Annotated in this window: 38 protein-coding genes (2 of these 38 cut by a window edge); 24 read left to right on the top strand and 14 right to left on the bottom strand. The window is 38.4% G+C overall.

All coding sequences use genetic code 11. The annotated features are described in order from the left end of the window. Window positions 1–630 carry the 5' portion of an SGBP N-terminal domain-containing protein gene (locus tag QM491_RS16790; RefSeq protein ID WP_283328747.1) on the bottom strand. 555 nt of this gene lie to the left of the window's left edge, so the window shows 630 of its 1,185 coding nt (coding positions 1–630); it begins with the start codon at window positions 628–630; the stop codon falls past the left edge of the window. Window positions 631–1,304: 674 nt separating this feature from the next. Here QM491_RS16790 and QM491_RS16785 point away from each other — a divergent pair. From QM491_RS16785 to QM491_RS16680, 23 genes are all read left to right on the top strand, one after another. Next, a complete protein-coding gene (locus QM491_RS16785) occupies window positions 1,305–1,595 on the top strand; it encodes a helix-turn-helix domain-containing protein (RefSeq protein ID WP_310589579.1) in 291 nt (96 codons plus the stop codon). 222 nt (window positions 1,596–1,817) lie between these two features. Beyond that, window positions 1,818–2,807, top strand: a complete 990-nt coding sequence (locus QM491_RS16780; RefSeq protein ID WP_283328746.1) for a VOC family protein — start codon at window positions 1,818–1,820, stop codon at window positions 2,805–2,807. 79 nt (window positions 2,808–2,886) lie between these two features. Continuing rightward, on the top strand, window positions 2,887–3,999 hold the full coding sequence (locus QM491_RS16775; RefSeq protein WP_283328745.1) for an alpha/beta hydrolase family protein: 1,113 nt from the start codon (window positions 2,887–2,889) through the stop codon (window positions 3,997–3,999). A 117-nt stretch (window positions 4,000–4,116) separates the two neighbouring features. Beyond that, window positions 4,117–5,403 (top strand): histidinol dehydrogenase, encoded by a 1,287-nt coding sequence (gene hisD / locus QM491_RS16770; RefSeq protein ID WP_283328744.1) that lies wholly within the window; start codon window positions 4,117–4,119, stop codon window positions 5,401–5,403. Then, window positions 5,384–6,151, top strand: coding sequence for an SDR family NAD(P)-dependent oxidoreductase (locus QM491_RS16765; RefSeq protein ID WP_283328743.1), 768 nt, complete (start codon window positions 5,384–5,386; stop codon window positions 6,149–6,151). The genes hisD and QM491_RS16765 overlap by 20 nt, the downstream gene beginning before the upstream one ends. Window positions 6,152–6,186: 35 nt before the next feature. Continuing rightward, the gene (locus QM491_RS16760; RefSeq protein WP_283328742.1) at window positions 6,187–7,986 is read left to right on the top strand and encodes a glycoside hydrolase family 2 protein; all 1,800 of its coding nucleotides are present in this window, start codon (window positions 6,187–6,189) and stop codon (window positions 7,984–7,986) included. Window positions 7,987–7,996: 10 nt separating this feature from the next. Beyond that, window positions 7,997–8,755 (top strand): cyclase family protein, encoded by a 759-nt coding sequence (locus tag QM491_RS16755; RefSeq protein WP_283328741.1) that lies wholly within the window; start codon window positions 7,997–7,999, stop codon window positions 8,753–8,755. Between the two features lie 56 nt (window positions 8,756–8,811). Then, window positions 8,812–9,099, top strand: coding sequence for an antibiotic biosynthesis monooxygenase family protein (locus tag QM491_RS16750; protein WP_283328740.1), 288 nt, complete (start codon window positions 8,812–8,814; stop codon window positions 9,097–9,099). A 30-nt stretch (window positions 9,100–9,129) separates the two neighbouring features. Next, the gene (locus QM491_RS16745; protein WP_283328739.1) at window positions 9,130–10,266 is read left to right on the top strand and encodes an FAD-dependent monooxygenase; all 1,137 of its coding nucleotides are present in this window, start codon (window positions 9,130–9,132) and stop codon (window positions 10,264–10,266) included. 53 nt (window positions 10,267–10,319) lie between these two features. Continuing rightward, the gene (locus QM491_RS16740) at window positions 10,320–11,273 is read left to right on the top strand and encodes a fumarylacetoacetate hydrolase family protein (protein ID WP_283328738.1); all 954 of its coding nucleotides are present in this window, start codon (window positions 10,320–10,322) and stop codon (window positions 11,271–11,273) included. A gap of 417 nt (window positions 11,274–11,690) precedes the next feature. Continuing rightward, complete coding sequence (locus tag QM491_RS16735; RefSeq protein ID WP_283328737.1) at window positions 11,691–15,635, top strand: zinc-dependent metalloprotease; 3,945 nt, start codon at window positions 11,691–11,693, stop codon at window positions 15,633–15,635. A 326-nt stretch (window positions 15,636–15,961) separates the two neighbouring features. Then, a complete protein-coding gene (locus tag QM491_RS16730) occupies window positions 15,962–17,008 on the top strand; it encodes an SMP-30/gluconolactonase/LRE family protein (RefSeq protein ID WP_283328736.1) in 1,047 nt (348 codons plus the stop codon). 13 nt (window positions 17,009–17,021) lie between these two features. Next, window positions 17,022–17,792: an SDR family NAD(P)-dependent oxidoreductase gene (locus tag QM491_RS16725; protein WP_283328735.1), complete on the top strand. Its 771-nt coding sequence runs from the start codon at window positions 17,022–17,024 to the stop codon at window positions 17,790–17,792. 26 nt (window positions 17,793–17,818) lie between these two features. Continuing rightward, window positions 17,819–18,586 carry an SDR family NAD(P)-dependent oxidoreductase gene (locus QM491_RS16720; protein WP_283328733.1) on the top strand — a complete coding sequence of 256 codons (768 nt, stop codon included), beginning with the start codon at window positions 17,819–17,821 and terminating at the stop codon, window positions 18,584–18,586. 214 nt (window positions 18,587–18,800) lie between these two features. Next, window positions 18,801–22,397 (top strand): alpha-L-rhamnosidase, encoded by a 3,597-nt coding sequence (locus tag QM491_RS16715; protein ID WP_283328731.1) that lies wholly within the window; start codon window positions 18,801–18,803, stop codon window positions 22,395–22,397. 223 nt (window positions 22,398–22,620) lie between these two features. Then, window positions 22,621–23,955, top strand: coding sequence for a sigma-54-dependent transcriptional regulator (locus tag QM491_RS16710; protein WP_283328729.1), 1,335 nt, complete (start codon window positions 22,621–22,623; stop codon window positions 23,953–23,955). A 343-nt stretch (window positions 23,956–24,298) separates the two neighbouring features. After that, window positions 24,299–24,379, top strand: coding sequence for a K(+)-transporting ATPase subunit F (gene kdpF, locus QM491_RS25560; RefSeq protein WP_095164260.1), 81 nt, complete (start codon window positions 24,299–24,301; stop codon window positions 24,377–24,379). Window positions 24,380–24,442: 63 nt separating this feature from the next. Further along, complete coding sequence (kdpA, locus tag QM491_RS16705; RefSeq protein WP_283328727.1) at window positions 24,443–26,140, top strand: potassium-transporting ATPase subunit KdpA; 1,698 nt, start codon at window positions 24,443–24,445, stop codon at window positions 26,138–26,140. A 48-nt stretch (window positions 26,141–26,188) separates the two neighbouring features. Continuing rightward, window positions 26,189–28,213: a potassium-transporting ATPase subunit KdpB gene (gene kdpB / locus QM491_RS16700; RefSeq protein WP_283328725.1), complete on the top strand. Its 2,025-nt coding sequence runs from the start codon at window positions 26,189–26,191 to the stop codon at window positions 28,211–28,213. 186 nt (window positions 28,214–28,399) lie between these two features. Next, window positions 28,400–28,951, top strand: coding sequence for a K(+)-transporting ATPase subunit C (gene kdpC, locus QM491_RS16695; RefSeq protein ID WP_283328722.1), 552 nt, complete (start codon window positions 28,400–28,402; stop codon window positions 28,949–28,951). 219 nt (window positions 28,952–29,170) lie between these two features. After that, entirely contained in the window at window positions 29,171–30,241 is a 1,071-nt protein-coding gene (locus tag QM491_RS16690; RefSeq protein ID WP_283328720.1) for a porin, read from the top strand. Between the two features lie 99 nt (window positions 30,242–30,340). Beyond that, window positions 30,341–31,459 (top strand): sensor protein KdpD, encoded by a 1,119-nt coding sequence (locus QM491_RS16685; protein ID WP_283328719.1) that lies wholly within the window; start codon window positions 30,341–30,343, stop codon window positions 31,457–31,459. Continuing rightward, window positions 31,456–33,147: a sensor histidine kinase gene (locus QM491_RS16680; protein ID WP_283328717.1), complete on the top strand. Its 1,692-nt coding sequence runs from the start codon at window positions 31,456–31,458 to the stop codon at window positions 33,145–33,147. Before QM491_RS16685 ends, QM491_RS16680 begins: the two co-directional genes overlap by 4 nt. A gap of 256 nt (window positions 33,148–33,403) precedes the next feature. On the opposite strand, the gene QM491_RS16675 is transcribed toward QM491_RS16680, so the two are convergent. The 5 genes from QM491_RS16675 to QM491_RS16655 form a co-directional block, all read right to left on the bottom strand. Beyond that, on the bottom strand, window positions 33,404–36,676 hold the full coding sequence (locus QM491_RS16675) for a glycosyl hydrolase (protein ID WP_310589578.1): 3,273 nt from the start codon (window positions 36,674–36,676) through the stop codon (window positions 33,404–33,406). A 177-nt stretch (window positions 36,677–36,853) separates the two neighbouring features. Then, on the bottom strand, window positions 36,854–38,965 hold the full coding sequence (locus tag QM491_RS16670; protein ID WP_283328715.1) for an outer membrane protein assembly factor BamB family protein: 2,112 nt from the start codon (window positions 38,963–38,965) through the stop codon (window positions 36,854–36,856). 301 nt (window positions 38,966–39,266) lie between these two features. Then, complete coding sequence (locus QM491_RS16665) at window positions 39,267–40,460, bottom strand: MFS transporter (protein WP_283328714.1); 1,194 nt, start codon at window positions 40,458–40,460, stop codon at window positions 39,267–39,269. A 170-nt stretch (window positions 40,461–40,630) separates the two neighbouring features. Further along, on the bottom strand, window positions 40,631–42,064 hold the full coding sequence (locus QM491_RS16660) for a glycoside hydrolase family 1 protein (RefSeq protein WP_283328713.1): 1,434 nt from the start codon (window positions 42,062–42,064) through the stop codon (window positions 40,631–40,633). A gap of 157 nt (window positions 42,065–42,221) precedes the next feature. Beyond that, a complete protein-coding gene (locus QM491_RS16655; RefSeq protein ID WP_283328711.1) occupies window positions 42,222–45,086 on the bottom strand; it encodes a TonB-dependent receptor domain-containing protein in 2,865 nt (954 codons plus the stop codon). Window positions 45,087–45,649: 563 nt separating this feature from the next. On the opposite strand from QM491_RS16655, the gene QM491_RS16650 reads away from it, so the two are divergent. Next, entirely contained in the window at window positions 45,650–46,570 is a 921-nt protein-coding gene (locus QM491_RS16650) for a CE1 family esterase (protein WP_283328709.1), read from the top strand. 120 nt (window positions 46,571–46,690) lie between these two features. Here the strand turns inward: QM491_RS16650 and QM491_RS16645 are convergent, their stop codons facing one another. From QM491_RS16645 to QM491_RS16610, 8 genes are all read right to left on the bottom strand, one after another. Next, a complete protein-coding gene (locus QM491_RS16645) occupies window positions 46,691–47,602 on the bottom strand; it encodes a helix-turn-helix domain-containing protein (protein ID WP_283328707.1) in 912 nt (303 codons plus the stop codon). A 93-nt stretch (window positions 47,603–47,695) separates the two neighbouring features. After that, complete coding sequence (locus QM491_RS16640; RefSeq protein ID WP_283328705.1) at window positions 47,696–49,978, bottom strand: NADP-dependent malic enzyme; 2,283 nt, start codon at window positions 49,976–49,978, stop codon at window positions 47,696–47,698. A 390-nt stretch (window positions 49,979–50,368) separates the two neighbouring features. Then, window positions 50,369–51,280, bottom strand: coding sequence for a ParB N-terminal domain-containing protein (locus QM491_RS16635; RefSeq protein ID WP_283328703.1), 912 nt, complete (start codon window positions 51,278–51,280; stop codon window positions 50,369–50,371). A gap of 6 nt (window positions 51,281–51,286) precedes the next feature. Beyond that, window positions 51,287–52,240: a ParA family protein gene (locus QM491_RS16630; protein ID WP_283328702.1), complete on the bottom strand. Its 954-nt coding sequence runs from the start codon at window positions 52,238–52,240 to the stop codon at window positions 51,287–51,289. A gap of 148 nt (window positions 52,241–52,388) precedes the next feature. Beyond that, entirely contained in the window at window positions 52,389–53,117 is a 729-nt protein-coding gene (locus QM491_RS16625; RefSeq protein ID WP_283328700.1) for a GLPGLI family protein, read from the bottom strand. Between the two features lie 55 nt (window positions 53,118–53,172). Further along, a complete protein-coding gene (locus QM491_RS16620) occupies window positions 53,173–55,986 on the bottom strand; it encodes a TonB-dependent receptor (RefSeq protein ID WP_283328698.1) in 2,814 nt (937 codons plus the stop codon). A 235-nt stretch (window positions 55,987–56,221) separates the two neighbouring features. Further along, a complete protein-coding gene (locus QM491_RS16615; RefSeq protein ID WP_283328696.1) occupies window positions 56,222–56,968 on the bottom strand; it encodes a GLPGLI family protein in 747 nt (248 codons plus the stop codon). 98 nt (window positions 56,969–57,066) lie between these two features. Further along, window positions 57,067–57,671, bottom strand: the 3' portion of a protein-coding gene (locus QM491_RS16610; RefSeq protein ID WP_283328694.1) for a TonB-dependent receptor. It continues 2,200 nt past the right edge of the window; the window shows 605 of its 2,805 coding nt (coding positions 2,201–2,805); its start codon lies beyond the right edge, outside the window; its stop codon occupies window positions 57,067–57,069.

Genomic DNA, 57,671 nt, shown 5'->3' with positions numbered 1-57,671 from the left:
ATCAATTTGAGGTGTAGGATATTCTATTACTATTGGTTTATTATAATTAGTTGTTTTGTTTTTTATTTTCAAAGAAAGTGTGTAAGTGCCTGGTAATAAATCATCTAGTGGGTAAATTTGTATATGTAGTGAATCTATCAATTCTGTTTTTAATTGGGTCTCCTTACTAGCGTTAACTAATGATGCTTGAACTTCTGTAGGGTTGAGTCCAAAATAATGGCCTATTACCAAAGCTTGCTTGCCTGCTTCTAGTGTATCCTTGCTTACATTAGTAATCACTGGTGTTGGCTGCTCCATGGTAATTACGCTAACTTCATAAATAACCTTTTGTCCTGACTCTGATATCAAAGTGTAATAAACAGCCCGTGTAAAATTTTGAGCCACTAATTCAGAAGGTATGATAGTTACAGTATTTAGGGTTTTGATGGTGGGTGCAATCGACGTTAAGTCTGTTTGATATGGAACCCGAATAGTTATTTTCTTTTGAGTATTGGATATATCTGTTTGAAGAACACTAACTCCTTCTAGAGAAATCGAGCTAATCGTTGGAGTAGTTACAACTATATCTTCATTAGATTTGCAGGCATATAAAAGTATAATTGCTAACAATAAATGTAGTTTTGTTTTCATAATAACAAGTTAAATGTGGTTTTTAAAAGCAAAGCTCAAAGAAACAAAGATTGCAACTTCCTGTATTAATCTCTTAATGCTGAGACTTAATTATTATAAATAGGTATCGAAAATAAAGTATAATTAAGTAAACGGTCAATAAATTATCGTATACAAGTAGTTCTGTAAAGGTTTATATTAAATAACTAATGATTTGATTATTAAATAGTTATTATTTTTTCATTGTAATATTGTCCATTAAGCTATAGGTAAAATATTTTTCATTATTGGTAATTTTTTATATCTAACTTTGAAATATTAAGTTGCCTAAAACTAAGTAGACGGGCAACGATAGCGTCTGAAATGATATTGGCGCCTGCATGCACTTTATCCATAAGTATCCCCATCTTTTGTCATAAATTTGAATAGTGCTATTATTACAATTAGCCATTTGCTAAGGCTGTTTTTTGTCAATTCAGAAGGATTATTTTCCAGAAAAATGAGTGTATTTTACTATGAAATTCTTGTGGATTGGTCTTGATAGCTATTACTTACTGTGATTACTCAACTTTTGTTTGTCGCTGAGATAGTATTAACTTTTTAGTAGAATATAAACCTATAAAGAAGCTATTTAAACTTTATTATTTTAATGGAAAAAGATACTTGGGTTTAAATGACACCATTTTCGAAAAGCTATCAACCTGACAAAAAAGCTTTATCAAAAACAGAAAATTACGGATTATGCCGAATTATTATCTATTTCACCCAACTACCTAAACAAAAGTGTGAAGAAAACACTCGGAAAATCAGCACATGATTTACTAAATGAAATGTTACTACTCGAGGCTAAGGTAGTATTAAAGCAAACAAACCTCAATGTCACTGAAATTGCTTACAAGGTTGGCAAAAATGAAGTTAGTGATTTTGTTTGCTTTTTCAAGAAACAAAAGGGTATTAGACCAAGTGAATATCGACAAACCGTATAATTTTAGTATTTATCTAATAAAATATAAGTTTAATTTTTAAAGAAAAAAGATAATTCATGCAGGGGGATAACCTCTGCTTTTTTTGTTATTAACCATATTAGGTTTAACTAAAAACCTAAAATATCTGATATTGCATATTTTTAGCCGTTAATTGCTAAAAATAACAGGATATAGTGCTATTAAATTTGTAATAAATAATCTTGATTTATAACAATTTAAAATATGGCAAAGAATCCTCACTACTTTTCACACCTAGCACATGTTGAGGTGTTGACTACAGACCTCGCAAAATCCGTTGAGTTTTTCAGAGATGTTGTTGGAATGGACGAAACTGGCAACGAAGGCTCTTCGGTGTATCTACGTGCTTGGGGCGATTATTATCATCATACACTTAAGCTTACACAAAGTGAAAAATCAGGTTTAGGACATATTGGCTGGCGTGCCGACAGTCCTGAGGCATTGGAAGAAGCAGCGGTCTTTCTTGAAAGTATTGGTGCTGGTTTGGGATGGACAGAGGGCGATTTGGGACATGGACGTGCTTACCGTTTTAAGTCTCCAGAAGGACATATCCATGAGATTTTTTGGGATGTAGTATGGTTGCGAGAAAGTGGCGAAAGAGGTAGTATTTATGCCGATCGCTATGCCAGCAATCGCCTAAAAGGGGCTAATCCTCGTCGTATCGACCATGTAACTTATATGGTTTCGAAAGGAAAATATATTGAAGAAAAAGTATTTTGGTCTGCATTAGGACTAAGAAATCCAGATGAAATCCGCATTGCTGACGATATTCCACCAATTGGCGGGCTCTGGACAACTGCTAATTTATCGCATGATATTGCCATTTTTACTGACCCGAATATTGGCGAAAATGAAGCCGTTTTAAATCATATTTGTTGGAATGTAGATAGTCGTGAAGAGGTACTTTTGGCATTAGACTATTTTATCGAAAAAGGTTTCAAATCTGTCATGGGTGCACCCACACGCCACAAAGCAGATGAAGGATTCTTTATCTATATCATCGACCCGGGCAGCGGTATTTTATTTGAATATTATGCTTGTGCTCGTTTGGTATTTGCTCCAGACCACTTGGATGTACACTATCTTAAAGACAATCCCAATGACGCATGGGGTTCTGCCAATCCATTTGCTGAAATGGGCAAAGGCAAAAAACTAGGACTAACCGACGGTGTTGTACAACCTGCTGATATTTAAGGTAATAGTATAGAAAAGTGTTTTCAATTCTTCAATTTTTCTACCCTTTTTTAATACAAAACTAAAATTTCAAATCACGATGTGGCATTATTTTCAGGGGCAATATATGCCTTCTTATCAAGTCAATAGAGCTTTAACGCAAGCCCATTACGGTGGGGGCGAATTTGCAGAGGTATTAGAAGTAGCCAGTCAGATAACCCCAGGCGATAACGAAAGTTTTCACCAAGCATGGTCCAAAATGGGTAATAACGTATTTGATTTAGCAGAAGAATTTGCTCAAAATGGCAATGATATTTCGGCTCGTCGTACTTATTTACGTGCTTTCAACTATCTGCGTACTTCTGAATTTTTCTTAGTTCCCAACGACGAGCGAAAACTTCCTTCTTACTTAAAATGTCGAGAAGCTTTCATTAAAGCCGTACAGCGTTTTGAACATAAACCATTACAGGTTGAAATTCCTTTTGAAGGGTCGTTTCTCCCGGGATATTTGTTTGCACCTGCGGGTGTCAAAAATCCTCCTTTGATGATTATGTTCGGTGGATTAGACAGTTTGGCAGAGGAACTTTACTTTGGAATTTCTCAACATCTCAACGAAAGAGGCATTGCTCTACTAGCCATGGATGGACCTGGGCAAGGAGCATCTTTGCGCCTCAACCATATTCATACTCGCTATGATTTTAATGTAGCTGGTACTGCGGTGTTGGATTGGGCCATTGTGAATCTGTCCGAACATATCGATGTCAGCCGCATCGGTATCGGTGCAGTGTCGATGGGTGGTTATATGGCCGCTCGTTGTGCGGCTTTCGAACCTCGTTTCAAAGTTTGTATGGTATTTGGAGCAGTATGGTCGTATTATGACATCTGGAAAAACCGCCCTGACAATCACCCTTTGGCCGAAATTGTGAAGCATATCGTAGGCGCCGAAACGATGGCTGATGCTCGTGAACGCTTGAAGTTGTTTGCTTTGGATGATGTAGCTCAACAAATATCTATGCCAACGTATATTCTTCATGGTGAAGACGACCGTCAAAATTTTGTAGAAAATGCCTATAAGCTCAACGAAGCACTTACCTGTGAGCACGTATTAGAGGTAGTTCCCAAAGAAAGCAGCGGTTCAGCTCATTGCCAAATCGACGACTTTACCAAAACCTTCAATATGTACGACTGGGTAGCAAAGAAGTTGTTTGCTTAAAAGAGTCAAAAAGGCATTAGGCAAGAAGGGATAGTTTAAATTTTACTAATGCCTATTGCCTTCTTGACTAGTGCCTCAATATTCCCTATCTCCAAATTTCCGAAAAAAAATATACACATGGTAACCCAAATCAAAAAAGGTATTACCTACGCTGAGAGTAAAGAAGCTGATGCTAAAGTAAGAGCATTGGTCGAAGAAATGCTTGAGAATGTAGCCACCAATGGCGATAATGCCGTAAGAGAATATTCTCAAAAACTTGACAATTGGTCGCCAGAGAGTTTTAGGTTGTCGACTCAACAAATCGAGTCGATTGTGGCTTCTCTTCCTGCGCAAGTCATCGAAGATATTCAGTTTGCTCAAAAACAGATAAGAAACTTTGCCGAACATCAAAAGGCGGCACTGAAAGATATAGAAGTAGAAACCCTTCCAGGTGTTTTTCTAGGACATAAAAATATTCCTATGAATTCGGTAGGATGCTATGTTCCCGGAGGAAGATACCCAATGGTGGCGTCGGCACACATGAGCGTATTGACCGCTAAAGTAGCAGGAGTCAATCGTGTAATTGCTTGTACACCACCCATTAAAGGTGAAATCCCTGCCGCTACTGTTGCCGCAATGCACATGGCGGGTGCTGATGAAATTTATTTATTGGGCGGGGTTCAAGCTATTGCCATGATGGCATTAGGAACCGAAACAGTCCAGAGCGTAGATATGCTCGTGGGACCTGGCAATGCGTATGTAGCCGAAGCAAAACGTCAATTGTTTGGCAAAGTAGGTATCGATCTTTTTGCAGGACCAACCGAAACTTTAGTAATAGCTGATGATACATCTGACGTAGAAACTTGCGCGACTGATTTATTAGGTCAGGCAGAGCATGGACCAACTTCTCCAGCTATTTTATTAACGTCTAGTAAAGCAATTGCAGAAGGTATTGAAACCGAAATACAAAGACAATTGAGTGTATTGCCAACCGCCGATATTGCTAGCGTATCGTGGCGTGATTACGGGCAGGTAATTCTCTGCGATACAGTTGATGAATTGGTGGCTGAGGCTGATCGTATTGCCAGCGAGCACGTGCAAGTAATGACCGACAACCCTCGCTATTTCCTTGACAAAATGACTAACTATGGAGGGCTTTTTCTAGGAGATAAAACCAATGTAGCCTATGGCGACAAGGTAATCGGAACAAATCATACTTTGCCAACCAAAGAGGCCGCTCGTTATACAGGTGGACTCTGGGTAGGAAAATTCCTGAAAACGTGTACATATCAAGAAATCAGAACCCCTGAAGCTAGTGCGTTGATAGGCGAGTATTGTTCGAGGCTTTGCGCTATTGAAAACTTTTGGGGACATAAAGAACAAGCTGACTTGAGAGTACGAAAATATGGCAAAAGTGAAGTCTAAACAACCGACCGTGCTCGTAACGGGAGGTTCGGGCGAAATAGGTTCGGCCATCTGTCAGAAGTTTGCTCAGCATGGATATGCTGTCATTGCGACCTATCAGTCCAATCAGGCAAAAGCGGAACAATTATTAGAAAAGCTAGGCGAAGGTAATCATAGTATTTTTCAAGCATCCACCACAGACTCTGAGGCTTTGGTAAAACTCAAAAGTTTTGTTACGGAGCGCTATGGCAACTTGAATGTTTTGGTAAATAATGCAGGAATTACCACGCCAGTGGCACATGATGACTTGGAAGGATTGTCGGACGAATGGATAGATAAAATCATGCAGACCAATTTTAGAGGCAGTTTTGCCATGGTCAGAAGTATGAAAAATCTATTAACACAAACTGCCGAAGAGCAACAGAAAGCATCTGTTGTAGTTAATATCTCTTCGATTGCTGGCATTTTTGGTATAGGTAGCAACGTCGCCTATTGTGCTTCAAAAGCCGCTTTGGACTCCATGACTCGCTCTTTGGCTAGAGTTTTAGCACCTCAAATACGTATGTTTTCAGTTTCTCCAGGTTTTGTGGAAGGTGAATATACCAAAAACTTTGAGGCGTCTTTTTTAGAAAATCAAAAGGCTAATACGCCACTAGGACGATTTGCGACGGGAACAGATGTAGCCAATGCCGTGCATGCTCTGGCAGATACCTTAACCTTTTCGACGGGAGGTATCATTACAGTAGATGGCGGAAGGTTGTTGAAATAGATGCAAGTACAATCTTTTAGTTTAACTATGAAAAAATGAAAAAAGCATGTTTGTTTCTAGTGATATTGTTCCTTTTAAGTAAAAAGGAAATAATAGGACAAGTAAATCTCATTCAAAATGTGTCAGCTCGAAAAACCCTCTCACTTGATGGCGTTTGGGACTCCCAAGTTGATGTGATTGGGGTTGGCTCACTGGCTCGTTTTGGTCTTATTCAAGATAGAAAACCTACCAAGTTTGTCTACAATGGCGATAACCCTAGAAATACCGAGTTGGTGGAGCAAGATATGGACATGGCCGACAAAATAAATGTTCCTGGCGACTGGAATACCCAAAAAGAAAAACTGTTTCTCTATGAGGGTAATTTGTGGTACAGAAAGAAGTTCTCGGTAGTACCTCAAGCCAACAAAAGGTACTTTATCTATTTTGGAGCAGTAAACTATGAAGCAACGGTTTATCTAAACGGCATTAAAATAGGACAACACAAAGGTGGTTTTACTCCATTTCAGTTTGAAGTTACAAAAGAGTTGAAAAATGGCGAAAACAAACTTCTTCTCAATGCTAATAATACACGTGGCGAAGATAACATTCCTACCAAAATAGCAGATTGGTGGAATTATGGTGGTGTTACGAGATCTGTGTATCTCATTGAAGAGCCCGAAACATATATTTCTGACTATTTTATTCAACTCGAAAAGGGAAAACTTTCCGAGATAAAAGGTTGGGTTAAGATGTCAGGTTCGCAAAAAGCTCAAGCCATCACTGTGGAGATTCCTGAACTTGGTCTAAAGCAAAACCTGCAAACAGATACCGCTGGATATGCTACCATTAATTTTAGCAGTAAAAAAATACAACATTGGACACCTCAAAGCCCAAAGTTGTATGATGTACTACTGTCATCTGTAGATGAGACGATAAAGGATAAAATTGGTTTTCGAACTATTGAAACCCGTGGAACAGAAATTTTGCTAAATGGTAAACCTATCTTTCTGAAAGGAGCTGCCATTCATGAAGAAGCCCCATTCAGAACAGGCAGATGTTATTCGGAAGGCGATGCCCGCACATTGCTGACTTGGGCAAAAGAGCTAGGAAGTAATTATATTAGGCTAGCACACTATCCACATAACGAAATCATGACTCGAGTGGCAGATGAGATGGGATTGCTAGTATGGTCTGAAATCCCGATTTATTGGAATGTAAAATTTGAAAAGCCAGAAGTTTATGCCAATGCAGAGAATCAATTATTAGAAAATATTAGTCGTGACAAAAATCGAGCATCTATCATACTTTGGTCGGTGGCTAACGAAACAAATGAATCAGAACCGAGATTAATGTTTTTGAAAAAACTCCTCGAAAAAACAAAGGCTGTTGACCCTACGCGCCTTACAACAGCGGCATTACTCCCCAAAGAAAGTAAAAGTGAATTTAGTTTAGATGACCCTCTGGGCGAGTTTGTAGATGTCATGGGTTGCAATGAGTACATTGGTTGGTACACTTTACCAGCAGAACTAGCACCTAACATCAAATGGACCTCTAAATACAATAAACCCCTAATAATAAGCGAGTTTGGAGCCGAAGCTGTTGCTGGATTACATGGTAAGTCTGATGAGATTTGGACGGAAGAATATCAAAATAGAATATTTGAAAATCAAGTCAAAATGTTAAACAACATCGATTTCCTAAGAGGTACGTCGGTTTGGGTTTTGATGGATTTCCGTTCGCCATTAAGACTTCTACCAATCAAGCAAGACTTTTTTAATAGAAAAGGTATTGTCTCCAACACAGGAATTAAGAAGATGGCATTTAATACGCTAAAAACTTGGTACGAAACTAAATAAAGATACAAAAATGAAAATCATTGATCTCTCAGTAACCATTTCTGAAAAAATAAAAGAACCACTTCCTACCAAAATTGTGTACGAAGACCATAAAGAAGGTGCTAAAAAAATGGGCGGTAAACTTTTTGAAGGTTTAACCGACGTTTTTATTGAAGGCAATGGTCCTGCAGGTGAGTTTTTGACTGTCACAAGTCACTGTGGTACACACGTAGATGCTCCTTATCATTATTTTCCAACTTGTGAAGGTAAACCTTCTCGCACCATCGACGAGATGCCCTTGGAGTGGTTTTTTAATGATGGAGTCGTATTGGATTTTACAGATAAGCCTGACGGCTATATGTTTGAACCAGAGGACTTACAAGAAAAACTCGATGCCATTGGATATACCCTGAAGCCCTTTGACATTGTACTGATTCGTTGCGATGCCGACAAGCGTATTCATGATGACGATTTTGTCAGAATTCACGTGGGAGCATCAGCCAAAGCAACTCACTGGCTGATAGACCAAGGTATCAAAGTAATGGGTACCGACGGTTGGGGCTGGGATATTCCTTTACATATTCAGGCGGCAGATTTTAGAGAAAATCCACGTCCAGGTATTATTTGGCAAGCACATTATGTTGGCATTGAAAAAGAATATTGTCAAATCGAAAAACTCGCCAATCTTGACCAATTGCCTCCTTTTGGTTTTAAAGTAGTCTGTTTTCCTGCCAAAATCGAAAAAGCTAGTGCTGGTTGGACACGCGCAGTAGCAATTATTAATGAATAATTCGAGGCAGAGTAATAAATCATTCACTTAGTCGAAAACTCACAAAATATGTAATCATGACTCTCGAACTAGCAACTATTGATATAAAAGAAGGCGAAAATATTGCCTTTGAAGCTGCCTTAGAGCAGGCCAAATTGGTAATTGCTCAGGCAACTGGGTTTATCAATATTACTATACAAAAATGTGTGGAGCAAAACAACCGTTATATTCTGCTAATTCATTGGCAAACGCTTGAAGACCATACGGTTGGCTTTCGAGAGTCAGCACTATTTACGCAATGGAGAGCCTTGATTGGTCCATTTTTCGAAACACCGCCTTTTGTCCAACATTACCACATTATCTAAACTTCTGATAACTAGAAAATTAAGACTCAAATGACACAGGTAAAAAATATTTTAGTTGTAGGTGGTGGAATCGGCGGACAATCCGTTGCTATTGCCTTAAAAAAAGCAGGGTACGAACCCGAAATTGTTGAACTACATCAAGAATTCAATGTTTATGGTGTTGGTATTATTCAACAAGCCAATGCCCTTCGTGCTCTTGATGCAATTGGTGTGGCTAATGAGGCAATTCGTCGTGGTTCTCCTTATGGAAAAGTCAAACTTTGTATTCCTACAGGTCAACAGATTGGTGAGGCTGGAACACCTCCGATTGGGCATTTTCCTAGTCATAATGGCATTTCGAGAAAGATTTTACATGATATTTTGTTCGATGAAGCGCAGAAAACTGGGGTAAAATACCGCATGGGCTTAACCATCGAAACAATTAATAATCATGAAAATGGGGTCGATGTAACCTTTACAGATGGTACTTCGGGCTCGTATGATATTTTGATTGCTGCCGATGGTATCAATTCTAAAGTTCGTAAAATGGTCTTTGGCGAATACAAACCTAATTATGTAGGCTTGTCAGTTTGGCGTTATGCCTTTCCTCGTCCCAAAGATTTGGACACAGGGTATATCTATTTTGGGAAACAAAGTAAAATAGGAATTATCCCAATGACTGCCGAAAGTTGTTATATCTTCCTCAATTCAGCAGAAGGAGACAATCCCTTGATTCCTGAAGATCAATTAGTTGAAAAACTAAAATCTTATATGAGAGCCTTTCCTGTACCCATGGTTCAGGAGCTAGTAGAACAAGTGACAGATGCTAAATTGGTCAACTATCGCACACTCGAAACGTTAAAAATGACTGAGCCTTGGTATAAAAATCGGGTGATAGTCATTGGTGATGCCGCTCATGCTACCATTCCACAACTGGGATCTGGCGCAGCGCTTGCCATAGAAGATGCCGTAGTGTTAACTGAAGAGTTACAAAAATCAAGCTCGGTCAACGATGCTTTTGCCAATTTTATGAACCGTCGTTTACAACGTTGTCAGATGGTTGTTGAAGCATCTGAAACGCTGGGTCAATGGGAGGTGTTGGAATACTCAGGACAAAGTTTGCCCGAAGGTGCCAACATGGGTATGCTTATGGGCAAAACTACCATGGCGCTTACGGCTGAAATATAATATCGAATAGGAAAGTCGAATCCTTTCACACATTCAAAAAAAATACTTTGTATATGAAACTTGTTACATTTCTCAATAAAGAAAAAGAAAGTCGTATAGGATGGTTAGTAGCAGACGCCATAGTTGATATGCAACTGGCAAGTCCTGCTTTACCTACCGATATGCTTACTTTTATCGACCATCACGAACAGTATTTCGAAATTATCAAAGCGCTTGGAGAGGTTGAGCCTCATTATTCCTTAAGCGAAGTAAAGCTATTGGCGCCTTTGCCCAACCCTCGTAGTTTTAGAGATTATATTGGTTTTGAGATGCACATGCAAAATGCTTCTCGTTCATTTGGACACAAAATCGGGCCTGCTTGGTATGATATGCCTATTTTTTATTTTACCAATCACCAAGCTATCTATGGTCCTGAGGACGAAATTCGACGCCCTGCCAAAGAAACCAAATTGGATATTGAGCTAGAAATGGCTTGTATTATTGGTAAAAAAGGAAAAGACCTAAAAGCATCTGAAGCTCGTCCCTATATTTTTGGCTATACAATTTTTAATGATTGGACTGCCCGTGCAATTCAGAAAGTGGAAATGGAGATTCCTCTCGGGCCACACAAAGGAAAGGATTTTGCCAATGCCATTGGTCCTTGCATCGTAACAGCTGATGAAATGGAACAATATCGTATTCCATTCGATGAAACGGTTTTTACCGATCCGATTAGTGTACCAAAAGTAGCTGGAGATAGACTCAATGTCAGAATGACTTCTCGTATCAATGGTCAAACCGTATGTGATGGTAATTACAAAACCGTATATTATAATTTTGAGCAAATGATAGAACGTGCCTCCGAAAATAATGTAACCTTGATGCCAGGGGATATTATAGGTTCAGGAACTTTAGGTTGGGGAAGTTTGATTGAAAACACCTTCAGCGTTCACCGTCCCCTCGAACCAGGAGATGTAGTAGAATTAGAAATTGAAGGAATTGGTATTTTGAGGAATAGCGTTATTTAGGAGTGACAAAGTGGCAAAGGCACATAGGTGCAAAAGGGTGATTTAATAACTCTTTGCGCCTATGTGCCTTTGCCACTTTTTTGGAGTTTTCTCCAAAAAACTTAGTATATAAACTTATAATTATCGGCATATTACTTTCGCACGACCCGTTGGAGATAATTCCAACGATGGCATAAAATACTGATTCCTAGTGCCTTTTTGCTTTACCCCCTATTTTACGATATTAGTCATCTTGTAAAATAGTAGGCTTAGGCTTGTTGTAATTTTGAACCGTTGTTTGAGCAAAACATCATAGGTATTGTTTAAATTATAGTAGTAGATTTTTGATTTCACTAAATAAAAAATATTTTTATATTTTACTCAAAAAATACTTCAAATTTCTACTTTCACTTAGTCTAAACAAATTCAAATTACCCTATGAAAAAAACGTTACTACTCCTAATGGGTTTTATGATGACCCTCCAGTTTTGCTTAGGTCAGCTGTTAACCGAACCTAACAAGCCTAGTGTTGCCTGTGGCACAGATGAATCAAAAATATCTGCCGAAAATCTAGCCTTTATCCAAAATGCCCAAAAGTATATTGCTCAAAAGAAAGCCAGTCGTACAGCGGTCAGTCCTGGGAGAGTTGCCCGAATTGCCATCGAAGTGGATTATCCAACCTATCAATTATATAATGGCGATACCAATTTGATTAAGAAAGAGGCAATCCTACAAATTAGTCAGGTATCAAAAGTGTATGAAAGAGACATGAATATTAAGTTGGTCGTAACGTGTTTTAACTTTTGGACCACAGCTCAATCTGACCCATATTTTGACACCTATGATATTTATGCAATGTTGGATAGGCTTTATTATCATTGGAACCCTTCCAATATCAATGGAAAGCTTTACAAACTCCGAAAGCAATATGATAAAGTAATATACCTAACTGCAAAATCCTTTTCTGGTGCAGGTGGAGTAGCTTATCTCGGAGGACGGGAGTCTGTTTGCCCATGGGGGCTTGGCAACTTAAATGTTATTGCGCATGAGCTAGGACATAACTTTGGTTCGCCTCATACACAAAGCTGTTCGTGGCCAGGTGGACCGATTGACTATTGTTATGCTTCTGAAGGTGCTTGTTATGAGAAATCTTTAGAAATTATTAAGGGCTCAATCATGAGTTATTGCCAAGCCAAAGATGAGTTTCATCCATTATGCCAAGCAGTTATGGAACAACACGCATCTTCCAATATGCAAGAAATCACTAATACAGTATCGAATGTGTTGTTACCAAGTTTTTTTACCATCAATACCAATCCATTTTTTGTGTGGGATGCCTCTATTATGGCTGACCAATATGTAGTTCAAGTGGCTTTAGATACTGATTTCAAGCAAGTTATTAGACAAGATACTACAAGTAGCTCTTATATTCAGTTAGCTAATTTGGAAGCACCGGCGAAATACTATTTAAGGGTAATGGCTACTAATCAACTAGGGAAATCTGGATGGAGTAATGTTTGTACTTTAATTATATCCGAAAACAGTCTGCTGCCACCAAGTACAAATGCGATGCCTTTTTATTGGACGACTTTTGATGCAGGAAAATTAAATACTATAAAAATTACACCAAGTGTTGGTGCTAAATCTTATGAGGTACAGTTTGCCTATGTCCATGACAATACATTTTCAAACCCATGCTATAGTCTTACTTTTACTGGTAGTGAAAATAGCTTCTATATAGGCTCATTTTACTACAGAATGGGCTGGAGGATACGAGCCATTAACGAAACAACCAAAAGCGCATGGTCAGATAGAAAAGTGATATTTGCACAAAGTTCCTACCAAAACCCTGTTACTACGCAGGTGTCTAGTCCTTCAATTGCCCGTACTATTACAGCAGACGAGACATTTACTGCTGGAGAATCAGCAGCGAGCCTCTCTATCGTCAAAACTACTGCACCCAATACTATAGTTTTTCAGAAAAAATATAACCCTACTCGTATTGCTAACTATGGATATGTTTATAAAATTCCAGCCTTAGAAAACAATCAAACCTATACTGTAACCTACGAATTGTCGAGAGACAGAGAGAATCCTCTTAGTTTTTACCCCAAGGGTGTCCTCAATTCGAGAAGTGTCTCCTTTGTTAATAAAACAAGTAGTACAGATACAAATCTAGTAAAATATCAAGGATTTGATAATGAGCTAGCTATGCAAACATCTAATGCCAATGCGTATATGGCAACAAACCATTTGGCTTACTTGTCTTATGGAGGATTAGTACTGGTTAATACGCTTACTGGACAAAAATTAGCGCTAAACAATAGTACAAGTGGTGGGAGTATTGGTGCTCGTGCCACAACCCTCTACAGTTCTAACAATCAAAATCAATCAGGAGTCATTACTCAGGTTAGTAAGCGAATATCCTATCAAGGCTCTTTTCCAGCCAATGTCTATGCTTTGAATATTTTGGATAATACCACAGGCAATTTGGTAAGTTCAACCATACTCAATACCTCATCTAATTTTTATCCGATGTACTTAGATATTTCCAATAATTACCTTGTTGGCACTTTAAGTAATGTAAATGGTTTGGTATTTTATAAAATCTCAGGGAGTAATCTGAATCTAGCATTCAACATAGTACCTACATCAATCGAGCAAGTTAGATTAGGTAATGTAGTTTGGAACAAAGATTATGTTTGGCAAGCCTATATATTTTCACAGACCAATAAAGCATCACTGAAACGATTTAATACTAACGACGGAAGTTCGGTAGAATTTACAGAAGCAACAATGCCCGAACTTGCTGCTCCTTATATCACTACATTTTTGGATAGTAAAAACCGCGTATGGGCTTCTAATACTAATGGCGTATTGATGTATGATGGAAATACTTGGCGCTTGAATAAAGCTAAAACAGGAGATATCATTCTTCCTCGACTTTTTGCAGAAAACAGTGCTGGAGATATTTTCGCTTGGGATTCTAACCGAATTTTGCAATATACAGGAGGAGATTGGAAAATATTGGCAAATGTAGAAATCCAAGAAAGTGGTTTAAGAAAAATGCTGATCGATAACAATGGGTTATTCTGGTTTGCCTATGACGGCTATGTGGTACGCTATAACACCTGTACAAATACGTTGAGCACTCCCTCTTTTAGCACTTCAAACAACGAAATAGAATATGGTCAGCAGGTATCCTTAAAAGCTGAAGGATGTACTCAAACTCAATGGAGCTGGAATAACAAAAAAGATACTGGAGCAAGTATAACTTCCAGTAATCTACTCACTATCAATCCAGTATCTACTACTACCTTCACGGCAAAATGTTATTTCGAAGGATGCGCCGGTACTCCAACTAACACCAATGTAACTGTTATACCTGTATTGCGATTAGATAGTTTATCAAAAGTTTGTTACAGTCAGCCAATCAAAGTGTATGGTCGCATTTTGGGCGATATTGATGCAAACACTAGTTTTTCCCAAATGATACAAGCCAATGGTAAGGACTACACGCTAAAGGCAACACAACAAACTAACAGTAGTCAGACCGTCTGGCAATCTGAAACTAATAACATTTCAACAGGTACTTTCACGTTACGAATAGATGCTGGTACTACTAAAATGGCTTACAAGGACACGCTTAAGGGGACAATTTATGCTTTACCAGTGATTAAACTAGTGACTGATACCGCCTGTGTTGGTGAAACTCTTGCTTTTAAAGCAACAGGAGCCCAATCTTACGACTATACTTTTAACCAAAAAGTGTATGCCAATGCAAATGGTACGTTAGAAGTTCCAAACGCAACTTCTGCCATGAATCAACTTTTGATTAAAGTAAAAGGAACAGATGTAAATGGTTGTGCCAATCTGGATTCGGCTAAGGTGCTAGTCAACGACCTTCCCAACATAACAATAACAGCTCCAAATCAAGTTTATCAAACTCAAACCCTTGAATTAAAGGCATCTGGTGCCAATAATTACACTTGGACTGGTCCCGCTGGATTTACTTCGTCAGTTCAGAATCCAAGTATTTCCTCCGTAGCCACCAAGTATTCAGGAACATATATCGTAAACGGTATTGACAAAAACGGTTGCTCTAATACTGCCAAAGTAACAATAGAAGTATTGCTCCCTTTGGGTATAGATGAGGGTATCAATACACAAGTGAATGTATATCCCAATCCTTCGAGCGATAAAGTTACTGTAAAGGTTGATTACCAAGGAAATACCCAAATAAGACTAATAGATGCCTTTGGAAATGAGAAATATTCTGGGTCATTCAAAGGTAGTATAGAAATTCCCATTCAACATTTTAGTGCTGGCGTTTACTTCATACAGCTCAACAATACCAATACTATTAAGTTGTTAGTCCAGTAATTAAACATAATATTGTCAGTCAAAGGGTTTTATAAGATTGGTCTTATAAAACCCTTTTTCTTTTAATAGCTCTTCTTCAAAAGCTCCTCAATATATTAACTGTTAAAAACTGAGCGAATTTTCTATTCTATAAACAGAGAAATATCTGATTTTGCATACTAATACCAGTATAGTGCTAATTTTTCACAATAATATCTAAATATTTTTGTCTCTTCACAAAGATAAATTTGTACTTATGGAGCGTGCGCCAGGCGTAAGTATTCAGCAAAATGAATATACCTGAGAATGTTCTAGAAATGAGTTTTTATTGATAAAATCAGCCACGTATGCTCATCAAACATCATTTGCCAAATCCACTCAAAGGTTGGCAAGTAAATCGAGAATCTATTGGTTTTCTAGGTCAAAATCTACAGCGTCCAGAATGTATTTTGACCGAACCCGACGGAACCGTTTGGGCAGCAGATGCACGCGGTGGATTAGTAAAAATGCGTCATGATGGTACGCAAAAACTCATAAATCCTTTTACTATTGAGAATATCAGCTCAGACTCGAGCGGTGATGAACGAAACGACAAACGCTACATTCAGGCGCAGGGTTCTCTACCAAACGGAGTTTGTTTTGATAAAAACGGAGATTTTATCATCGCCAATTGGGGTACAAATCATATAGAAAAATTAAGTCGAACAGGCTCATTATCTACACTTGTGACGGAGATAGATGGGCAGCCACTAGGAAAAGCTAATTTTCCTCTTCGTGATTCGAAGGGACGAATTTGGTTTACAGTTACCACTCGAACCGAACCTTGGAGCGACCAAATTAATACCCGTGCCAATGATGGCTATATTGCTTTGATGGACGAAAATGGCGTCAGAATCGTTGCTGATGGATTTTGTGGCACTAATGAAATTCGTTTTGATGATCAAGAAGGATGGCTTTACGTAGTCGAAAGTACCGCTTGGCGTATCAGTCGTATGCGGGTAAAACCCAACGGAGATTTGTATAATCGAGAAGTTTATGGCCCCTCTCAACTAGGTGGCTTTCCTGATGGTTTTGCTTTTGATGCTTATGGAAATCTTTGGATAACGCTCATTTTTACAGATGAACTAATTGCTATTACTCCAGATGGAAACGTAATAACCTTATTAGATGATAGCAATCCTCAAATTAAAGCGGCTCTATTTGAAGCCTACCAAAATCAAGCAGTTACGCCCGAAATATTGATGGCAACACAAGGAACACTTTGCCCATGGATGGCAAGTTTGAGTTTTGGAGGAAAAGACCTCAAAACTGTTTACTTAGGTAGTTTACGAGGCACTCGAATTCCTTTTTTCGAAAGTCCTGTAAGTGGTCAGAAAATGATTCATTGGAAATAGGATATTGTCTATTATGAAAAATCTTTTTGACTTAACAGGAAAAGTAGCACTACTTACTGGCGCCACAAGTGGCATGGGGAAAGCTATTGCCGAGGCATTGGGTTATCATGGAGCTACACTTATCATTGCCAGCAATGATGAGCTTGCTTGTGAGCAAGTGAAAGAAGAGTTCTCTCTAAAAGGTATTGCTACATGGGCAAAAGTCTGTGATGTTAGCGATTCTGCCCAAGTAAAAACTTTGGTGGATGATACCCTACAAATTACTGGAAAAATAGATATTCTTGTCAGTTGCGTCGGCATTGGATTGGCTGGGTCATTGGAAAATATCTCTACTCAAGATTTTTTGCAACTAATGCAAGTCAATCTATTACAAGCACTTGAATTAACTCAGCTCGTGATTCCTTCAATGCGAGAAAACGGAGGTGGTTCAATTATTTATCTATCGAGCATTGCCAGCGTACGAGGCAACAAATCATTAGGTTTATACGGCATAACCAAGGCAGGATTGGTACAATTGGCCCGAAACGTAGCGGTTGAGCATGGTCCTTTGAATATCCGAGCCAATGCTATTTCGCCTGGGATGATCGATACTCCATTTGCCAAAGAACTTCTTTCAAACAAAGAGTTTCTTGAAAAAAGATTAACACAAACCCCTTTGCGCCGTGTAGGTTTACCTGACGAAATTGCAGGCGTTGCCGTCATGCTGGCTTCCAAAGCAGGCGGATTTATTACGGGTCAAAATATCATCGTCGATGGCGGTACCACCATTAGCGATGGAAATTAAAGGATGTTTTAAAACGATAACAGAAAATGAGAAGATTCGAAAACAAAATTGCTTTGGTCACAGGTGCAGCCTCTGGGATTGGTCGAGCAACAGCACTGGCATTTGCCCAAGAAGGCGCAAAAGTAATTTTAGCAGATATTAACCCTGAGTTTGGTAACCATGTATTGGAAAAAGTCAAAGCCTTGGGCAATGATGCCATTTTTGTAGTTTGTAATATTGGAAAAAGAGAAGATGTAATACATGTAATAGAGTGCGCTATTCAACATTTTGGGAGAATCGATGTGGCTGTCAACTGCGCTGGAATTGCTGGAACAGTATCCAAACCTGTTCATGAATATCCTGAGGAAGATTGGATTAACCAGATACAAATCAACCTTATTGGCACATGGTATTGTGTCAAATTTCAGATAGAACAAATGCTAAAACAGGGCGGCGGCAACATTGTATGTGTATCGTCGGCGGCAGGTTTGGTTGGACAGCCCGAAAACTCTCCCTATGCTGCATCCAAACATGGGGTCAATGGGTTGGTAAAATCTGCGGCGATTGAATATGCTACCCAAAATATTCGTGTCAATGCCATTTGTCCCACAGCCATCGAAACACCCATGATTATGCAAGGTCGTCGAAAATTAGCCGAAAACCCTGAGGCATTACAACAGGCTATCAATTTTCAAAGAATGAAACGTATGGGACAGCCTCAAGAAGTAGCTGATGTAGCACTTTGGTTATGTAGTCATGAATCAAGTTTTATCACAGGGCATTGTATGGCAGTCGATGGTGGGGCATTTGCTTAATAAATTGTATTTATCATTATATCTAGTTTATACAAAATATTTTTAATTCATTGTATCAAAAAGAAAATTACATAATTTACTGAATATCAAAATATTACTAATAAAATATCCACTTTTATTCTTATCAACATAGACAGTATATGATAGTTGTCCGTTGGAAAAGCCTAAATTTGAACTAATTCCATCTTTTTTAGAACATTATCAATACTATCCTATGAAAAAAGGTCTATTGCTACTTTTGCTAGTAAGCTTGTGGAGCATTCCAGCGGTCTGGGCAAATTTTAGCTTACACAAACTTCAAGTCAATTATCAAACACAGCCAATAGGCACAGATTTGGCCATTCCTCAGTTTTCATGGCAAATGAAAGCCTTATCTTCCATGAAAGGTTTGTCGCAAATGGCTTATCAAATTAAAGTCTCTGATGACAAAAATCAGGTCGTTTGGCAATCTGGAAAAGTTAATTCTAGTATTTCTCATGCTATTCAGTACGAAGGAAAACCTTTGCTGGCTCGTACCAAATACACATGGTCTGTAACAGTTTGGGATAATAAAGGTAAAAGTTCAACGGCAAGCTCATGGTTCGAAACGGGCTTTATGAATTCCAAACAAGAGGCTTGGGGACAAGCTAAATGGATAGGTGGAACTGACGAAGACCTTGTTTTTTATCCTCATGCGCTTTCGGTTTTCAAGCTTTCTTATGCTATCCAGCTTGACGAAGCTAGCCAGAGCACAAAAGCGTCCTTTATTTTTGGCGCTAATGACCAACGTCTCGCCAATCGCTATCTCAACTATATGGGGGTAGAGCACCAAAACAATGAAAGCTATATTGCTATAGAATTGGATATTAGTTCGCTAACCTCTGAGCCTAGCACCAACGCAAAGCTCAATATTTATCGAGTAGGCTATACAAAGACAGACCAAAAAAATATTCCTGTAAAAGTTATTAATATTCCTCAATCACTTATTAATCAATCCAATAAATATCAAAAACACCAGATTCTTGCGGAATCTATCTTCGGTCTCTTTGAGTTTTATTTGGATGGTAACGACGAAGCTCACAAGCTAAAAGATCCTTCTTTAGAATCCAATTCAAGATTTGGTCCTAGAGGACTCAATCTCAATCCAGTTGGTGCGGGCAATGACTATTTGAGTTATCCGATGGTAGCTGATATGGGATTCAAAGTGGGAGAAAATCAAGTAGCGTATTTTTCTGAGATTACAGTCAAAAACTACCGCTATCCTTCTAATGCTATCTTCGAAGATACCAAGGCTGATGTTTTTATCGGAAAAGGCGTTCAGGCACAAAAAAATCAATATCGTGTAGAAAACACTTTGCTAACGGTTAACGCTAGTCGTAATGCCGAACCAATGCTTCGAACTACTTTTGAGGTAAGTCAAAAAGCTATTCAAAAAGCTCGCTTGTATATCACTTCCAGAGGTATCTATGAAGCGTATCTCAATGGAAAACGAGTGAGTAATGAATATTTCAACCCAGGTTTGACACAGTATAATAAGAATCATACCTATCAAACTTTTGACATCACATCTTCCATTTCGGCAGGAAAAAATGCTTTAGGTACATGGCTGAGCGAAGGCTGGTGGAGTGGAAATATCACTTACAGTGGCAACCATTGGAATTTCTTTGGCGATAGACAATCTCTTTTAGCTAAAATTATTATCACCTATGCCGATGGTTCAGAACAAGTCGTTGACTCAAATCCAAATACTTGGAAACTCAATACCAACGGACCGATTAGATATGGTTCGTTTTTCCAAGGAGAGGTTTATGATGCTACCAAAGAAGCCCCTATTCAAGGGTGGACATTGAGCAATTATGATGACAAATCATGGAAAAAGGCGGTAGAAGTACCCCTCGAAGGCAACTCTTATATGGGAACTTTTAGTGATGTTTTTGGTCAAAAATCTACTTTTGACTACAAAGATTTCAAACTAATTGGTCAGATTGGTGAAAATGCGACCATTGTCAAAACGCTTCAAGCACAGAGTGTTGAGGAAGTCCGTCCTAAAGTTTTTGTCTATGATATGGGACAAAACATGGTAGGCTTTCCACAGATTCAAATTAAGAATGGCCAAAAAGGACAAGTCATTAACATGCGATATGCCGAAATCAAATACCCTAATTTGGCAGCATACAAAGGTAATGAGGGCATGGTGATGATGGAAAATATTCGTGCAGCGCTCACCACCGACCAGTATATTTTGAAAGGGGGCGACGAGGTAATTCAACCAAGATTTACGTTCCATGGGTATCGTTACCTAGAAATCACAGGAATCCAACAAGCTATTCCTGTTACCGATATTAAGGGATTGGTAATTAGCTCAGTAAATGAATTGTCATCAAGCTACGAAACCTCAGATCCATTGGTCAATAAACTTTGGCAAAACATTACTTGGTCTTTGCGCAGTAACTTCCTTTCTATTCCAACAGATACGCCTGCTCGTAACGAGCGCATGGGCTGGAGTGGAGATATTTCGGTATTTTCTAAAACGGTAACTTATTTGACCGATGCCAACTCTTTCTTGAGACGACACCTTTTAGCTATGCGTGATGTACAAGACGAAAATGGTCGTTTTACCGATGTTGCTCCGCTTGGTGGTGGTTTTGGAGGTACGCTTTGGGGTAGTGCAGGTATTGTTGTCGCCTGGGAAACTTATCGTCAATACGGTGATATTCAGTTGTTAGGAGAACATTTTGATGCCATGAAAAAGTATATCAACTTTTTGGAATCAAAAATTGAGAAAAATACGGGTATCCTCAACGAAGGACCTTTGGGCGACTGGCTTAGTCCAGAAGGCAACAAAAATGATAACACCTTTTTCTGGATGGCGTACTTCTCGTATGATTTGAATATTATGAGTCAAATGGCTTCTATTTTAGGTAAAAAAGAGGAAGCAATAGCCTTGAAAAAACGTAGCGAAGAAATCAAAAAAGCTTTCAACGAAATTTATGTTGACAAAAACTCTCATAGAACCGTAAAATCTGGTGTAAAAACAGGCTTTTGGGGTGCACCAAACGAAAAAGAAGGAACGGGCAAAACAGATAAAGGGGTCTTAATAGACACCCAAGCTTCGTACGCTATCCCATTGGCATTAGATGTTTTTGACGAAAACAACAAACCTTATGCTATTCAACATCTGAATGAAACTGTTGCAAGAACCAACAAAGATGATAGCGGTATCGAACGTCCTGCTTATTCGCTCATGACAGGATTTATCGGCACGGCGTCCATCAGTGAAGCACTTTCAGGCAACGGGAATCATGATTTAGCGTACAAGCTTTTGACCAACAAACAATATCCATCTTGGTTGTATTCGGTAGTTAACGGCGCTACTTCGATTTGGGAACGTCTCAATTCTTATACCGTCGAAAATGGTTTTGGAGGCAACAATAGCATGAACTCCTTCAATCACTATTCGTTTGGTGCTGTAGCAGCTTGGATGTACAATTATTCGCTTGGTATTCAAAGACATCCAGAAAAGGCTGGTTTTAAGGAATTTACCCTAATGCCAACGCCTGATCCAAATGGACAAATTACAGAAGCCAAAGGGCATTATGACTCCATGTACGGACGTATTAATAGCGCTTGGAAAAGTTCAGGAAATACTTGGAGTTATCATGCCACTGTGCCTGCCAATACCAGTGCAACACTCTATTTACCTGCTAAATCAATCGCTCAAATTACAGAAAACGGTAAATCTATCAGCACATGGAAAGGTATTAAATCAGAAAAAGGATTTATCATAATCCCATTAGAATCTGGTAGTTATAATTTTGAAATAAAGAAATAAAAGCGTGGTTATCTATTGAGTGATTTGTGATTGAGTGATTTTCCTTAAATCACTCAACCACTCAATCACAAACTTCGAGAGAACTTTTGCTTTATAATAGTAAAAAAATAAACCTAATTCCGAAATCAAAAATCAGCGCTCCGACATAAACAACATCTCTTCATTCATACACCCTAAGGATAATTCTATTTACTTTGTAGCATAAGTCAACAAAAGAAAATTTATGGAATCAAAAGGTGTGGTATTGATTATTGATGATGAAAAGCAGTTACGTGGACTGCTCAAACGTATTGTGGAGTTGGAAGATTACACCGTTTTTGAAGCTGGCGATCTCAAATCTGCATGGCAAGTGCTTGAACGACAACCCATAAAAGTCGTGATGTCGGATGTAAAACTCCCCGATGGCAACGGTGTTGACTTTACAGCAAAACTAAAATCTCAGTACCCTCATCTCGAAATTATTGTAATGACAGCCTATGGCACGATTCAAGATGGCGTTAAGGCCATGAAAAACGGTGCTTTTGATTATTTGGTAAAAGGAGATGATAACGAAAAAATGATTCCCATGCTTGATTTGGCGATGCAAAAAGCCAATCAAGCAAAAACTTCTGAAGTATCCTTAACGGGTTTTGATAAGGTAATAGGTAAAACTTCTATTATTGAAAATGCGGTAAATATGGCAAAACGGGTGGCACAAACCAGCACAACCGTTTTGTTGACGGGCGAAACAGGTACTGGAAAAGAAGTTTTTGCCCAAGCCATTCATGAAGCATCTGCCAGACACAGCGAAAGTTTTGTGGCTATCAACTGCGCAGCTTTTTCGAGAGAAATCCTTGAATCTGAATTATTTGGACATAAATCTGGGGCATTTACAGGTGCGCTGAAAGACAAAAAAGGCTTATTTGAAGTAGCACATAAAGGCACCATTTTTCTGGATGAAATAGGCGAAATGTCGCTCGACCTTCAAGCAAAACTTTTAAGAGTTTTAGAATCTGGTACTTTTTTACGCGTAGGCGACACTAAGGAAGTTAAAGTGGATGTTCGAGTAATTTCGGCGACCAACCGAGATTTAGAAAAAGAATCCCAAACAGGGCATTTCCGTCTGGACTTGTATTATCGTCTTTCGGTATTTCAGATTGTACTTCCTGCCTTACGTGAACGCAAAACGGATATTGTACTGTTGAGTAAACATTTTATTAAAGATTTAAGTAAAAAGTATGGTTTTCAACAAGTTACCATGTCGTCTGAGTTTCAGCAAATACTTGAAAACTATACTTGGCCAGGCAATATTCGTGAACTGAAAAACATCATCGAACGTGCCTTAATTCTACAAAACGATGGTGTATTGCAAAAAGATTGCCTTCCTCCCAATCTCATTCACCACGCTCAAGTCGGTGCTCCAAGTGGTCTGGATTTACAATCGGTAGAAAAATTCCATATCGAAAAAGTACTACAACATACCAAAGGCAACAAGACAGAAACCGCTCGACTGCTCAATATTGGTCTTACAACACTGTATCGTAAAATGGAAGAATACGGCATCTCACTCAAGCTATAACTAGTTCAAGACTTTGTCTTGGACTAGGCAATAGCACATTCACAATCATTTCCATTTTGGTAAAAACCCTTTCATTTTGGAAGGGTTTTTTATTTATCATTTTTTTTCCAAAATAAAAATCATAAAATCAAACAACTGTAAATCAGATTATTACAATTATTTTATAGTAAAAATTGCAGAATTGGAATAGACTTTGGCACACCTAGTAGCAAAGAACAAATAAAAACCCTAAAAAAATGCTACTTACCATCATTCTCGTGCTTTTAGGTCTTTTGGCCTTCTATCTATTCGATTGGACGATAGATTTTTTTGAAAAAATTTAATATACAAAACCCTATTCATCATGATGACGCTATTGCTTGTTTTATCCATCGCTGTTTTTGGCTATTTGTTTTATGTTTTATTAAAACCTGAAAAATTTTAGCCTAACTATCAACTATCGCTATTGTAGGAAAACACTCAATTTTGAAAATCCCTATTACCCAACATGGAAACTGATTTATTAGGCATCGTTGCCACCTTTATACTTACAATTTTACTGGCATGGCCTTTAGGAAAATATATTTCTGCCATTTATACAGGTGCTCCGCATTGGAGCGATAAAATATTTGGAGGCATAGAAAGACTTTTTTATAAAATTGGCGGAATCAATCCCAAGCTCGAAATGACTTGGCAAGAAAGTTTAAAAGCACTTTTAAGCATCAACCTGATTTGGTTTTTGTTCGCTATGTTTATTTTGATGAACCAAGGATGGCTTCCGTGGAATCCCGACCACAATCCTTCTATGTCTCCCGATTTGGCTTTTAATACTGCCGTATCGTTTTTGGTAAACTGTAATTTACAACACTACTCAGGCGAAACAGGAATGTCCTATTTAGGTCAAATTACCTGCTTGATGTTTTTGCAATTTGTCACTGCCGCAACAGGTATGGCTGCATGTGCTGTAGTATTTAAGGCTATGCGTGAACAAACAAGTCAAAAACTAGGAAATTTCTATACCTATTTCATTCAATCGAACACACGTATTTTGCTACCGTTAGCATTGGTAGTGGCAGGATTGCTTCTTTTCGAAGGGGTTCCGATGAATATTGAGGGGAAAGCTAATATCCATACGCTTGAAGGAAATGCCGTACAAGTGGCTCGTGGACCAGCCGCAGCGATGGTCGCTATCAAGCAATTAGGCACTAATGGTGGTGGTTTTTTTGGCGCTAACTCTAGTCACCCACTCGAAAATCCAACGTATTGGAGTAATGCTATTGAAAGTATCAGTATTATCTTGATTCCCATTGCAATGGTCTTTGCCTTAGGGTTTTACCTCAATCGTAAAAAATTGGCTTTGGTAATTTTTGGCGTAATGACCGTAGGTTTCTTGGCACTTATAGCTCCTGCCTTATATTTCGAATGGCAAGGTAATCCCGCTATTGACCACTTGGGAGTTACTCAAACTTTGGGAAATATGGAAGGAAAAGAAACCCGTTTCGGAACAACTCTTTCTACCTATTGGGCAATCATTACGACAGTTACGTCCAACGGTTCGGTCAATGCGATGCACGATAGTTTGATGCCCCTGACAGGAATGAGCGCTCTGTTAGGCATGATGATTAATGCACTGTATGGAGGCGTTGGTGTGGGGTTTCTCAACTTTTATGTATTTATCATCATTGCCGTATTCATTGCAGGTTTGATGGTAGGACGTACCCCTGAATTGTTTGGGAAAAAGATTGAAGCACGAGAAATGAAAATTGCCACGCTCATTGCACTTTTACACCCCTTCTTGATTTTGCTAGGAACGGGAATAGCTACTTATGTAGCGCATCAAAAACCAGATATTGGTTGGCTCAACAACCCAGGATTTCATGGCTTTTCAGAAATGCTTTATGAATATACTTCATCGGCAGCAAACAACGGTTCTGGTTTTGAGGGACTAGGCGACAATACGCCATTCTGGAATATCTCAACAGGTATTGTCCTGATTTTGAGTAGATATATTCCCATTATTGGTCCTGTGGCTATTGCAGGTATTTTGGCGAAGAAAAAGCATATTCCTTCTGGTGCAGGAACTTTACAGCTCGATACCTTGACGTTTGGGATACTCATGTTTGCCGTAATTTTAATCCTAGTAGCCCTTGCCTTCTTCCCAGCCTTAACGCTTGGTCCATTAGCAGAACATTTTTCTTTGAAATAAAAACTTGAGTTCAGATAAATGCTTTTATCCCAACACTCAATCGACAATATGAAAACGACATCCAATGCGCTTTTTACCCAAAAGATGGTAAAAGAGGCTTTATCAGCAGCATTTTCAAAACTCAGTCCCAAACAAATGTACCACAACCCTGTCATGTTTACGGTTGAAATCGGTACGGTGGTGATGTTTTTGGTAAGTATTTATAGTATTTCTCAACCCGACCAAGGTTCGTTTGTCTATAATGCTATTGTATTTTTTGTTCTTTTTCTGACCTTATTGTTTGCCAATTTTGCCGAGGCTATTGCCGAAGCACGTGGCAAAGCACAAGCAGAATCTTTGCGTAAAACTCGTGAAGAAACACCTGCCAAATTGCTCAAAAATGACCAAATACAATCGGTGAGTTCTTCAAGTTTGACCAAAGGGGACTTATTTATTTGTGAAGCTGGCGACATAATTCCAAGCGACGGAGAAATTATTGAGGGTTTGGCGACGATCGATGAATCAGCCATTACGGGCGAATCTGCACCTGTGATTCGTGAGGCAGGTGGTGATAAATCTTCGGTGACAGGTGGTACAAAAGTACTTTCTGATAAAATTAAAGTACGAGTAACCACACAACCAGGCGAAAGCTTTTTGGATAAAATGATTGCTTTGGTTGAAGGAGCTTCTCGCCAGAAATCGCCTAATGAAATAGCCTTGACTATCTTGCTAGCTGGTTTTACCTTAATTTTTATCATCGTCTGTGTGAGTCTTAAACCATTTGCTGACTACGCCAATACACCTATCACGATTGCGGCTTATATATCTCTTTTTGTTTGTTTAATTCCAACTACAATTGGGGGGCTCTTATCTGCTATCGGTATCGCAGGGATGGACAGAGCTTTGCGTGCCAATGTAATCACCAAATCAGGTAAAGCCGTAGAAACAGCGGGAGATATAGATGTTTTGTTATTGGATAAAACAGGTACTATCACTATTGGTAACCGTAAGGCTACGCATTTTTATCCTGCTCCTAATCAAAAAACGGAAGATTTTGTGGAAGCAGTTGTGCTAAGCTCATTGGTCGATGAAACCCCAGAAGGGAAATCAGTCATAGAATTGGCTAGTCAAATCGGCTATACGATTCCTAAATTACCGATGGAAGCCAAAGCCATTCCTTTTACCGCCGAAACCCGTGCTTCTGGCGTGGATTTAGGTAATATTAGTATCAGAAAAGGTGCTATGGACTCGATCAAAAATTGGGTAGAAAAGGCAGGTAACTCTTTTCCCGAAGAGGTAGTGGAAAGAACCAAAAGCATTGCCAGTAATGGTGGTACGCCTTTGGTAGTGGCTCAAAACCAGCAAGTTTTAGGTATTATTGAATTACAAGATATTATCAAAACAGGTATTCAAGAACGGTTTGAACGTTTGAGAAAAATGGGTGTAAAAACTGTGATGGTGACAGGCGATAATCCATTGACTGCCAAATATATTGCCCAAAAAGCTGGGGTTGATGATTTTATTGCAGAAGCCAAACCTGAAGACAAAATGAACTACATCAAAGCCGAGCAAGCCAGTGGTAAACTCGTGGCCATGATGGGTGACGGTACCAACGATGCCCCTGCCCTAGCCCAAGCCGATGTGGGTGTGGCTATGAACTCGGGTACTGCCGCAGCAAAAGAAGCAAGTAATATGGTGGATTTGGACAACGACCCAACCAAATTAATCGAGATTGTAGAAATCGGTAAACAGCTGTTGATGACTCGTGGTACGCTTACGACTTTCTCGATTGCCAATGACGTAGCAAAATATTTTGCGATTGTACCAGCCTTATTTGTAGCAAGTATTCCAGCTTTGCAATCTTTGAATATCATGCGTTTGCATTCGCCTGAAAGTGCTATTTTATCGGCAGTAATTTTCAATGCCATCATTATTCCAATTTTGATACCATTGGCTTTGCGTGGGGTTAAATATCGACCAATTGGAGCCTCAGCTTTATTACAAAGAAATCTCATAGTATATGGCTTGGGCGGCGTTATAGTACCTTTTATTGGTATTAAATTACTCGATATGCTAGTGTCAGTTTGGTTTTAAATATGAATGAAGAATTGTAAATGTGATTTTTTAATCTATAATTCTTCATTCTCCCTTAGCTGTTTAACAAACTCTAAACTTCAATTTCAGCCCTTCAACTGAAGTTTGAATATCATATTACTCATTGGAGTAGGCAAAATTTTGCAGGTTTCATCTTTTTGCCTACTCAATTAAAAAAATATCATTATGAAAAATCAACTTTTCACAGCCATCAAATTAAGCCTTGCTTGTTTCATTTTGTTGGTAGTTATATATCCTCTTGCAGTTTTAGGAATCGCTCAATTTACACCTAATAAAGGCGATGTAGCGTTTGTTAAAGTTCGTGATAAAATCGTTGGAGCTCGTCAAATAGGACAGGTATTTACCCAAAACAAATACTTTTGGGGTCGCCCTTCGGCAGTAAATTATGACTCAGGGGTATCGGGTGGTTCAAATAAAGGTCCTTCAAACCCCGACTATATTCAAACTGTTCAAGCTCGACGTGATACTTTTTTGGTACATAATCCAAGTATCAAAGCAAGCGAAATTCCAGCAGAATTATTGACAGCTTCGGGAAGCGGTCTGGATCCACATATTTCTTTACAAAGCGCTTTAGTTCAAGTTGCTAGAATCGCCAAAGCAAGAAACCATTCTACAGAAATTATTCAAAAAGTAGTGATTAATAGCCTCGAAAAATCGCCTGCGGGGACTCCTTTTGTAAATGTACTTGAGCTTAATTTGGCTTTGGATAGATTGTAAGTGCTAATGTAGAATTGTGAAGGATTTCAACCAATTTCGGATTGGGGATTTCGGATTTCGGAAGTGTAAGCTACTTTTTGGGGTTCAAATTTTATAAAAATTAAAGTACATTTCCCTATTTCTTAAATCCGAAATCAGCAATCCCAAATAAAAAAATAAGTCCCTTTTAAAAACAACCATGCCTTAGCCTTTGAGGCTAAGGTAATTTGAAACAAAACCATGAAAAAATTACTATTGATTTGTGCCTCAGTGCTAATGTTTTTGAGTAAAGGATTGGCTCAAATAAACAACTCTACCATGACTTGGTCTGGTTATGTAGATGCGTATTATGCCTATGATTTTAACCAACCCGACGACCATCTACGTCCTAGTTTCTTGTACAATCATAATCGTCATAATGAATTCAATATCAACCTAGCGTATATCAAAGGAGATTATTCATCCAATCGTACTCGCGCCAATTTAGCCATTATGGCAGGTACTTATGCTCAGTACAATCTGGCAGCTGAAAGCCCTTTGTTACAGCATATTTTTGAAGCAAATGTTGGAATTAAATTAAGTCAAAAACACGAAATTTGGCTCGATGCAGGTATTTTGCCTTCGCATATTGGTTTCGAAAGCGCTGTTTCAAAAGACTGTTGGACGCTCACCAGAAGTATTCTAGCCGAAAACTCTCCTTATTATGAGTCTGGCGCTAAACTTAGCTATGCAAGCCCCAATCAGCAATGGACAGCAAGCGTATTGGCACTCAACGGTTGGCAACGTATCAAACGACTAGATGGAAATCAAACTGTTAGTCTGGGAACACAAATTACTCATAAACCCAACGAAAACTTAACTCTCAACTGGAGTACTTATTATGGCAATGAAGGAATCAATGGAATTAGCCAAAAGCGTTATTTCTCAAACCTTTACGCTATTTATCAACACGAAAAATGGGGATTCATCGCAGGTTTTGACTATGGTTCACAGCAAAAAGCAAATACAGATGGTTACAATAATTGGTATTCGCCTGTGGCGATTGTCCGTTATCAATTAGCCTCCAAAATGCGTCTAGCCGCTCGGTACGAATATTATCAAGACAAAAATGGGGTAATAATACCCACCAATACCCCTGAAGGATTCCAAGTATCAGGCTATTCACTAAATTGGGACTACCAAGTAACAGACAATGCAGTTTTTAGAATTGAGGCAAAAAATTATCACGCCAACTCAACCATTTTTACCGAAAAATCCCAAAGCAAAAATGACAATTTAGCTATCACCAGCTCAATTGCGGTGCAGTTTTAAAATAGGGTTCAGGCAAGAGGCACTAGGCAAAAAGGGAATTATTTAGGTTAACACTATTCCCTTTTTGCCTATCCCCTAACCCCTATAAATACAACCTTTATGTCCGAAACAAATACTGCCGCCTATTTCTTGGAACTGATTAGGGCGTCGAAAAGAGGAAAACTCAAAATTTACATAGGAATGTGTGCAGGCGTAGGCAAAACCTACCGTATGCTTCAAGAGGCACATAGCCTTTTGAAAAATGGGGTAGATGTCAAAATTGCTTTTGTCGAAACGCATCTTCGTGTCGAAACACACGCTCTGCTCGATGGTTTACCAATCATTCCTAGGCGACAGCTTTTTTACAAGGGCAAATTGTTGGAGGAAATGGATTTGGAAGGTGTTTTGCGCATTCATCCAGAAGTTGTGATTGTCGACGAACTCGCTCATAGCAATATAGAAGGTTCAAAAAATGAAAAACGATGGCAAGATGTCGTACAACTTCTCGATGCAGGAATCAATGTGATTTCGGCGGTAAACATTCAACATATCGAAAGTTTAAACCAAGAAATTAAACAAATTACCGAGGTTGAAGTCACCGAAAGAATCCCTGATGCGATTTTACAACAAGCCAACGAGGTGGTAAATATTGACCTGACCGCCGACGAATTGATTGACAGATTGAAAGAAGGAAAAATTTATGAGCCTGCCAAAATTGAAACAGCTTTAAAAAACTTTTTTCAGTCTGCTCATATCCTTCAATTGCGAGAATTGGCACTCAAAGAAGTAGCGCATCAGGTAGAACGAAAAGTGATTCATGAAGTAAGCGCCGTAAAACTGAGTCCACAGCGGTTTTTGGCTTGTGTTAGCTCCAATGCGCCACGCGCCAAAATGATTATTCGTAAAACTGCTCGTCTAGCTTCTTATTACGATGCCAAATGGTTTGTTTTGTATGTACAATCCGAAAGTGAAGCAGGCGATAAAATTGATTTATCAGTACAAAGACATTTGATTAACAACCTCAAATTGGCAACTGAATTGGGGGCAGAAGTGGTCAAAATTAAACACAACGATGTCGGCTATACGATTATGAGTTTTGCCGAACAACAACAAATTACAACGGTGTGTTTAGGCAAACCTATTATTGAAGGTTTTAGAGGCTTAAAATCAGCCTACTTTTTTACCCAATTACTAAAAAAATTATCTTCGAGTCCGATTGATTTAATATTACTGTCATGACTATCAAAACCAAATTACAACTAGGTCTTTTGTTTTTATTCGGAGTTATTGTCTTGCTTGGAGGCATGGGCATGTTTTATCTCAATCAACTCAAAGAAGAATCAGCCAATATCCTCACCGATAACTATGAGTCAATAAGCTATGTCCAGAAAATGCAGGAAAGTCTTGATCTGGATACACAGACAGATAGTTTGGCGATGATTACTTTCGAAAAAAACCTTCAGCAACAGGAAAAAAACCTGACCGAAAAAGGAGAAAAAGAAGAAACAATCGAATTGAGAAAGGTATGGAATTTGTACAAAACTCAGCATGACCTTCAATTTTTACCTAGTATAAAAGCACACCTTTTTGAAATAGCGACAATTAATCAAAATGCTATTTTTAGAAAAAATGAGGCAGCGCAAATGATTTCTCAAGAAGCCCTTAACTATTTGAAAATCATCACTATTATCTGTCTTTTAATTTCATTTACTTTTGTCATCAACTTTCCTGCCTATCTGGCTAGCCCAATCAAACAACTCACCGAAGGAATTAAAGCTATTACTGCTAAAAATTATGAGCAAAGATTGCATTTTAGCTCGAATGATGAGTTTGGTGAATTGGCTACCGCCTTCAACCAAATGGCGCAAAAACTTGATGAATATGAGCATTCGAGTTTGGCACAAATTCTTTCTGAAAAGAAAAGAATCGAGGCTATTATCAACAAACTCAACGATGCAGTTATTGGGCTTGACGACCATCAGCATATTCTATTTGTCAATTCGGTAGCCTTAGATTTGTTACATATCAGTGAAGAGGATTTAGTGGGAAAATCAGCTCTGGATGTAGCACTTCATAGCGACTTGATGCGTAGCTTATTGAATCAATCAACTGATAATCAGGAAATAAAAATATATACTGGCGGAAAAGAATCCTATTTTTCGAAAGAATGGATTTTGGTAGAAAATGAAGAAAAGCTTTTAGGGAAAGTGATTATTCTCCAAAATATCACCAAATATCATGAGCTAGATGCTGCCAAAACAAATTTCATAGCTACGATTTCGCACGAACTTAAAACACCTATTTCATCTATTAAAATGAGTTTATCCTTGCTCGAAAACTCCAAAATTGGAGAATTAAATGCCGAGCAACAAGGATTGTTACAAAATATCAAAGACGAAAGTCAGCGCTTATTAGGTATCACTGGCGAGCTATTAGATTTGACTCAAGTAGAAAGTGGTAAAATCAATTTAGCTTTCGAAGCGGTTTCACCGATTCAGATTATTGATTATGCTAGCATGGCTGTAGGATTTCAGGCACAACAAAAATCTATTGAATTCCAAATTGACCTTGCTCCTGCCCTGCCTCAAGTCTGGGCAGATGCTGAAAAAACGGCTTGGGTTTTGGTCAACCTACTGACCAATGCCATACGCTATAGTGAGGTACAAAGTAAAATTTTGATTTCTGTCATTCAGGAACAAAATATGGTTGTTTTTGGCGTACAAGATTTTGGCAAAGGGATAGATGCCAAATACCTTGATCGGATTTTTGATAAATACTTCCAAGCGCCTAATAGTCCCAAAGGTACAGGTTTGGGCTTGGCGATTGCCAAACAGTTTATTGAAGCACAACAAGGACACATTCAGGTAAAATCAGAGTTTGGACAAGGAGCTATCTTCCAATTCTCCTTACCGATTTATCAAGGGTAAATTGAGCGATGATTTAGCGTATTAATAGACAGTTGTGGTCTAATCTTATAAAGTTTAGAAACTTTAAAAAAAATAAGTCCAAGACTAAGTCTTGAACTAGTTATTTGCGAATGAGTGATTATTATAGAATTAGTATTCTAGCTGTAGAGACGCAAAGTATTGGTCTCTACTAGAAAATGTAGATTAAAAATAATCACTCATTCGCTCAATCACAAATCACTCAATTTAGAATGACTCGTGTTTATCGCCAGCAATACTATTTCTTTTCAATCAATTTTACTGTTGTCAAAAGCCCCGAAGGCAATAGAGGTGAGTTCGCTTGATAAAAAGGCATGGTTGTAAAGGTAGTTTTTACCTTCGTTTCAGGTTGAGCATCTCCAATCAGGCGATTTACCCAAAGGTTTGTCACCTTGATTGTCAGAGTATTATCCCCAACTTTTAAAGCCGAAGAAATATCCAATTTGAAAGGTTTTTTCCAAAGTAATCCTACACTTTTTCCATTAACCCATACTTCAGCTATATTTTTTACTTCACCCAAATCCAACCAATATTGAGTCCCTGAGTTGATAGCAGAAACCGCCAATGTATTTTCATAAGTAGCTGTACCAGAGAAATACTTGATATCATTATCAGTATTGTCGGACCAAGAACCTAGTTGAGTGAGATTAACGTTTTTCTCTCCAAAACTTACTTTCCAAGGACTTGCGATAGTGGTTGCATTTACTTCTTTGAGTTGTGTCAAACTATTTTGTGATTGGTCTGTATTTTCCTTAAAGACAACAAAAACAGCATCCCATGACTCAAAATGAATAGGAATAATGGTTCTTCCTTCCTTGATTTGGTATGATACCTTTTCGACTGTACCTGTTTGGGCATTCCATAGTTCAGGCGTTTTTCCTGTTACTCTAAAGCTTATTTCGGCATCAGTTGGTTGTTCATTGCGATTGTTTAACCAATAAATCTCAGATTCGCCAGAACGGTGTCTAAACAAAATAGCATGATTGGTTTGCGCAATACGAACATCTGCTTGAGGAAATGCTTGTTTTTGAGCAGCCTCCCAGTTTTCGACCACATTGTTCTTTTTCCAAATCTCATCTACCAATTTCTGGAACTCCAATTCACTATCTGACAAAGTTGGTGATTTCAAAGGTTTTTTACCAATAATCAATATGCCAGCATCCGCAAATTGTTTGATTTTGCGAAGAGTTGCAACGGTTATATATTGAGCATTATCGTCAATTTTTAAGACAGAATATTGGTTTCCTGCCAAGGATACCAACTTTCCATTTTTAGCCGAAATAGCATCTTTTAGGGCTGAAGCATTCACAAAATCAAACTCATACCCTTTCGGAATAGTCGGTAATTGTTGTTGACATACAGAGGTAACATTTTGATTTTCACCATAGAAATACAAGATATCTGCTATATTTCTTCCTTGTTGTAATAAATAGCAGCTTCTTCCCAAATATTCCATCCAAGCCTTACCACCTTGCTCTGCCCAAGTTTCGTGACGAGTAAAATATTGTCCGAATGGTCCAAGTGAAAACCCAGGTTTTTTGTCATCCAAAGGTTGATGCACAGAGGTATGAATCACAAATCGATTCAAACCCGAAGCTAGTTCCAAATCAGCAGTTCGTTTTAATTTTTCAGGATGAAAACTAAAAGCATTTCCAACCGAAGTCATAGATTCGGCAGCCACAATAGGTTTACCATAAATATTGGCCACCGATGCAGACTCACGAATATCGGCTTCGCTTCGTGGTTCTTCGTCTGAGCCACCCGCCAAACTGCCTGGCGTCCACATAGCCGACATAGGAATATCTGCGTTCTTTTTCACATCCATTCCATCTGCCAGATAAATACGCTTATTTTCATGCGATTCGGTATAGCGTTTCATTCCACGCTTTTTTAGCTCCTCACCTATCACATCATAATGATTTTCAGCAATCAATTCTCCAATTGTTTTTCTAAAATCCCATAAAAATCGTTCACTAGCTTCAGCACTTTTTATTCCACGACCTGTCAGCACTGGAAGCCAGCTTTTGATGTCATATCCTCTTCTTTTCTGAAATTCTTCAGGAAATGCCTTTGTCCAAGTCATGTGTCCAGCTTCATAACTATCCAAAATCATATATTGCAAACCTTTAGCCCCCATCTGTCCGCCAGTAGCATCTTTATACATGTCAAGATAGGTATTGATGTATTTTCGAACAGCCTCTTTGTCTAGTTTATCCACCTCTAAGCCCGTAGCCTCTGGTGAAGCTGGATGGTTTTGGCGACCTGTCAACGAATATCCAAATCTCATGATAACCCATTCTCCAGCAGGAACTTGCCACTGAAGTGTACCGTCATCTGTCATCTTTGAAGTCAAATCTACTACCTCCGTTGGCAAAATTATATCTGAGGTATTTTGGGTAGAAAAAGAGGTTTCTTTCCAAGGAGTAAAACCCGCTTTATCTTCAAATTGGTCTATTCTATCACTGCTATACAACACAAATTCAGCGAGATTTACACCTTCAGGTTTAGCAGCTTCAGCGCTTCCAAACATACCTCCAAAAATATTAGGTGTTGGAGGCAAGGTTTTATAGGCTAATCTCCAATATTTGGCTGTAGTAGCAGGAAAAGCAATCGTGTTATGAGGAACAATACTTCCCGAAACTTTGGCAATTTCCTTGAAAGTAACACCATCTTGACTCACTTGTAGACTCCTATTGTTGGGACCACCTTCAAACTCCTCTAAAGGCGTATGCACAGCCCCTGACACCGAGAAAGCTTTAAATGTTTGAGGATTTTCAAACTCATATTGTACCCACATGTCTTGCCCAATTTCGGCGGGTGGCAAAAAAGAGGATTTATCTAAATCATTATCTGTCAAACTTTTGAGCGAAAAGCTTCCCCCACTAGACGTTACCTTTGGATTCAGTTTTGTAAAATCAGCCTCTGTTTTGGGCTTTTTAAAAGCAATTACAAGTGCATCTTTATAGTACTTGGGTAATATGGCTGGCACACCGCCTGTCAACGAACTAACAGCGCTGGGTACATTTCCAAATTTTCCTGTAATATCGGAAGGTTGTGGGAGTTTTCCTGTAAAATTCTTACCCCCAGAAACAGTCATTTCAGTCCACACATATTTCTTCATCCCATCCTCAGGTTTTACCCAAGGTCCACCCGTCACACTCCAGCCCGGTGAGCCAGCAATCGCCATTTCAAGGTTATTTTGAATCGCCAAATTGGTCGTAAATTGAAAAGCATCTTTCCACTCAGGTGTCATAAACACCAATTTTTGAGGTACAACTTGAGGGGTAAATAGATTGGCATCAAAATTTTGAAATCCCCCAATTCCTATGCGCTTCATCCAATCTAAGTCTTTTTGGATACCAGTCTTGGTTACATTGCCGTTCATCCAATGCCACCAAACTCTTGGTTTGGCATCGCTAGGAATGGTTTGAAAGTCGGCTTTGTTTTGGGCAAAGGAATCCCATGCACATAGTCCGAAGGCTATGGCCAGCATTTTACGATAATGATTCATAGTTCTATTGTTTTTGAAATTGTCAGGATTGACTTTTCAACATTAAGGTTTTATTCGGAAGAGTCTATTTTTAATTTTTTAACTCATTTTTTTAAACTTTTCTCATAAAAAAATAGATTAAAAGGGCAATGGTAAATAGGTTGTACCTTTTTAATCCATCGCCCTAAAGGTTTTTTATCAAGGTAATGCAAAGGCTACATATAAATTTCCTTTGGGTGTACCCAGTTTTGTGCCCCCACAGGCGAGAACAATGTATTGTTTTCCTTTCACCGCATAAGTAGAAGGTGTTGCAAAGGCAGCGGCAGGTAATTGTGTTTCCCACAAAAGCTTGCCTGTATTTTTATCAAATGCCCTAAAATAACCATCTTTGGTAGCAGCGATAAACAACAAACCACTTGCTGTAACGACAGGACCACCGTAATTTTCAACACCCGTATTCTTGATACCTTGTTTGGCAAGTAGAGGGTCAAAACCCAAAGGAATTTGCCACTTAAACTCCCCTGTATTCAAATCTATAGCCGTAAGTTGTCCCCAAGGCGGTGCAATCGCTGGCAAACCACGATTATCCAAAAACTTGTTATACCCATCACTTTTGAAAGGAATATAAGGCTCATTATCTGCTTGATTAGAAGCACTTACTTCTTTTTTCTCCTCTCCTACCAAAAACGAAACGATGGCTTGCTTGTCACTTGCCGAGATAGCCGTAAAACCGGGCATCATTCCTTTTCCAGTACTAATAATTCGGTTGATATAGGCTTTATCGTATTTTTTTTCTATACCCAACAAGGACGGATAATTGCTTTTAGGATTCCCCATTCGGTCTTTGCCATGACAAGCCGAACATTGAGCATAATATAATCTCTCTCCTGTGGTCATTTGACTCAATTGAGCCTTCTTGGGTGATTCAACCATTTTGAGAATCCATGCCATTTCATTAGAATTGACATAAAGCGTTCCTTCTGGATCGGCCGCAGCGCCACCCCACTCAGCGCCTCCGTCATAGCCGGGCAATAGCAATACGCCTGTTTTGTTACCGGGTTGATATATCGCTGTTTTGAGTTTTTTTAGCTCTTTTATTAACTCCGCTCGGTTTTCAGCATAAGGGCTAATCTGAGCTTCGGTAATTGTATTTGATTGTCGAGCATAAGGTTTAGGTTTGCTTGGAATCGGCTGGGTTGGCGATGTTATTTCTCCTGCTAAACTTGATTTAGGCACAGGCATTTCGTTGATTGGAAAAATAGGTTTTCCTGTTTTGCGCTCAAACACATACACATATCCTTGTTTGGTTACCTGCGCTACCACATCGATTTTTTTACCTTTTTGCGTAATTGTCAACAAATTGGGAGGTGCTGGTAAGTCTCTATCCCAAATATCATGGTGCGTTGTCTGAAAATGCCAAATGCGCTTGCCTGTACGAGCATCAAGCGCCAATAAACAGTTTGAAAAAAGATTTTTCCCTTTTCTATTTCCTCCATAAAAATCATACGCTGCCGAGCCTGTTGGCACAAATAAAATACCATTTTCTTTGTCTACAGCCATTCCAGCCCAGTTATTGGCACCGCCGATTTCTTTATTTTGATAGGCATTTTTAGGAAAAGTCTGATAGCCATATTCATTAGGATATGGAATAGTATGAAATGCCCAAACCAATGCGCCAGTCTTCACATCAAATGCTCGTATGTCTCCCGGAGCAGCATCTGCACCCTCCGATAAACGCACAGGCATAATAATCAAATCCTCAAAAATCGTCCCGGGGGTGTTGGAGATGATAAACTTGTTTTGGGCGATTTCTGGTAATCCTTTATGTAAATCGATTTTACCTTTCTCGCCAAAACTATCAATTGGTTTGCCTGTATTGGCATCTAAAGCCCACAAACTTGGTCCAGTAGTAAATAAAATTCTTTTGTCATCTCCTTTTTGCCAATACGACACACCTCGACTGGTACTTGACCAATGTTTGAGCGGGTCGCCAAATTTCCATAATTGTTTACCCGTTGAAGCATCCAAAGCAAAAGCTTGCACAGAAGCACTCACGCCATACAGCACCCCGTCGATGATTAGAGGATTTACCTGCATTTGTCCAGAGTCAGGAAGCGCATACGTCCACGCTACTTTAAGCTGACCGACGTTTTCAGGCGAAATTTGTCTCAAAGTTGAATAATGATTACGATTTGCGCCACCGAGGTAGTCACTCCAATCATTTTCTGTTCCTTGATTTTTATTCATCCAAGCCCAACTTAGCATAGCTATAACCGAGAGCAAGGAAAAACTAAGTATTCTGATTTTCATAAATTTGATAGTAAAAACTTGGGGTTATTGATTCTTAGATTACCAACAAAGGTAAATTTTATACCAGAAAAATTATACTTATTTGTTGGTGGGTTCTTCTTTAGCCAATAAATAACAAGTTTTTACCAACTCATATATGAATCAATCACCTAAAACAATTGTGGATTGGGGACTTTTGATTTCGGAAATATTGAAAAATACACTCATTTTTTAAAAACATAGGGTTAAAGAAAGTTATACTTCCGCAATCCAATATCATTATGATTTTGAGCAACTTAAAACTATAAAACCAAACATATATCTATTTTTCTAACTGAGGTTTTTCTTGTAATTGAGTCACAAAAATTAATCCCAGCATCGCTAATAATCCCGAAACACCCAAAAATGCGCTAGCGTTGATTTGGTCAGAGAGAATACCTGACAAAGCTGGGATAAGCACACCACCTACAATTTCGCCTACCCCCATAATCAAGCCCATAGCTTTGGCTCTTAGGTGTGCTGGCACTGCTTCTGAAGGTATTACGGCGGCAACCATGGCCAAACATCCCATCATAAAATACGTGACAAACATAGCAGGCAATTGGAAAGCCGAACCAGCCAACGCATATACAGTGAGGGGATATAATACACCCAATGCCATGAATATAAACATGACGGGCTTACGTCCTATTCTGTCGGAAAGGGCAGGTACAATAATCGACGATAGCAAGCCAGATACGCCCAAAAGTCCCATCGTTTTTCCCATTTCGTCGGGAGTCATGCCTTGAACGGTGACAAAGTATTTTGAAATAAAAGGCAGGGTAGCAAACCACCACCCAAATACGCAACAGGCCACAGCGATACCCCAACGAACGTTGTTATACTGCCAAAGTTCGTGGACATTGATACTTTTCTCTTCTTTTACGGCAATACTTTCAGCAGTTGAAGCCTTGATATAACGCCATGCCAATAAGCCTAATACCAACCCTGGCACACCTGCCACATAAAAGGCATCGCGCCAGCCGATTTGCTCGGCTATTTTTACCAATACGACTGGAGCTAAAATAGACCCAAACAAAGCTGAGCCTACGCCTTGTAAAATACCAGCATTTAGCCCCAAACGATGGGGAGATGATTCTTTTTCTACAAAATTTTGTGCTAAAGGTATCACTGCCCCTTCCGAAAATCCCATCAGTAAACGAGCTGCAAACAAGGTGACAAAACTACTTGCCATCCCCGATCCTACCGAACACAAAGAAAAAACACCTACTGCTACTAAAAAAACGGTTTTCTTTTTGGCATTGGCTTCTGCCCAAGCTGTTGAAAAATAGCTGGAAAAAGCCCAAGCCAACGACAAGGCTCCCGCCAACAGTCCTATTTGGGTATCATTTAAGGACAAATCTTTTGCCACATAAGGAATCAAAAAGTTGAGGGCTAATCTGTCAAAAAAAAGACAGCCAAAGACCAAGGCCATCAAGGCTACTAGTCCGTTTTCATAGGTAAGTATTTTTTTCATGGTTAAAAAGAGATAGTACTACCTTGTCATTTATTCCGTTGGAAAATCGTACTTTCCTCCGATGACCTTAAGCAGGGTTATTTCGGGTTTATGCTTGGTTTTGAAGGCCTATTTTTCGATTATTTTGCCATCATACTGGGCTGGCTCGGTATCACTGTGGCAGAGCCTTTTTAAATTCCTTTGTACTTCTGAATCAATTTTTTGTATTCAAAAAAGCTTTGTTTTGGAATGCGTTCTTGTGTTTTGAAATCGACATAAATGAGTCCCAAACGCTTGGTATATCCCGAAACCCATTCAAAATTATCCCAACCACTCCAAACCATATAGCCTCCTAGGTTTACGCCTTCTCTTTTTGCTTTTAAGGCATAAGCTACATGGCGTTTGATATAGTCAATGCGCAAAGGGTCGTTTACTTTTCCGTTTTTCACAACATCTTCTCCTGCAAATCCTGTCCCGTTTTCAGTGATATACACTGTTGGGTTGCCGTACTCTTTCTTCAAGCGTATGAGCATTTTGTACAAATATTCAGGCATAACAGGACCAACATTCGACTTGATGGCATCAGGATTATTGTCTAGCCATTTCAAAGACATAGCCGAATCTTCGCCCTTTACTACGGCAGGAGCATAGAAATTTATGCCTAAAAAATCAGGCTTATTCTGAGCAATGAAGGTCAAATCACTCGCACTTGGTTGAAAACTAGGGTTGTATTTTGCCAAAGAATCCATCGCCATTTGGGGATATTTTCCTTTGTATAATGGATCTAAAAACAAGCCATTAATCAGAATATCTTGAAAATTTGCAGCTTTTACATCGGCTGCATTATTGGCGTTCCAAGCAGCTCCGGGATTTACATTCAGTACGATACCAATTTGCCCTTTCAACTGTAATGAACGATACAATTCAATGGCTTTAGCATTGGCAATGAGTTGTTTATGAGCCTTTTGCATTTGGCTCATATAGTATTCTTTAGGAGGAATATGCTTGCTTTCTTGTTCGTGAAGCATATTTTCTACTAAAAAGAACTCAATGTAAGGCTCGTTGAATGTAATAAAATGTTTGACTTTTTTACCAAATCTTTTCATGACAATCGACGCATAATTGATATACCAATCAACCATAGCAGGATTGCCCCAACCGCCCTTTTGCATCAAAACAACGGGATAATCGAAATGATAAATCGTCACGAATGGCTCTAAACCCGCCGCAAGCACATCGTCAATCAATTGGTCGTAATGTGCTAATGCTTTTTCATTAACAGCCCCCGTACCATCGGGAATGATGCGACTCCAATCCAAAGAAAAGCGGTAAGAGTTAGCACCAAGTTGCTTGAGCAATGCCAAATCTTTGAGGTATTGCGTGCGGTCATACATGTTGATAGACATATTACCCGTTTGTTTTTCCCCAATGGTAAATTGCGTTATACCCACTTTATTGGTCAAAAAATCCCATTTTGATTCTCCTTTACCATCGGTCTGGTAAGCGCCTTCTACCTGATAAGCGGCCGTGGCTACTCCCCAAAAGAAAGGCTGTTTTTTTTGTCCAAAAACTAAAATATTCGTACAAAAGAGTAAAAAACTCAAACTTATTTTTAATTGCTTCATCTTGCTAAACATTGATATTAGAAACAGGAAAGGTTAGATTAATCACATAGCTATATCCTGCTGATTGTGAGTACTTCCAAATAACGGATATACAATTAACTAATCCCATCTCCTTACTTAGTTGAAAAAGAGGTGGGTTACACCTCTTTTGAGAACCTTAGAATTTATAACTCGCCGTAATGAAATAGGCACGAGGCATCGAACCTTGGGTTGAATACACAGCATTAGGATTGGCAGCTACATATTCTTTGGTAAACCCTTGGCGATTTAGTGCCGCTGGAAATCCACCAGGACCAGACCAGCCCAATACACCATATACATTGGTTACGTTATTGATATTTCCCTGCAAACGCAATTTTGGATTAACATCATACCCAACGCTCCAATCCAATTGACCAAATGCAGGCATTTTGAAAGCATTCGGAATATTGGCTTGTCGTGAACCCATGTAGTAATAGTTGAACGAGGTATTAAATTTGCCTTTTTGATACATCGGTGTAAGACCAAACATGACTTGTGCATTGTTGTCTGTTTCGTTTCCTGAAAAATCTAATAGCACATCTTGACTAGCGTTTACACCGCTCGAAATCCATGTTTTATACTCGATAGCTTTAGAATTTTGAAACGTTGCCTGAGCTCTGAGGCTAAGATTTTCGTTGAATGCCACAGTACCTTCCAATTCGATCCCGTAGGTACGATACTTACCATATTGCGTGGTTGGATTATAGTTTTGTCCGTTCGAGTCTTGAAACGCAAATTGTAAGTTTGGCACATTGCTTAAGTAGCTATAAAATGGCGTTACATTCAAACTAAAGCGGTTTTTCTTAAGTTTTAAGGCTGCTTCTATTTGTTGTATATGCTGTGCGTCTGTATTCAAACTGTTAATCAAAAACTGGCTAGTTGCGCTAAAAAACTGACCTATTTCTGGGGCTTTTTTACCATCAGAATATCGTACATATACCGCTGCTCCCTCATTGATTTTATAGTTTAACCCAGCCGAAAAAGAAACTGTATTGATTGTTTTATCAAAAGGCAATGGTGTTCCTGCCGTTCCACCGCCGTTGTCATACACGGTCAATGGGTTTCCGTCTGTACCACCCCAAGCAGGATTATTTTCGTTGGCATTTCGGGTAACTGGCGTATTTGAACCTTTGTAATTGGTATGTTCATAACGAAGTCCCCAGTCCAAATTTAGGTCTGGTGTAATAGACCAATTATGCCCTACAAACAAAGCCATTTGTGATTTTGTAGCATCTGAAGTGGTGACTCCTCCCCTTCCCAAATCCATAAATCCATTCGGATCTGTAATTTGATAAGTCTTACCATCTAGACCATTTAATTTAATATCTACCAAATGTGGCTGGTCTTGGATAGTACCCACACCTACCCCCGAATCCTCTTGTCCGCCCGCACGTGTGACATGCGACGATGCCGCAAATCCACCAAAGTTGAAACTCATATTGCTCAACTTTTTCGTGAAGGAAAATTGATTCATCCATTCATCAATCTTGATATCTTGATAAAATAATGGCAAAAAGAATAAGGAGTTTTGCTGTACATTAGCTCCTGGGAAGTTATTATTAGCACCTGGAATAAACTTGAATCCAGCAAAATTGCCATTGATGATATTCGGCACAAAAGTCATTGTACCCAAGTTTTGCCCCGTTACTTTATCGGTAAATGTATAAGTACCTAGTTTACCTGTTTGAAGTAAGTGAGGTAAAGCATAAAATACGATATTGTCTGTAGCAAAAGGAGTCACAACAGCAGGCACACTTCCTGTCATGTGTTTGGAAGAGATTTTGGCGTCATTCTTAAAAGTCCAATCGTTACCCAAGTCCTGTACCCAGTTTACGCCAAAAGTTTTATCACGATTATAATATTTATCTTTCGAGTTAAATGTTGCCGTACCTGTATTATTGATAGGAATGGTTAAGGAAACGGCTGGTAAATTATAAGAATCTGTGGTCGAAAGCCCTGACATCACTTGTGGATTGTTCCAACCTTGTGTCGGAATAAACTCAGACTGCGCATTGCGGTCATCAAGTACTTTTACAAACATTTTCAAACTACCAGATTTATAGTTTTTTACCACATTAGCTCTCAACTGTCCACCGTTATTGCTCGCATAGCCTGGGTATCTTGCTCCATCCGAAACCCTGTAAAATCCACCAACTTGATAGGTCCATGAGCCATCTTTACTGAGTGGACCACCCATCGTAGCATCTACACGATAAAAAGGATTTTTGCCATTGCCTTCCAAACCAAGTTTGGTTCTTACTTCACCTTGAAAGGTGCTACCACCTGTTTTTGAGACATAATTAAAAATACCACCAGGGGCATTAGCACCCAAAATTGAAGCCGTTCCACCTCTTACAGCTTCCAAACGCTCGGTCATAATATCGGCTCTCAGGTAATTATCTGTTCCATAGTTGACGTTCATCAATGGCAATCCATCTTCTTGCATCGATACATAATAATACCCTGAAGAATTATCAATCGAGTTGGCAGCAATACCTCTTGAATATACCGTATTGGCAATTTCTCCTCTGGCATTGTTGACATATACGCCTGGAATGTTTTTCAATAAATCTGCCGCACTGGTAATCGCCAAAGAAGATATTTGCTTGGCGTTCATCGTCGAAATAGCGACAGAAGATTCCATCTTTGTTCTTTTATCAAATACCCCCGTTACGATTACCTCATCGAGATTTTCGGTAGCTTCACTTAACGTAATATCGAAAGTTTGTCGATTGCCTACTTGTACGGATTGACTTTGGTATCCTACAAAAGAAAACACTAACGTTTGGTTGCCATTAGCCTCAATTCCATACTTTCCGTTAGCGTCTGTAGTAGTACCTTTGCTGGTGCCTTTGATGGCAACGCTTACGCCTACCAGTACCTGACCTGTGGTCGCATTTATTGTTCCTGTGACTTTGCGCTGTTGTGCAAAAACCGATAGATTGATTAATGTCACCAGAAAAACAAAGAAAATTCTTTTCGTAAATGAATTATTTCCCATTTTTTTGTAATTGTGTTTGAGTACTACATGAACCAAACCGTTTGTCCTCTGCCACTTCCCACGGTATTGGAGGACTTCAAGCTGATAAAACCTGACCGTTTTATCAGCTTTTTTTGTGATTTAATGATTTACACATCCCATCACTTTATAACAGTTCGAATAATTTGTTGTACAAAACTAATTACATTAAAAAAGGAAAAATTAGCACAAAACGGTGATTAATATGCAAAATCCGTTATTTAGAAAGAATTTCTTTCCTTGAAGCGATTCTTTTGGAGGAATCTCCATGTTGAGTAGTGAGATTTTTTTTAATGCAATCCAAAGATGGTCATTATTAATAGTCTAGAAAACTAGCAGACATGAGTCATCCCGAATTTTGTAATAATTTAAAATAGAGACCTCTTGGTTGTGCTTATTGGAATTCACAAGGTGAACCGTTGTACTGTTTATGCAAAAATTTTATAGTAAAAACACTCATTTTACTGGAAAATGTAATTCAACATTAATCCTTCTGAATTGTGGCAAATCCAAAGGGAAATCTTTAATCTTCTATTTTTGTATTTATGAAAAATGCCGTTTTACTATTGCTGACCTCTCTAATTTTGGGGAGTTGTAAAAAAAATGATACCACTTTACCAACTACATCATCGTTGAGAGTAGAGGGAACTATGACAGTCGATGCGCTTTCAAGAACGTATTTATTGAACCTGCCACCCAATTATAATCAAAGTTCAGACGTGCCTTTGGTAATAGCTTTACACGGTGGTGGGGGAAATGCCACACAAATGGAAACCAATTATTATTTGACTGATAAAGCTAACCAATCTCAATTTGCCATTGTATATCCAGAGGGGGTACGTAGCGACGGTATTTTGGGTGCAAGAACATGGAATGCAGGAACCTGCTGTGACTATGCCGTTGAAAAACAAATAGATGATGTAAAATTTATTAGTAATCTAATCGATGATTTGCACAAAAAGTATCCACGACTTTCTACTAAAAAAATCTATGCAACAGGAATGTCAAACGGCGCTATGATGTGCTACAGACTTGCCTGTGAGCTTTCTAACAAAATTGCGGCTATTGCGCCCGTGGCAGGAACCATGGTAACAACAAGTCCTTGTTTGGCGTCTAGGTCGGTACCAATCTTACATATTCATTCTAAGCTTGACACCAAAGTACCCTACACTGGTGGACGAAGTACGTTAGGTTTTGTAGTGCCACCCGTTATGACGGGTATCAATACGTGGTTGGAAATAGATGCTTGTAATACTAGTGTCAAGGCTGTTAATACTTTGACAAAATACACCCTTACCAAATGGCTAGATTGTAATAATAGCGCTATTCAAATTTATTTAACAGAAGATGGTGGGCACTCATGGCCTGGCGGTGACAAAGTACGTGCAGGCGCCGATGCCATTTCGGATGCTATCGTCGCCAACGATGTAATTTGGAGTTTCTTTCAACAGTATAAATTACCGTAGAGAATGGAATAAAGAAATTGGTTTTGCCTTTGTTAGCTAGCATTTTCTCAAATAAAGGCAAAACCAATTCTAAAAAATATCCTACACTTCCGCAATCTAACATCAGCAATCCGAAATAGATTACAACAACGATTGTCTAAATTCTTTGGGAGAAAGCCCAATTTTATTTTTGAAAAAACGACTAAAATCACTTGGATTTGTTTCCGAAAACTTAAAAGCAATTTCACTAATTGACAAGCTTGTTTGTTTGAGCAAGACCTTAGCCTCTAGAATAATCATATCAGCCAGAAGTTCTTGAGAAGTTTTACCTATGGTAGCTTTTACACATTTATTGAGATGATCGGGCGTAATTGCCAGCATAGAAGCATATTCCGAAACTTTATTGGTCTGGTAGATATATTGCGATAAAAGGTCTTTATAACGCTCAGTAACACGCAAAGCGGCGTTTTTAGAAGCTACCTTTGTACTTTTTTTAATAACGCTTAGTTCGTTGAATAATGCCAAAAGATAGGCCGCTATCAATTGGGTATGAAAACTTTTATTAGAAAGATATTCTACTTGCAAGCGTTCCAAGATATTGATAATTGGAGGAAGCATCTCTTCTGCCACTTCGATAATAGGATCTTCGGCAAAATGCCAAAAAGAAAAATCATCGTCGAATGGACTGTGAGGAAATAATTTATTAAAAATTTCTGAGTCAAAATGACAAAAATACCCTTGTGCATCTTCACTCATAAATTCATGTGTGGAAATCTGATAGGCTGGCAAGAAGAAAAAAGTATTTTTACTAAACTCATATTTATGCAAGCCTTTACTTCTTACAGAATGACCCTGAGTCAATAAAATAAAATCAAACACTGTTTTGCGGTGTGGCTGTAGCGGAAACTTGATTTTAGCACGCACCTCTTCTATTTTATTGATGTGAAAAAGATGATGAAACTCTGTCACATTCATTTTCCACTCAGTACCAAAATGATGAAGATTTAGCTCCCTTGGTGACATAGGAGCTAATTTTTGTTTATTCTCTTGCATAGTTTTCAGGTTTGTGAGTTTAGCCAAAGCAAAACTTGTCTTCAAAATAACAGGGATAAAGCACCAATATGCTTTATCCCTGTTCTCTTGCATCTATCTTTGATTAATTTGGGCATCCACTACCGCAATAGCCACCATATTGACAATTTCGCGAGTTGTCGAGCCTAATTGTAACAAGTGAATCGGCTTGTCTAGTCCTAACAATACTGGGCCAATTTTTTCGATATTAGCGATTTCTTTTACTAAGTTATAAGCAATATTCGAAGCCGATAAATTTGGGAATACCAGTACATTAGCACCATCGTCAACCAAGTCACAGAATGGATGATTTTCTTTTAACAAATCCAAATTGAATGGTAAGTGCGCTTGCATTTCGCCATCTACAATCATTTCAGGATTACGTTCTTTCAAGATTCCTAGTGCTTTTCTCATTTTGATGGCATCGTCGCCATCGGCACTTCCAAAGTTAGAATAAGTCAGTAAGGCAATTCTAGGTTTGATATTAAACTTTTCTACTTCCTTAGCTGCAAGTTCTGCAATCTCGACTATTTCTTCTGCCGTTGGATTAAAGTTTACCGAAGTATCTGTCAAGAATAACGGACCAAAACGGCTCATCAAAATGTACATACCTGATACTTTTTTGACTCCTTTCTGACGACCAATCGTCTGTAATGCAGGGCGAATAGTATCTGGATAGTTACGAGTCATACCCCCAACCATCGCATCGGCTTCACCTGTTTCGACCATCATACAACCAAAATAGTTACGACGACGAATTACCTCTTGGGCTTCTATCTTGTTGAAGCCTTTGCGTTTACGCTTGTTAAAAAACAACTCGCTGAATTTCTGTAAACGAGCCTGTTCTGTTTCTGTTTGTGGCTGATGCGAATTGATGATTTCGATACCTTCTAAGTTTAACTGATTTTCGATCGCCAATTGCTGTATTTTTTCGACACTTCCCAACAAAATTGGAATGGCAATACCTTCTTCTTTTACTTGTTGTGCCGCTTTCAGAACCGTCAAATTTTCGGCATCGGCCAATACCACACGCTTAGGATCTGTTTTGGCTTTGTTGATAATTACTCTGGTCAAGGTATTATCCAAGCCCAAACGTTTTGACAAATGGGTTTCATACGCTTCCCAATCTGTTATAGGACTTTTGGCAACGCCTGTATCCATGGCTGCTTTGGCTACGGCTGGCGCTACGGTTGTCAACAAGCGAGGATCTACTGGTTTGGGGATAATATACTCACGACCAAAAACGATATTGTCTTTGCCGTAAGCCATATTTACAACATCAGGAACGGGCTTTTTTGCCAAATCAGCCAAGGCTCTTACAGCCGCCAATTTCATTTCTTCATTGATTACTTTTGAGCGAACATCCAAAGCACCACGGAAGATATACGGGAAACCTAATACGTTATTGACTTGGTTGGGATAATCGCTACGTCCTGTCGCAAAAATCAAATCTGTGCGAGTAGAAGTAGCATCTTCATAACTAATTTCTGGAGTTGGATTAGCCATGGCAAAAACTACACAATCTGCTCCCATGGCAGCCAGCATCTCTTTTTTCAAGGTATTTCCTCTCGACAGTCCAATAAATACATCGGCTCCTACCAAAGCATCTGCTAGGGTAGTCGAAGCTGGAGCCGTTCCGTTAGCAAATTCTTGTTTTTTACCATCCAAATTATCACGGTCTGGATGAATCAAACCTTTTGAATCGAACATAAAAATATTCTCTTTCAAAGCACCTAAGCTATGATACAAGCGTGTACAAGAGATTGCTGAAGCACCAGCACCATTTACAATGATTTTTACTTTGGCGATATCTTTTTCTACCAATTCTAAAGCATTGATTAAAGCTGCCGCACTAATAATGGCAGTACCATGCTGGTCATCGTGCATTACAGGAATATTCAACTCCGCTTTCAGACGCTCTTCGATTTCGAAACAAGCGGGTGCTGAAATATCCTCTAAGTTTATACCTCCAAATGTTGGTTCTAAGATTTTTACGGTTCTAACAAATTCATCAACATCTTTGGTATCTAATTCAATATCAAAAACATCAATGTCTGCATAAATTTTGAACAAAAGACCCTTTCCTTCCATTACGGGCTTTCCAGCCACAGCACCAATATCTCCAAGCCCAAGTACTGCTGTACCATTTGAAATTACCGCAACGAGGTTTCCTTTTGCAGTATATTTGTAAGCATCTTCAGGATCAGCAGCAATAGCCAAACATGGCTCTGCCACACCTGGCGAATAAGCCAAAGTCAAATCATGCTGCGTAGCAGTTTCTTTGGAAGGAATCACTTCGATTTTTCCTGGTCTTCCTTTTGCGTGGTAGTTAAGAGCTTCTTCTTTTAGGTTTTTCATTATAATAAGACTTCTATTGGTTATAGTGCAACAAAATAAATAGTAATTTTTTAAGACAAATTAGCACAAAACTGCATGTAATATGCAGAATCCGTGCTTTTCTACTCTATTATCCTAAAAAATCTTTACAAAAGATATTTGTTTCTGTCTTTCATCAGATTTTAGCATATATATCTTGAAAAAGTCTTATAATCGAATGCGTTGCTGTTTTGAAGAGGAGAATTATAATAAGCTATCGAGCAAGTAAAATAGATGATAAATAGGAGGGGATAAGGTTCATTTTGAACCGGATAACATGATAAAAACAGGAGGTAGAAAGAGATAATTTATTTTCTATTTACAAAAGTTAGTAAAAGTATGCGGTTCAAAATGAACCGCATACTTTTATTACTAAGATATAAAGCCTTCAAGTTTGCTAATAATGTCTTGAAGCTCGGTCAGATGTTTTTTGCTTTTATTGATGTAAAAATCATTTGCTATTTTTAAAAGCAATTGATAATGTGTATCAAACTCCGAAGTAGGTTGTGTTTTCTGCTCAACTGATGTTTTGGTAGCTACACTTTCTAATTGTTCCAAACTAACAATAGGTTCAGTTAAAGATGTCTCATTTGCCAATGCTTGAATTACACCCTTCGCAACTTTTTTCTTCCCAGTCAAAATTTCATTTCTAAACTCCGTATCTAGTTTGTTGAGTCCTTTGGCGAATGCAGCATCTCTTTTAATGGTAGAGCGTCCAACATTAAACTCCTTAGATAATCTTTCGGCTGTGTCTCCTTTTTCAGCAAAATCATACGGTTCATTTTGAACCGCATGATTTTGGCGTTCATAACGTCCAATTTCATTCTTTTCATTCAAAAACCGAAGACCTCTAAAATAGGAAATTTGCTCAGGGGTGAGGTTTCTTCGCCCTAACTGCAAATCAATCATGTATTCTTTTACTTGTTGTAAAGAAGCAAAAGACATGAGCTGAACACTAAAAGAAATGCCATTTTTTTTACAAATCTCATAGCGGTTGTGACCATCCACCAAAATATAACATGGCGTAGCAGGGTCTTCACTATCAGGGTTTAGTACTCCAGTGGTTGTTTCCCACACAGTGAGGGCATCACGACAACCATTTTTAATAATATTATTTTCAAGTTGTGTAAACTCTTCTACTCCTAAAGGGGGAATCAACAGACGAAGCTCTTCAATAATTTGAATGTTATTTTTGACAGATTCGCTGCTTATGAGTTGATTGTTACTAAAGGTTTCTTTGGTTTTGCTGGCAATCAAACTGCCTATATTTATCTTTTTGGCCATGGCTCACTATTTTAAAAACTGTAAATAATCAATGTACTCTGCACAAAAAGCTGTGTAAAGATGGGCTGCTTCTGAATGAGTAGCAAATTTAGAAATGGTATTTCCAGCTACTTGTGCTTTTTGAAAATCTACTAGGTGCTTTATTTCTGTTTTGAAAATACGTAGAGGCAAGTTATGACGAACAGCCTCTTTGATACCATCGTGCACACTATTCTTTTTGACCATCGTAAATACTAATCCATCTATTTCAAGCATGGGATTAAGGTTTTTCTTAATCTCATGGATTTTTTCCAAAAGAGAATTTACTCCCTTCATTGCCGCCATTTCGGGTTGCATTGTAATCAAACATGAATCTGAAGCATATAGTGCTGAAACCGTAAGTTTACCCAACGAAGGCGGGCAGTCAATCAAAATATAGTCATACTTAGTGAGTAGGGGAGTCATACGATTTTTTAAACGCAAATCGCCTCCTGGCACAAGTATAAGTTGGTACTCAGCATTTCCTAAATCTATATCACTCGGTGACAAGTCTAATCCTTCTTGCAATTCAATTGTTGGAAAATCAGCATCATGAATTAAGGCATCTGCTACTTGTAATTCTGGTTGTTCGATACCTAAAATTTGGCTTAAATTGCCCTGTGGATCTAAATCAACCATAAGTACCTTAAAACCCTTATTAGCCAATGCCTCCCCAAGAGAACATACTGTGGTGGTTTTTCCAACACCACCTTTGTGATTTATGACTGAAACAACCCTCGCCTTTTGATAAAGGTCATCTCGATAACCATAGTCTCGTAAAACACCATCGAGAGATACCAAATGTTTTTCACTTAGTTGACGACCTTTAGATAAAGCTTGCGCTATGGTTCCAGAAGGGATTGAAGCCTGCTTTTCAACAGCCGCAACAGATATAGCTGGCCTGTGTCTCAAAAACTTTAACGCATTTTCTTGTGTAAGCATTTGCAATACGATTTTGTAGTAATATTATTACAAATATATAAAAATTGTAATAACATTACTACTAAAAAGAGAAGAGATAGATATTTTATGAAAATTAATATGCAGACAAAATATAGGTGCTAAACTTGTATTTATAACTATTCAAAATCTAATATCTAATCGACCAAAAAGGATTTACTTCTTCTTTAAACTTATCCTTCACATGCTTTTCAATCATTTGCTGATATCTTACTTCTTTGATTTTACTTCCTTTGAGTTTTTTGGGGAAATCTAATTCAGTTGTAAGTTTTTTAAACTCTATTTTGGAGGCTGAAATCACACAAGCGCCATTATTAATATCTAATTCGAGTATGAGCCCTGGCAATCCCCAAAGTCTTTCAGGTCCAGCTTTTGCCTTAATATCCTGTGCAAACCACGCCACAATTACTTGATTTTTGATAGGGTCTTTAATTTGCGCTTTCATACAGATATGACCCGCTACATCTTTTATGTCGTTGAGAATCTTCCATTGAGGACGTTCCAAACTATCCTCTACAATATAGGTTTTTCCAAGAAAATCAATCACATCGGTGAGGGTTTCATTTTCAAAGTCTCTATAGATTACAAATTGCTCTTTGCGCCAAGAATATCCGTTGGTATTTTCTTCCTTTTCCTCATATTTCGACCCTTTAGGACTAAAAAATAACGTATAGGTTTGAGTACTAATGTCAATATTCCCGAACATATAGGCATTTTTTTCTTTTTGCTGTTTACTCAAAAAGGTCATTTGGTCATTCATTTTTGTCCATGAAGTCGTTCGTTTGAAGGTTACTTCTCCTTCGTTTTTTTGTGCTTTTGCCCAAACTCCAAAGGCTAGCAAAAGTATTATTAAGGTCATTTTTTTCATATAAATTTGTGTCTATAATATCTAACCAGATAGAGAAATATTTTACCTAAAACATATTACCATTCTTTTTCAATTTAGCATCATGTCCTCGTACGTTGTAGGTCAAGCTCAACATAAAGTATCTAGCCAGTGTGAATGCTTGTTGGTACGTTACAAAGTTTTGAGAGCCTGTTTGTGTAATTGCTTGGCGCTTATTAAATACATCAAATGCTGCCAAACGTGCTTCAAGACGGTTATCTTTCATCAATAAGCGACGTACCGAAATATTCAAAATGGGGATGTTTTGAGAAAAGTTGAATCGGTCATTTTCGTAACCTGTATAGTTGAAACTACTTTCTAAGAAGGTTTTCTTGATAAAGCTCCATTTAGCATCAATATTCAATCCTTTGCTAATAATATTCTGATTTTGACGAGTTTCAATTGAATATTTGATGTTATTAATAGAGTAATTTCCGCCTAAAGTCACAAATATTTTATCACTTGGAGTAATACTAAAACCAATGTTAGCTGAGTAGGCATTACTGTTAGTAGTATTCAAAACTGAGTTTACCAACGTGGGTGTATTTGAGAGATTATAATTCACACTCAAATTGGTAGTCCATTTGGTTTTAATAATAGGGAAACTCGAATATAAATTCGTTCTAAACGACTCGGCGCCAGACATATTTTCGGGACGAGTACGGGTCACCAAATTAGCATCAACAGTTTGATTATAAACCACTTGATTAAGATAGTAATTGTAATTCATCCAGAGATTGATACTGGTAAAGTTGCTTTGATTAAAACGTGAAATACTCAAGTTTACATCATGCGATTTGGTTGGATTTAAGTTTTGATTTCCCTCGGTGATATAAAAAGGGTTGGTGTTTTGAATAACAGGCTGCAAAGCACTAATACTTGGTGCATTGACATTTATTCCATAACCAAATCGAATGTAGGTACTTTGTTGTGGATTGAAGGTTGCTGTAAAATTTGGTACAATAGCATCGTATTGTTTAGAAATCTGAGTTGTCAAATTTCCGCCTTCGGTAGGATATACTTTTCCTGTCAAGTCGTATCTCAAAGCTGCTACACCAAGTGATAGATTTATACCTTTTTTATTAAAACGTAATCCCGTTCCAAAGCGGTTATAGGTAATTTGGTTTTCATAGTAAGTACTCAAGCTATCGTATCGTTGAGTTTCGATAAGACCATTATAAGCATCGCGACCAACGTTTTGCTGGTTGTTAGAAAAATTGTAGAAATTTTCCCAAAAGAAACGCTTCGAAAGAGGCTCTAAATAATTCAATCCAGCTTTTAAAGTCAGCGTACGGTTCGCATTTTGATTAAGTTGAGCTATTGCACGAATTTGGTCGTTGGGATTGCTAGCTTCGAAGAACTGTGTTAATGAACGAATATTATCTGTTCCATCGGTAGTTGATCTTACAAACGAACTACTAGCAGCAAATACTCGTCCTGTTTTTTTGAATTTATGACGGAAAATAGCAGTACCATTTAGATTATACGCATTCAGGTTTGAGCTATTATTGAGATTGATACGGTTTTGTAAAGCATCATTATTGTTGATGTATTCTTGTCGAGTACCCACAGCACTATTTGAATTACTGAAACGCAAATTTGCTTTGGTAATCAAGGTATTGGTCGAATCAAGCATTTGCTCCCAACGTCCACTTATGGAGTGGTTAGCTCTAAAACTTACTGTTGAACTGGTATCCAATGTACTGAAAGAACCATTTTGAAGGAAAGTTCTTTTGTTCTGATTTTGGTCCAAATTCAATTTAGTTTGATTATATACATAACTGGTGCTCAACTTGGTTTTGTCATTTGTATAATTGTAATTGACACCACCACCCAAATTATTGGTAAAACCTTTTCCATTGAAACTACTCAATAAATCATCATCACCACCAATAAAAAAGGCGTCGCCACCACTTCCAAAGCCAAAATCTCCATTATCAAAACTACTGAAGGTATTATTTCCTTTAAACTCGCCATAGTCGCTCCAATTGACACCCGTTTCGTTGATATTATTGGCATATCCAATGACAGAGAACTGTTCTTTTTTGTTGAAGCGATTATAATTTCCTCTCAAAACTCCTCGATCTGAGGTACCAACGGCGCCTGTAATTTTACCAAATTCTCCTTTTTTGAAGTTTTCTTTTAACTCAAGATTGATGGTTTTTTCTTTGCTACCATCGTCCACGCCCGTAATTGTAGCTTGGTCTGATTTACGGTTAAACACCTGAATTTTTGAGATGGTCTCTGCACCTAGATTTTTGGTGGCGGCTTTTGGATCATCACCAAAAAAGGTTTTGCCATCGACAGTTACTTTTTTGACATCATTGCCTTGCGCTTTGATGTTTCCGCTTCCATCTACTTCTATACCAGGCAATTTACGCAATAAATCTTCAACCGTCGAGCCTGGTGGAACTTTAAATGAAGCAGCGTTATACTCGATAGTATCTCCTTTGATACTCAAGGGAGCTTTGGCAGTTTTAACCACAATTTCGAGTAATTCTTGCGAGATGGGTTTGATTTTGATAAAACCCAAATCGTTTATAGCTGTTGGGCTAGGAGTGAGGTGCTGCTGATAAGGTAAAAAACCCACGTATGAAATTTTGAGGAGATAAGGAATGTTTTTAACATTTCGAAATTCAAAAACCCCTTTTTCATTGGCATTACCAAAATTAACTAAGGAGGAATCTGAAGGTGAAAGTAACATTACTGTAGCATCTGCCAAAACTGCCGAATTGGTATCTTGAACAATACCTTTGATACTTATACGAGTAGGGTTTTGTGCATAAAGTTGTGTTATGGCGAGTAACAACAACACACTTAATAGGACTAGAATTCGATTCATAAGTCTGAGTTTTAGATTTAATGGAGGTATGAGTAAGAAAACCTAATGCTTTCTTGGTAAAGCAAAGATACGCATATCTACGAAACTTTCGTAGATATGCGTAATTATTAACTTGTAAATTTTATAAAATGATTTTTAGGTGTTAAAATTGTGTTCAAGTTGTCTAAAGCTAGCTATTAGCTATTGAGTAAATATGAGCATTGTTGTTTTGTTCTAATAACCGACACTAAATAGTCTAATATCGTATCACCCAAAACGGATTTATTTCCTCTTTGATTTTTTCCTTGATAAACTTATCAATCATGCCCTGATACTCAGCGTCAGTGATTTTTTTACCCTTAAGTTTTTTGGGAGGTTCAAGTTCTTTGTCTACTTTTTTGAATTCAATTTTTGAAGCTACAACTGTTACCGCTCCGTCGTTGATGTCTAGTTCTAAAATCATCCCTGGCAATCCCCAAAGTCTTTCAGGTCCTGCTTGCGAAGGAATATCCTGTGCAAACCATGCGGTAATTTTCTGGCTTTTAATTGGGTCTTCTACCTGAGCTTTCATACAAATATGCCCAGCTACCTCTTTCAAGTCATTCAAAATTTTCCATTCAGGAAGCTTAAGGCTGTCTTCTACGATATAGGTTTTACCTAACATTTCAATAACATCTGTCATCGTATTTTTCGTAAAATTACGACCAATACTATACGCCTCTTTACGCCAAGCATATCCTTCCGATTCATCATTTTTCTCCTCAGAATTGACATATTTGGATTCATTATCATTGAAATAGAGAAGGGTGTAATTGGCCCAGTCGTCTTTTCCACCAAACATATAAGACATTCTTTCTTTTTCTTGCTTACTCAAATAAGTTAAGGTAGAGTTAAGTTTTGTCCAATAGGTCGTTCTCGTAAAATAAACAACTCCTTCGTTGTTTTGTCCGAAAGAGGTAAAATAAGCGATATATAGTAGTGCTAAAAGAAATATTTTTTTCATCGAAATAATAGTTTTCTGATTATAAGAATATGATTATCTGTGAGTTAACAAAAGGCAAAAGAGTATCGACATCTTTTGCCTTTTGCCGTCAAGCATCATTAAAAGAATCCTCCGTTTTTCTTGAGTTTATCCGAATGACCTTTAAGGTTATAGGTCAAGCTCAACATAAAATAGCGTGCCAGCGTCAATGCCTGCTGATTGCTCACGGTATTGAGGTAGCCTGTTTGTACAATGGATTGACGTTTGTTGAAAATATCAAATGCTGCCAAACGTACTTCCATACGGTTTTCTTTCATAAATAATCTTCTAACAGAGGCGTTGAGTATAGGTATCTCTTGGTCAAATCCAAAGCGGTCGTTGCGATAGCTATTATAATCAAAGCTTGTTTCGAAGAAAGTCTTTTTAGCAAAATTCCATTTTACAGATGTTGATAAGCCCTTAGTACGGATATTTTGGTTTTGATTATTTTCAATCGTGTAAGAAATATTGTTGAATCCAAGATTACCTTCGATGCTCATGATTAGCTTCTCACTTGGTGTAATACTAAAGCCAGCGTTAATCGTATAATTCTTATTGTTGGTTTGATTCACAACGGTATTTACAATGGTTGGTGTATTTGAGGTATTGATATTCCCTGAGAGATTCATCGTCCATTTAGTTTTGATGATTGGGAAACTTGAATACATACCAACGTTAAAGTTTT

Origin of the sequence: Flectobacillus longus, from assembly GCF_030056705.1 — a bacterium.
Taxonomy (GTDB): Bacteria; Bacteroidota; Bacteroidia; order Cytophagales; family Spirosomataceae; genus Flectobacillus; species Flectobacillus longus.
Note: the sequence above shows the minus strand (reverse complement) of the source record. Positions and strands in the feature narration are given on the sequence as shown.

Bases quoted from the DNA above. Each gene is read 5' to 3' on its own strand.
- QM491_RS16655 (WP_283328711.1), bottom strand. From the start codon at position 45,086: ATGGGAAATAATTCATTTACGAAAAGAATTTTCTTTGTTTTTCTGGTG.
- QM491_RS16625 (WP_283328700.1), bottom strand. From the start codon at position 53,117: ATGACCTTAATAATACTTTTGCTAGCCTTTGGAGTTTGGGCAAAAGCA.
- QM491_RS16710 (WP_283328729.1), top strand. From the start codon at position 22,621: ATGGAATCAAAAGGTGTGGTATTGATTATTGATGATGAAAAGCAGTTA.
- kdpB (WP_283328725.1), top strand. From the start codon at position 26,189: ATGAAAACGACATCCAATGCGCTTTTTACCCAAAAGATGGTAAAAGAG.
- QM491_RS16640 (WP_283328705.1), bottom strand. From the start codon at position 49,978: ATGAAAAACCTAAAAGAAGAAGCTCTTAACTACCACGCAAAAGGAAGA.
- QM491_RS16685 (WP_283328719.1), top strand. From the start codon at position 30,341: ATGTCCGAAACAAATACTGCCGCCTATTTCTTGGAACTGATTAGGGCG.
- QM491_RS16670 (WP_283328715.1), bottom strand. From the start codon at position 38,965: ATGAAAATCAGAATACTTAGTTTTTCCTTGCTCTCGGTTATAGCTATG.
- QM491_RS16780 (WP_283328746.1), top strand. From the start codon at position 1,818: ATGGCAAAGAATCCTCACTACTTTTCACACCTAGCACATGTTGAGGTG.
- kdpF (WP_095164260.1), top strand. From the start codon at position 24,299: ATGATGACGCTATTGCTTGTTTTATCCATCGCTGTTTTTGGCTATTTG.
- QM491_RS16630 (WP_283328702.1), bottom strand. From the start codon at position 52,240: ATGCTTACACAAGAAAATGCGTTAAAGTTTTTGAGACACAGGCCAGCT.
- kdpA (WP_283328727.1), top strand. From the start codon at position 24,443: ATGGAAACTGATTTATTAGGCATCGTTGCCACCTTTATACTTACAATT.
- QM491_RS16740 (WP_283328738.1), top strand. From the start codon at position 10,320: ATGAAACTTGTTACATTTCTCAATAAAGAAAAAGAAAGTCGTATAGGA.
- QM491_RS16725 (WP_283328735.1), top strand. From the start codon at position 17,022: ATGAAAAATCTTTTTGACTTAACAGGAAAAGTAGCACTACTTACTGGC.
- QM491_RS16620 (WP_283328698.1), bottom strand. From the start codon at position 55,986: ATGAATCGAATTCTAGTCCTATTAAGTGTGTTGTTGTTACTCGCCATA.
- QM491_RS16755 (WP_283328741.1), top strand. From the start codon at position 7,997: ATGAAAATCATTGATCTCTCAGTAACCATTTCTGAAAAAATAAAAGAA.
- QM491_RS16635 (WP_283328703.1), bottom strand. From the start codon at position 51,280: ATGGCCAAAAAGATAAATATAGGCAGTTTGATTGCCAGCAAAACCAAA.
- QM491_RS16645 (WP_283328707.1), bottom strand. From the start codon at position 47,602: ATGCAAGAGAATAAACAAAAATTAGCTCCTATGTCACCAAGGGAGCTA.
- QM491_RS16720 (WP_283328733.1), top strand. From the start codon at position 17,819: ATGAGAAGATTCGAAAACAAAATTGCTTTGGTCACAGGTGCAGCCTCT.
- QM491_RS16660 (WP_283328713.1), bottom strand. From the start codon at position 42,064: ATGAAGCAATTAAAAATAAGTTTGAGTTTTTTACTCTTTTGTACGAAT.
- QM491_RS16615 (WP_283328696.1), bottom strand. From the start codon at position 56,968: ATGAAAAAAATATTTCTTTTAGCACTACTATATATCGCTTATTTTACC.
- QM491_RS16735 (WP_283328737.1), top strand. From the start codon at position 11,691: ATGAAAAAAACGTTACTACTCCTAATGGGTTTTATGATGACCCTCCAG.
- QM491_RS16675 (WP_310589578.1), bottom strand. From the start codon at position 36,676: ATGAATCATTATCGTAAAATGCTGGCCATAGCCTTCGGACTATGTGCA.
- QM491_RS16650 (WP_283328709.1), top strand. From the start codon at position 45,650: ATGAAAAATGCCGTTTTACTATTGCTGACCTCTCTAATTTTGGGGAGT.
- QM491_RS16730 (WP_283328736.1), top strand. From the start codon at position 15,962: ATGCTCATCAAACATCATTTGCCAAATCCACTCAAAGGTTGGCAAGTA.
- hisD (WP_283328744.1), top strand. From the start codon at position 4,117: ATGGTAACCCAAATCAAAAAAGGTATTACCTACGCTGAGAGTAAAGAA.
- kdpC (WP_283328722.1), top strand. From the start codon at position 28,400: ATGAAAAATCAACTTTTCACAGCCATCAAATTAAGCCTTGCTTGTTTC.
- QM491_RS16680 (WP_283328717.1), top strand. From the start codon at position 31,456: ATGACTATCAAAACCAAATTACAACTAGGTCTTTTGTTTTTATTCGGA.
- QM491_RS16765 (WP_283328743.1), top strand. From the start codon at position 5,384: ATGGCAAAAGTGAAGTCTAAACAACCGACCGTGCTCGTAACGGGAGGT.
- QM491_RS16775 (WP_283328745.1), top strand. From the start codon at position 2,887: ATGTGGCATTATTTTCAGGGGCAATATATGCCTTCTTATCAAGTCAAT.
- QM491_RS16690 (WP_283328720.1), top strand. From the start codon at position 29,171: ATGAAAAAATTACTATTGATTTGTGCCTCAGTGCTAATGTTTTTGAGT.
- QM491_RS16665 (WP_283328714.1), bottom strand. From the start codon at position 40,460: ATGAAAAAAATACTTACCTATGAAAACGGACTAGTAGCCTTGATGGCC.
- QM491_RS16715 (WP_283328731.1), top strand. From the start codon at position 18,801: ATGAAAAAAGGTCTATTGCTACTTTTGCTAGTAAGCTTGTGGAGCATT.
- QM491_RS16745 (WP_283328739.1), top strand. From the start codon at position 9,130: ATGACACAGGTAAAAAATATTTTAGTTGTAGGTGGTGGAATCGGCGGA.
- QM491_RS16760 (WP_283328742.1), top strand. From the start codon at position 6,187: ATGAAAAAAGCATGTTTGTTTCTAGTGATATTGTTCCTTTTAAGTAAA.
- QM491_RS16750 (WP_283328740.1), top strand. From the start codon at position 8,812: ATGACTCTCGAACTAGCAACTATTGATATAAAAGAAGGCGAAAATATT.